The sequence below is a fragment of the Escherichia sp. E10V5 genome (assembly GCF_004212315.1).
In the GTDB taxonomy this organism is placed as follows: domain Bacteria; phylum Pseudomonadota; class Gammaproteobacteria; order Enterobacterales; family Enterobacteriaceae; genus Escherichia.
This window is the reverse complement of record NZ_RHJM01000015.1, coordinates 1-57,671: the sequence shown is the minus strand read 5'-3', so window position 1 is coordinate 57,671 and position 57,671 is coordinate 1. Positions and strand designations below refer to the sequence as shown.

Annotated in this window: 52 protein-coding genes, 7 tRNA genes and 1 pseudogene (1 of these 60 running past the window's edge); 14 read left to right on the top strand and 46 right to left on the bottom strand. The window is 51.4% G+C overall.

Translation table 11 applies throughout. The annotated features are described in order from the left end of the window. The 9 genes from mrdB to leuS form a co-directional block, all read right to left on the bottom strand. Window positions 1-852, bottom strand: the 5' portion of a protein-coding gene (gene mrdB, locus D9738_RS11805) for a peptidoglycan glycosyltransferase MrdB (protein WP_000131717.1). 261 nt of this gene lie to the left of the window's left edge; only the first 852 of its 1,113 coding nucleotides appear in the window; its start codon is at window positions 850-852; the stop codon falls past the left edge of the window. 2 nt (window positions 853-854) lie between these two features. Next, window positions 855-2,756, bottom strand: a complete 1,902-nt coding sequence (gene mrdA / locus D9738_RS11800; RefSeq protein WP_130219433.1) for a peptidoglycan DD-transpeptidase MrdA — start codon at window positions 2,754-2,756, stop codon at window positions 855-857. Window positions 2,757-2,786: 30 nt separating this feature from the next. After that, complete coding sequence (rlmH, locus tag D9738_RS11795; protein ID WP_000776104.1) at window positions 2,787-3,254, bottom strand: 23S rRNA (pseudouridine(1915)-N(3))-methyltransferase RlmH; 468 nt, start codon at window positions 3,252-3,254, stop codon at window positions 2,787-2,789. A 3-nt stretch (window positions 3,255-3,257) separates the two neighbouring features. After that, a complete protein-coding gene (gene rsfS, locus D9738_RS11790; RefSeq protein ID WP_001161662.1) occupies window positions 3,258-3,575 on the bottom strand; it encodes a ribosome silencing factor in 318 nt (105 codons plus the stop codon). Window positions 3,576-3,834: 259 nt separating this feature from the next. Further along, entirely contained in the window at window positions 3,835-4,446 is a 612-nt protein-coding gene (locus D9738_RS11785) for an adenosylcobalamin/alpha-ribazole phosphatase (protein WP_130260239.1), read from the bottom strand. A 23-nt stretch (window positions 4,447-4,469) separates the two neighbouring features. After that, entirely contained in the window at window positions 4,470-5,111 is a 642-nt protein-coding gene (nadD, locus tag D9738_RS11780) for a nicotinate-nucleotide adenylyltransferase (RefSeq protein WP_130260238.1), read from the bottom strand. Between the two features lies 1 nt (window position 5,112). Beyond that, window positions 5,113-6,144 (bottom strand): DNA polymerase III subunit delta, encoded by a 1,032-nt coding sequence (gene holA / locus D9738_RS11775; RefSeq protein WP_130260237.1) that lies wholly within the window; start codon window positions 6,142-6,144, stop codon window positions 5,113-5,115. Then, the gene (gene lptE / locus D9738_RS11770) at window positions 6,144-6,722 is read right to left on the bottom strand and encodes an LPS assembly lipoprotein LptE (protein ID WP_130206491.1); all 579 of its coding nucleotides are present in this window, start codon (window positions 6,720-6,722) and stop codon (window positions 6,144-6,146) included. Before lptE ends, holA begins: the two co-directional genes overlap by 1 nt. A gap of 14 nt (window positions 6,723-6,736) precedes the next feature. Beyond that, entirely contained in the window at window positions 6,737-9,319 is a 2,583-nt protein-coding gene (leuS, locus tag D9738_RS11765; RefSeq protein ID WP_130260236.1) for a leucine--tRNA ligase, read from the bottom strand. A 235-nt stretch (window positions 9,320-9,554) separates the two neighbouring features. On the opposite strand from leuS, the gene D9738_RS11760 reads away from it, so the two are divergent. After that, a complete protein-coding gene (locus D9738_RS11760; RefSeq protein ID WP_001044880.1) occupies window positions 9,555-10,037 on the top strand; it encodes a zinc ribbon-containing protein in 483 nt (160 codons plus the stop codon). Window positions 10,038-10,106: 69 nt separating this feature from the next. On the opposite strand, the gene D9738_RS11755 is transcribed toward D9738_RS11760, so the two are convergent. Further along, window positions 10,107-11,084 (bottom strand): tetratricopeptide repeat protein, encoded by a 978-nt coding sequence (locus D9738_RS11755; protein ID WP_130260235.1) that lies wholly within the window; start codon window positions 11,082-11,084, stop codon window positions 10,107-10,109. A gap of 163 nt (window positions 11,085-11,247) precedes the next feature. Here D9738_RS11755 and D9738_RS11750 point away from each other — a divergent pair, with 163 nt between their 5' ends. Beyond that, window positions 11,248-11,955, top strand: coding sequence for a DUF1266 domain-containing protein (locus D9738_RS11750; protein ID WP_130206497.1), 708 nt, complete (start codon window positions 11,248-11,250; stop codon window positions 11,953-11,955). Further along, the gene (locus D9738_RS11745) at window positions 11,952-13,379 is read left to right on the top strand and encodes a J domain-containing protein (protein WP_130260234.1); all 1,428 of its coding nucleotides are present in this window, start codon (window positions 11,952-11,954) and stop codon (window positions 13,377-13,379) included. The genes D9738_RS11750 and D9738_RS11745 overlap by 4 nt, the downstream gene beginning before the upstream one ends. A 9-nt stretch (window positions 13,380-13,388) precedes the next feature. Here D9738_RS11745 and D9738_RS11740 read toward each other — a convergent pair whose 3' ends face one another. Continuing rightward, window positions 13,389-13,943, bottom strand: coding sequence for a tetratricopeptide repeat protein (locus tag D9738_RS11740; RefSeq protein ID WP_130206501.1), 555 nt, complete (start codon window positions 13,941-13,943; stop codon window positions 13,389-13,391). Window positions 13,944-14,042: 99 nt separating this feature from the next. On the opposite strand from D9738_RS11740, the gene D9738_RS11735 reads away from it, so the two are divergent. Then, window positions 14,043-14,750, top strand: coding sequence for a DUF1266 domain-containing protein (locus D9738_RS11735; RefSeq protein ID WP_130260233.1), 708 nt, complete (start codon window positions 14,043-14,045; stop codon window positions 14,748-14,750). Next, window positions 14,747-16,198, top strand: coding sequence for a J domain-containing protein (locus D9738_RS11730; protein WP_130260232.1), 1,452 nt, complete (start codon window positions 14,747-14,749; stop codon window positions 16,196-16,198). Before D9738_RS11735 ends, D9738_RS11730 begins: the two co-directional genes overlap by 4 nt. Before the next feature lie 75 nt (window positions 16,199-16,273). Here the strand turns inward: D9738_RS11730 and hscC are convergent, their stop codons facing one another. The 11 genes from hscC to miaB all read right to left on the bottom strand — a co-directional run bounded on the left by hscC (window position 16,274) and on the right by miaB (window position 28,481). Continuing rightward, complete coding sequence (hscC, locus tag D9738_RS11725; protein ID WP_130260231.1) at window positions 16,274-17,944, bottom strand: molecular chaperone HscC; 1,671 nt, start codon at window positions 17,942-17,944, stop codon at window positions 16,274-16,276. An 83-nt stretch (window positions 17,945-18,027) separates the two neighbouring features. Continuing rightward, a complete protein-coding gene (gene rihA, locus D9738_RS11720; protein ID WP_130206509.1) occupies window positions 18,028-18,963 on the bottom strand; it encodes a pyrimidine-specific ribonucleoside hydrolase RihA in 936 nt (311 codons plus the stop codon). Window positions 18,964-19,080: 117 nt separating this feature from the next. Then, complete coding sequence (gene gltL, locus D9738_RS11715; protein WP_000631384.1) at window positions 19,081-19,806, bottom strand: glutamate/aspartate ABC transporter ATP-binding protein GltL; 726 nt, start codon at window positions 19,804-19,806, stop codon at window positions 19,081-19,083. Next, window positions 19,806-20,480 (bottom strand): glutamate/aspartate ABC transporter permease GltK, encoded by a 675-nt coding sequence (gltK, locus tag D9738_RS11710; RefSeq protein WP_000272828.1) that lies wholly within the window; start codon window positions 20,478-20,480, stop codon window positions 19,806-19,808. The genes gltL and gltK overlap by 1 nt, the downstream gene beginning before the upstream one ends. After that, window positions 20,480-21,220 carry a glutamate/aspartate ABC transporter permease GltJ gene (gene gltJ, locus D9738_RS11705; protein ID WP_000020950.1) on the bottom strand — a complete coding sequence of 247 codons (741 nt, stop codon included), beginning with the start codon at window positions 21,218-21,220 and terminating at the stop codon, window positions 20,480-20,482. The genes gltK and gltJ overlap by 1 nt, the downstream gene beginning before the upstream one ends. 169 nt (window positions 21,221-21,389) lie before the next feature. Then, window positions 21,390-22,298: a glutamate/aspartate ABC transporter substrate-binding protein GltI gene (gene gltI / locus D9738_RS11700; protein ID WP_001177085.1), complete on the bottom strand. Its 909-nt coding sequence runs from the start codon at window positions 22,296-22,298 to the stop codon at window positions 21,390-21,392. Window positions 22,299-22,693: 395 nt separating this feature from the next. Next, on the bottom strand, window positions 22,694-24,232 hold the full coding sequence (gene lnt / locus D9738_RS11695; protein ID WP_130260230.1) for an apolipoprotein N-acyltransferase: 1,539 nt from the start codon (window positions 24,230-24,232) through the stop codon (window positions 22,694-22,696). Window positions 24,233-24,256: 24 nt separating this feature from the next. Further along, window positions 24,257-25,135, bottom strand: a complete 879-nt coding sequence (gene corC / locus D9738_RS11690) for a CNNM family magnesium/cobalt transport protein CorC (protein ID WP_001278605.1) — start codon at window positions 25,133-25,135, stop codon at window positions 24,257-24,259. Window positions 25,136-25,224: 89 nt separating this feature from the next. After that, window positions 25,225-25,692 (bottom strand): rRNA maturation RNase YbeY, encoded by a 468-nt coding sequence (gene ybeY, locus D9738_RS11685; protein ID WP_130206518.1) that lies wholly within the window; start codon window positions 25,690-25,692, stop codon window positions 25,225-25,227. After that, entirely contained in the window at window positions 25,689-26,729 is a 1,041-nt protein-coding gene (locus D9738_RS11680) for a PhoH family protein (RefSeq protein ID WP_001018040.1), read from the bottom strand. Before D9738_RS11680 ends, ybeY begins: the two co-directional genes overlap by 4 nt. Window positions 26,730-27,056: 327 nt before the next feature. After that, on the bottom strand, window positions 27,057-28,481 hold the full coding sequence (miaB, locus tag D9738_RS11675; protein WP_000162740.1) for a tRNA (N6-isopentenyl adenosine(37)-C2)-methylthiotransferase MiaB: 1,425 nt from the start codon (window positions 28,479-28,481) through the stop codon (window positions 27,057-27,059). Between the two features lie 145 nt (window positions 28,482-28,626). Between miaB and ubiF the strand changes: the two genes are divergently transcribed. Continuing rightward, window positions 28,627-29,802 carry a 3-demethoxyubiquinol 3-hydroxylase gene (gene ubiF / locus D9738_RS11670; protein WP_130260229.1) on the top strand — a complete coding sequence of 392 codons (1,176 nt, stop codon included), beginning with the start codon at window positions 28,627-28,629 and terminating at the stop codon, window positions 29,800-29,802. 153 nt (window positions 29,803-29,955) lie between these two features. On the opposite strand, the gene D9738_RS11665 is transcribed toward ubiF, so the two are convergent. The 7 genes from D9738_RS11665 to D9738_RS11635 form a co-directional block, all read right to left on the bottom strand. After that, window positions 29,956-30,030: transfer RNA gene (locus tag D9738_RS11665), tRNA-Gln, on the bottom strand. A 37-nt stretch (window positions 30,031-30,067) separates the two neighbouring features. Continuing rightward, a tRNA-Gln gene (locus D9738_RS11660) sits at window positions 30,068-30,142 on the bottom strand. 48 nt (window positions 30,143-30,190) lie between these two features. After that, window positions 30,191-30,267: transfer RNA gene (locus D9738_RS11655), tRNA-Met, on the bottom strand. Window positions 30,268-30,282: 15 nt separating this feature from the next. Continuing rightward, window positions 30,283-30,357: transfer RNA gene (locus D9738_RS11650), tRNA-Gln, on the bottom strand. A gap of 34 nt (window positions 30,358-30,391) precedes the next feature. Next, a tRNA-Gln gene (locus D9738_RS11645) sits at window positions 30,392-30,466 on the bottom strand. Window positions 30,467-30,489: 23 nt separating this feature from the next. Continuing rightward, window positions 30,490-30,574 (bottom strand) — tRNA-Leu (locus tag D9738_RS11640). 8 nt (window positions 30,575-30,582) lie between these two features. Continuing rightward, window positions 30,583-30,659, bottom strand: a tRNA-Met gene (locus D9738_RS11635). A gap of 332 nt (window positions 30,660-30,991) precedes the next feature. Between D9738_RS11635 and D9738_RS11630 the strand changes: the two genes are divergently transcribed. After that, window positions 30,992-31,429, top strand: coding sequence for a hypothetical protein (locus tag D9738_RS11630; RefSeq protein ID WP_130260228.1), 438 nt, complete (start codon window positions 30,992-30,994; stop codon window positions 31,427-31,429). A 41-nt stretch (window positions 31,430-31,470) separates the two neighbouring features. Here D9738_RS11630 and asnB read toward each other — a convergent pair whose 3' ends face one another. The 5 genes from asnB to nagB all read right to left on the bottom strand — a co-directional run bounded on the left by asnB (window position 31,471) and on the right by nagB (window position 37,431). After that, a complete protein-coding gene (asnB, locus tag D9738_RS11625; RefSeq protein ID WP_000337081.1) occupies window positions 31,471-33,135 on the bottom strand; it encodes an asparagine synthase B in 1,665 nt (554 codons plus the stop codon). A gap of 256 nt (window positions 33,136-33,391) precedes the next feature. Next, on the bottom strand, window positions 33,392-34,144 hold the full coding sequence (gene nagD / locus D9738_RS11620; protein ID WP_000153129.1) for a ribonucleotide monophosphatase NagD: 753 nt from the start codon (window positions 34,142-34,144) through the stop codon (window positions 33,392-33,394). A gap of 47 nt (window positions 34,145-34,191) precedes the next feature. Continuing rightward, the gene (gene nagC / locus D9738_RS11615; RefSeq protein WP_130260227.1) at window positions 34,192-35,412 is read right to left on the bottom strand and encodes a DNA-binding transcriptional regulator NagC; all 1,221 of its coding nucleotides are present in this window, start codon (window positions 35,410-35,412) and stop codon (window positions 34,192-34,194) included. Between the two features lie 8 nt (window positions 35,413-35,420). After that, window positions 35,421-36,569 carry an N-acetylglucosamine-6-phosphate deacetylase gene (nagA, locus tag D9738_RS11610; RefSeq protein WP_130260226.1) on the bottom strand — a complete coding sequence of 383 codons (1,149 nt, stop codon included), beginning with the start codon at window positions 36,567-36,569 and terminating at the stop codon, window positions 35,421-35,423. A gap of 61 nt (window positions 36,570-36,630) precedes the next feature. Then, complete coding sequence (nagB, locus tag D9738_RS11605) at window positions 36,631-37,431, bottom strand: glucosamine-6-phosphate deaminase (RefSeq protein ID WP_130260225.1); 801 nt, start codon at window positions 37,429-37,431, stop codon at window positions 36,631-36,633. Window positions 37,432-37,764: 333 nt separating this feature from the next. Here nagB and nagE point away from each other — a divergent pair, with 333 nt between their 5' ends. From nagE to chiQ, 4 genes are all read left to right on the top strand, one after another. Next, a complete protein-coding gene (nagE, locus tag D9738_RS11600) occupies window positions 37,765-39,711 on the top strand; it encodes a PTS N-acetyl glucosamine transporter subunit IIABC (RefSeq protein WP_130260224.1) in 1,947 nt (648 codons plus the stop codon). Window positions 39,712-39,979: 268 nt separating this feature from the next. Further along, window positions 39,980-41,644, top strand: a complete 1,665-nt coding sequence (gene glnS, locus D9738_RS11595) for a glutamine--tRNA ligase (protein ID WP_130260223.1) — start codon at window positions 39,980-39,982, stop codon at window positions 41,642-41,644. Window positions 41,645-42,092: 448 nt separating this feature from the next. Then, window positions 42,093-43,499 carry a chitoporin gene (chiP, locus tag D9738_RS11590; RefSeq protein ID WP_130215036.1) on the top strand — a complete coding sequence of 469 codons (1,407 nt, stop codon included), beginning with the start codon at window positions 42,093-42,095 and terminating at the stop codon, window positions 43,497-43,499. A 49-nt stretch (window positions 43,500-43,548) separates the two neighbouring features. Beyond that, the gene (chiQ, locus tag D9738_RS11585) at window positions 43,549-43,875 is read left to right on the top strand and encodes a ChiQ/YbfN family lipoprotein (RefSeq protein ID WP_000733594.1); all 327 of its coding nucleotides are present in this window, start codon (window positions 43,549-43,551) and stop codon (window positions 43,873-43,875) included. 83 nt (window positions 43,876-43,958) lie between these two features. On the opposite strand, the gene fur is transcribed toward chiQ, so the two are convergent. From fur to ybfF, 5 genes are all read right to left on the bottom strand, one after another. Continuing rightward, entirely contained in the window at window positions 43,959-44,405 is a 447-nt protein-coding gene (gene fur, locus D9738_RS11580; protein WP_000131706.1) for a ferric iron uptake transcriptional regulator, read from the bottom strand. Beyond that, on the bottom strand, window positions 44,398-44,484 hold the full coding sequence (gene uof / locus D9738_RS11575) for a fur leader peptide (RefSeq protein WP_010380762.1): 87 nt from the start codon (window positions 44,482-44,484) through the stop codon (window positions 44,398-44,400). Before uof ends, fur begins: the two co-directional genes overlap by 8 nt. A gap of 209 nt (window positions 44,485-44,693) precedes the next feature. Beyond that, entirely contained in the window at window positions 44,694-45,224 is a 531-nt protein-coding gene (gene fldA / locus D9738_RS11570; RefSeq protein ID WP_010346538.1) for a flavodoxin FldA, read from the bottom strand. Window positions 45,225-45,363: 139 nt separating this feature from the next. Next, complete coding sequence (gene ybfE / locus D9738_RS11565) at window positions 45,364-45,657, bottom strand: LexA regulated protein (RefSeq protein ID WP_064528940.1); 294 nt, start codon at window positions 45,655-45,657, stop codon at window positions 45,364-45,366. Window positions 45,658-45,796: 139 nt separating this feature from the next. After that, window positions 45,797-46,561, bottom strand: a complete 765-nt coding sequence (gene ybfF / locus D9738_RS11560) for an esterase (RefSeq protein WP_130260222.1) — start codon at window positions 46,559-46,561, stop codon at window positions 45,797-45,799. A 184-nt stretch (window positions 46,562-46,745) separates the two neighbouring features. Between ybfF and seqA the strand changes: the two genes are divergently transcribed. Then, a complete protein-coding gene (seqA, locus tag D9738_RS11555; RefSeq protein ID WP_130260221.1) occupies window positions 46,746-47,291 on the top strand; it encodes a replication initiation negative regulator SeqA in 546 nt (181 codons plus the stop codon). Between the two features lie 28 nt (window positions 47,292-47,319). Next, complete coding sequence (pgm, locus tag D9738_RS11550) at window positions 47,320-48,960, top strand: phosphoglucomutase (alpha-D-glucose-1,6-bisphosphate-dependent) (RefSeq protein ID WP_130260220.1); 1,641 nt, start codon at window positions 47,320-47,322, stop codon at window positions 48,958-48,960. A 54-nt stretch (window positions 48,961-49,014) separates the two neighbouring features. On the opposite strand, the pseudogene D9738_RS25425 reads toward pgm, so the two are convergent. From D9738_RS25425 to kdpF, 7 genes and pseudogenes are all read right to left on the bottom strand, one after another. Continuing rightward, a pseudogene (locus tag D9738_RS25425) lies at window positions 49,015-49,122 on the bottom strand (hypothetical protein); the annotation flags it as partial. A gap of 2 nt (window positions 49,123-49,124) precedes the next feature. Beyond that, window positions 49,125-49,802 carry a two-component system response regulator KdpE gene (gene kdpE, locus D9738_RS11545; protein ID WP_130209834.1) on the bottom strand — a complete coding sequence of 226 codons (678 nt, stop codon included), beginning with the start codon at window positions 49,800-49,802 and terminating at the stop codon, window positions 49,125-49,127. Then, complete coding sequence (gene kdpD, locus D9738_RS11540; protein WP_130260219.1) at window positions 49,799-52,483, bottom strand: two-component system sensor histidine kinase KdpD; 2,685 nt, start codon at window positions 52,481-52,483, stop codon at window positions 49,799-49,801. The genes kdpE and kdpD overlap by 4 nt, the downstream gene beginning before the upstream one ends. After that, window positions 52,476-53,048: a K(+)-transporting ATPase subunit C gene (kdpC, locus tag D9738_RS11535; RefSeq protein ID WP_130260218.1), complete on the bottom strand. Its 573-nt coding sequence runs from the start codon at window positions 53,046-53,048 to the stop codon at window positions 52,476-52,478. The genes kdpD and kdpC overlap by 8 nt, the downstream gene beginning before the upstream one ends. Window positions 53,049-53,056: 8 nt before the next feature. Then, the gene (kdpB, locus tag D9738_RS11530) at window positions 53,057-55,105 is read right to left on the bottom strand and encodes a potassium-transporting ATPase subunit KdpB (RefSeq protein ID WP_130260217.1); all 2,049 of its coding nucleotides are present in this window, start codon (window positions 55,103-55,105) and stop codon (window positions 53,057-53,059) included. Window positions 55,106-55,127: 22 nt separating this feature from the next. Beyond that, window positions 55,128-56,801, bottom strand: a complete 1,674-nt coding sequence (gene kdpA, locus D9738_RS11525) for a potassium-transporting ATPase subunit KdpA (RefSeq protein WP_130260216.1) — start codon at window positions 56,799-56,801, stop codon at window positions 55,128-55,130. Continuing rightward, window positions 56,801-56,890 carry a K(+)-transporting ATPase subunit F gene (gene kdpF, locus D9738_RS11520; protein WP_001365534.1) on the bottom strand — a complete coding sequence of 30 codons (90 nt, stop codon included), beginning with the start codon at window positions 56,888-56,890 and terminating at the stop codon, window positions 56,801-56,803. The genes kdpA and kdpF overlap by 1 nt, the downstream gene beginning before the upstream one ends. A 312-nt stretch (window positions 56,891-57,202) precedes the next feature. Here kdpF and D9738_RS11515 point away from each other — a divergent pair, with 312 nt between their 5' ends. Then, window positions 57,203-57,409, top strand: a complete 207-nt coding sequence (locus D9738_RS11515) for a YbfA family protein (RefSeq protein WP_000424924.1) — start codon at window positions 57,203-57,205, stop codon at window positions 57,407-57,409. The last annotated feature ends 262 nt before the right edge of the window (window positions 57,410-57,671 follow it).

The window sequence follows — 57,671 nt, the reverse complement described above, 5'->3', positions numbered from 1 at the left end:
ATAGAGAGCAAGCAGAATCAAAATACCCACTAATCCCAATTCTTCCGCCAGTACCGCGAAGATAAAATCGGTATGGCGTTCGGGCAGAAATTCAAGCTGTGACTGGGTACCGTGCAGCCAGCCTTTACCGCGTAATCCGCCGGAGCCAATAGCAATTTTAGACTGAATAATGTGATAACCCGCGCCAAGTGGGTCTGATTCCGGGTCGAGTAGCATCATTACGCGCTGGCGCTGGTAATCATGCATCAGGAAGAACCACAAGATTGGGATAAATGCTGCCACCAGTACCACTGCAACGCCAATCAGGCGCCAGCTAAGTCCGGAGAGAAACAGTACAAACAGACCGGAAAGCGCAACGAGGATTGACGTTCCCAAGTCAGGCTGCGCTGCCACCAGCAACGTGGGCATAAAAATCAGCACCAGCGCGATGGCGGTATTTTTTAACGACGGCGGGCAAACGTCACGGTTGATAAAGCGAGCCACCATGAGCGGCACAGCTATTTTGGCGATTTCCGAGGGCTGGAAACGAACGATACCGAGATCCAGCCAACGTTGAGCGCCTTTGGAGATGGCCCCAAAGGCATCTACCGCTACCAGCAAAATAATACAGATGATATAGAGATAGGGCGCCCAGCCTTCATAAACGCGCGGCGGAATTTGAGCCATCACCACCATAATGACCAGCCCCATCGCGATCTGGCCGATTTTACGCTCCATCATGCCGATGTCCTGGCCGCTGGCGCTCCAGATTACCAGGGCGCTGTAGACCAGTAATGCCAGTAAGATCAGTAGCATTGTGGGATCAAGATGGACTTTATCCCAGAATGTTTTTTTATTCGGATTATCCGTCATGATTAATGGTCCTCCGCAGCAGTAACCGCCGGGTTTTCTGCAGGCAGATCGGTGTTGTTGTCACCAAGCATAATATGGTCGAGGATCTGGCGCATCAGCGTACCGACCGCCGGGCCAGCCCCGCCGTTTTCCAGAATCATAGCGACAGCGACTTGCGGATTGTTATACGGCGCAAACGCGGTCATCAGTTTGTGGTCGCGCAGACGCTCGGCAATTTTGTGCGCATTATAGGTTTCGTTCGCCTTCAGGCCAAAGACCTGCGCGGTACCGGATTTCGCCGCAATTTTGTAGGGCGCGCTGGCAAAGTATTTATGTGCCGTACCGTTAGGACGGTTAGCAACACCAAACATGCCGTCTTTCGCCAGTTCCCAGTAACCAGAATGAATATCGCCTACCGGCGGTTCATGCGGCTGTACCCATGGCACTTGTTTGCCATTTTCGGCGGTGCTCATCAGCAAATGCGGAACCTTCACAATACCGTCGTTAATCAGGATCATCAGTGCTTTGTTCATCTGGATAGGGGTCGCTGTCCAGTACCCCTGACCGATACCGACCGGAATGGTGTCACCCTGATACCACGGTTTTTTAAAGCGTTTCTGTTTCCATTCGCGGGTCGGCATATTACCGGAACGTTCTTCCGACAGATCGATACCGGTGTAATGACCGTAGCCAAATTTACCCATCCATTCAGAAAGGCGGTCGATGCCCATATCGTAGGCAACCTGATAGAAGAAGGTATCTGCTGACTCTTCCAGCGATTTAGTGACATTCAGGCGACCGTGGCCCCATTTTTTCCAGTCACGATAACGCTTTTCAGACCCCGGCAATTGCCACCATCCAGGATCAAACAGGCTGGTATTACGGGTGATTACCCCTGCACTTAATGCCGAAACCGCCACATAAGGTTTAACCGTCGACGCTGGCGGATAAACCCCCTGCGTGGCACGGTTCACCAGTGGTGTGTTCGGGTCGTTCAGCAACGCGGAATAATCTTTGCTGGAGATACCGTCAACAAACAGGTTAGGGTCGTAACTTGGCGTGGAAACCAGCGCCAGCACGCCACCTGTACGCGGATCGGTGACCACAACAGCGGCACGACTGCCCGCCAGCAGTGTTTCAATGTACTGCTGGAGCTTGAGATCAATCGTCAGGTAAATATCATGCCCGGCCTGCGGCGATACTTCTTTTAACTGGCGGATGACGCGACCGCGGTTGTTAACTTCAACTTCTTCATAACCCGTCTGGCCGTGCAGAACATCTTCGTAGTAACGTTCAATCCCCAGCTTGCCGATATCATGTGTTGCGGCATAGTTGGCCAGTTTGCCGTCATTATTCAGTCGCTCGACGTCTTTATCGTTAATTTTCGAGACATAACCGATAACGTGGGTCAGCGCTGAGCCATAGGGATAGTAACGACGTTTATAGCCTTTAACTTCCACACCAGGAAAACGGTACTGGTTAACGGCGAAACGCGCCACCTGAACTTCAGTCAGGTTGGTTTTCACCGGAATAGAGGTAAAACGGTGCGAACGTGCACGCTCCTTTCGAAACGCGGCGATATCGTCATCGGTCAGGTCAACCACGCTGCGCAGGGCGTCCAGAGTCTGCTGCACGTTATCGACTTTCTCCGGCATCATCTCTATCTGATAGATAGTTCGGTTGAGCGCCAGAGGGATACCGTTACGGTCGTAGATAATGCCGCGGCTGGGGGCGATAGGCACCAGCTTAATGCGGTTTTCATTAGAACGGGTCTGGTAATCGGTAAAGCGAACAATTTGTAGATTATACAAGTTGGCGATGAGCACGCCGGTTAGCAGCAAAATCCCCAAAAAGGCGACCAGCGCCCGGCGCACAAACAGCGCGGACTCTGCCGAATAGTCGCGAAAAGAGTTCTGTAATTTCATCCGCTGCGTTTTCTACTTAAGGCTACCATATCACTCACGGTGATAAGGATGGTTGGTGGTAATGCTCCACGCCCGGTACAGACTCTCTGCGACCAGTACGCGAACCAGCGGATGGGGGAGGGTAAGCGCCGAAAGTGACCAGCTTTGTTCTGCCGCCGCTTTACAGGCAGGCGATAACCCTTCCGGCCCGCCAATCAGCAAGCTGACATCGCGGCCATCCAGCTTCCAGCGTTCCAGTTCAGCGGCTAACTGCGGCGTGTCCCAGGGCTTGCCTGGGATATCAAGGGTGACAATGCGGTTTTTACCTGCGGCAGCCAGCATTTGTTCACCCTCTTTGTCGAGTATGCGCTTGATATCCGCGTTCTTGCCGCGTTTTCCCGCCGGAATTTCAATCAGTTCAAAAGGCATATCTTTCGGAAAACGACGCAGGTACTCGGTAAAACCGGTTTGTACCCAGTCCGGCATTTTCGTTCCCACGGCGACAAGTTGCAGCTTCACGCATTAACTCCAGAGTTTTTCCAGCTCATACAGGCGACGGCTCTCTTCCTGCATAACATGGACAATCACATCACCTAGATCGACCACAATCCAGTCGGCGCCGTTTTCACCTTCAACGCCGAGGGGCAATAAACCCGCAGCGCGAGATTCCTGAACCACGTGGTCAGCAATGGACATAACATGGCGGCTGGATGTACCCGTACAGATGATCATACAGTCGGTGATACTGGATTTGCCCTGAACGTCTAAGGCGATGATGTCCTGACCTTTGAGGTCATCAATTTTGTCGATAACAAAATCCTGGAGTGCTTTACCCTGCAAGTTTTCCCCCTGGGTGAAATAAAAAAGATAAAAATGGTCTGTCAGTATACCTGAAGCAGAGGCGATTTCGGGACAAATGTCAGCAAATCGGCTCTTGAAAGTGGGCTATCATCCCACCCCGCGTCACAGATTGCATCGCCATTTTTGTAAAACAATTTCTACAAAGTCGTGTATGGCGGAAAAGTCAGGTTGCGGAGAATATCAGCCTGCCCGGGCCTGTCAATGTCCGTTGCCGCTTACCTGTAAAAAAACAGAAAAGTCATGCTTCTTCGCACCAGATGGCGCGGCTATTGAGGACGCGTAGTGTTGCGAACTCGTCATTGATATCAATGGCGCTCCAGCAGCCCTGGTCTACACGAAAATGCCACATTGCCTCGGGAGGCATGCCGATTAAGCGGGCAATCAACAGGCTCAACACACCCTGGTGGCTAACGATTAATATGTTTTTGTGCTGCTGATACTCACCAAGTCCGGCAATAAACCTTTCTATCCGCTGTGAAAATGCCTGAAAGCCTTCACCGCGAGTAGGGACGGTATGCTGCCAGTCATTGCACCAGGCACTATAGTTTTCGGCATCTTCTTGCATCAGCTCGCGATGATGCCGCATTTCCCAGTCACCAAAAAACATTTCGTTGAGTTCAGGGATGATTTGCACGGGGAGTTGACGGGCATCAAGAACCAGGCGCGCGGTGTGCTGCGCCCGTTCCAGTTCACTGCATAAAACCTTATCGAAGGGAACATCACGTAGCAGTGTATGCAAGCTTTTCGCCTGCGCGATACCGCGCTCCGTAAGTGGTGTAGGCGCATGACCGCTGTATAACCCGTCGACATTCGCTTGCGTTTCACCGTGACGAATTAACCACAGTCGCATCATTCCCTCCGTGACGGCAGATATCAGCGATACAAGCCTTGTTGGTTAATGTAAGTCAGTACCGATTCTGGTAACAATTCCTCACAAGATTCGCCGTTTTGCAAACGTTCGCGGATGATTGTCGCCGAGATGTTGAACCACGGCGTTTCGGCGAGATAAATTTTACCTGCAGGCTGAAGATGCAGATCTTCCGGATTATGCGTCAAATGATCTTCCAGCCACTGCTGGTACTGCGGTTGTGCCATTTCCAGCGGATAACCTGGACGTCGACAGACTATCAAATGTGCATTGTCGAGAATCGTTTCGTATTCATACCAGGTCGGAAAGTTCAGCAGCGAGTCCTGACCGATAATAAACGCCAGCGGCACATCTGGGCCTTGCTCCTGTCGCCACTCTTTTAACGTCTGCGATGTGTAAGAGGGGGCATTACGCTTTAACTCGCGTTCATCAAGGGTAAACAGCGACTTGTCGGCAATCGCCAGTTCAAGCATGTGTTTTCGCTGCACGTTGTTCGCTTCAGGCTGGGGGCGATGCGGAGGAACGTTGTTAGGGATAATCGTTACCCGCGTCAGGCCAATCAGATTCGCCAGCGTTTCCACGGGTTTTAGATGGCCATAATGCACCGGGTCGAAGGTGCCGCCAAACAGAGCTTGTAAAGATTTCATATCAACCGTCGATAAATACGTCTGCCAGTGGTTTATGACACAAAAGAAGAGATAATCCCTCCAGTTCTGCCCACACGGACTGACCGTAATCTTGTTTGAGAGTAAGTTCCGTTCGTGTCAGGAGTTGTACAGCCTGACGTAACTGTGGCTGACTCAGGCGATTTAGCGCTTCGCTAATCATGTTACGACGGTTCTGCCATACCCGATGCTTGTCAAACAGCGTACGCAGCGGAGTATGAGCAGACTGACGCTTCAGATTAACCAGTAGCAATAGCTCACGTTGCAAAGTACGCAACAAAATCACCGGTTCACTGCCTTCCAGGCGCAGCTGCTGCAGAATATGCAATGCGCGCTTGCTTTTGCCGCTCAACAAAGCGTCAACCCAATGAAAAGGGGTGAAATGTGCGGCATCATTCACCGCTTGCTCAACGCGCGGCAGTGTCAGTTTGCCATCCGGCCAGAGTAGCGATAAACGCTCCAGTGCCTGTGCCAGCGCCAGCAGGTTTCCTTCATAACAGTAGCAGAGCACCTGATTCGCCGCGTCATCCAGTTCTAAATTGAGCTGTTTTGCTCGCGCGGCAACCCAGCGAGGAAGCTGGGCCTGTTCTGGGGTCTGGCAAGTAACCTGCACGCTACGGTTTGCAAGCGCGGTAAACCAGGCGGCATTTTCCTGCGCTTTGCTCAATTTATTACCGCGGACGATCAACAGCAGATCGTCATGCAGCAATCCGGTGAGCGTGAGGAGTTGTTCATTGATCGCCGCATTCGGTCCGTTTTCTGGTAACAACAGCAATAGCGTTTGTCGACTGGCAAACAGGCTCATTGCCTGGCATAGCGAAAACATTGCGTTCCAGTCCGTGTTGGGATCAATGGAAAAAGTGTGGTGTTCTTCGAATCCTTGTGCCGCAGCTACCTGACGAATGGCGTCCTGGCTTTCTTGCAACAACAGGGGATCGTTACCAAGTAAAAGATAGGCCGCGCGCAGCCCTTCAGTGAGCTGCGCGCGGAGTTGTTCCGGGTACAACCGAATCATCAGTTACCCAGCGTGGTGGAGACGCGTGCAGGCGTTGCTGTGGTATCCGTTGTTGCCGACGTTTCTTCGTCGGAACGGACGTCCGCAGCGCGAATGCTTGGCAGCTTACGAATAAGCTGTTCGGCGGCACGGTCGTACATCTCTTTAATGATCATGTCCTGCTCGTTATCTTTCGCTAACGCCATTTGCGGGTTATCGAAGAACGAACGGAAGACTTTGGCGCTAATCGGGTAGATATCTCGCCCAGGAATCAATACCGACGCGCTAACAGTCATCACCATCTGATATTCCGCAGTTTGACCATTACGGAAAACCGACGCGGTATCCTGTGAGATTGATACAGCGCCCAGACGCAGGGATGGAACATCCTTACGCGTGGTTTCTTTATCGAGCAACTCGACACCGTTCAGACGTAACTGGTTACGCACTGCACGGCTTAACGGCCCGTTCGGGTCACCGGAATCCAGGATCATAACCTTCATAGTGGAAGGGACCTGCGTGGTATCACGCAGATGCCAGCCACACCCGGCGGTGATTAACACCGCCAGAGATAACAACAATGTTGCCAGATATCGCACGCTTCCTCCCGCGCTTAGCCAACGACCAGATTGAGGAGTTTACCCGGTACGTAAATCACTTTACGCACGGTAACGCCATCAAGATATTTTGCTACCAGATGTTCCTGGCCAGCACGTTCGCGAACCTGTTCTTCCGTTGCATCCACCGGAACGGTGATTTTGGCACGGACTTTACCGTTAACCTGAACAACGACCAGCGTGGAGTCTTCCACCATCGCTTTTTCATCAGCAACCGGCCACGGCGCGTTGTCGATATCGCCTTCGCCTTTCAGTTCCTGCCACAGCGTGAAACAGATGTGTGGGGTGAACGGGTTAAGCATACGAACTACCGCCAGCAGCGCTTCCTGCATCAGGGCGCGATCCTGCTCGCCATCGGTCGGTGCTTTCGCAAGTTTGTTCATCAGCTCCATAATCGCCGCAATTGCGGTGTTGAAGGTCTGACGACGGCCGATATCATCGGTCACTTTAGCGATTGTTTTATGCACATCGCGACGCAGCGCTTTCTGATCTTCAGTCAGTGCATCGACGTTCAGTGCCGCAACATCGCCTTTCGTAGTATGCTCGTACACCAGTTTCCAGACACGTTTCAGGAAGCGGTTAGCCCCTTCCACGCCGGACTCCTGCCATTCAAGAGTCATATCCGCCGGAGAAGCGAACATCATAAACAGACGAACGGTGTCCGCGCCGTAACGTTCAACCATCACCTGCGGGTCGATACCGTTGTTCTTCGACTTGGACATTTTGCTCATGCCGGTATAAACCAGCTCATGGCCTGCCGCGTCTTTCGCTTTTACGATACGGCCTTTCTCGTCACGTTCAACGATAGCATCAACCGGGGAAACCCAGTTACGTTCGCCGTTTTCGCCAACATAGTAGAAGGCATCTGCCAGCACCATACCCTGACACAGCAACTGTTTCGCTGGTTCGTCAGAGTTCACCATGCCTGCATCACGCATCAGTTTGTGGAAGAAGCGGAAGTAGAGCAGGTGCATGATGGCGTGTTCGATACCACCAATGTAGATATCCACCGGCAGCCAGTAGTTAGCCGCTTCGGAATCCAGCATACCTTCTTTGTACTCCGGGCAAGTGTAGCGCGCATAGTACCAGGAGGACTCCATAAAGGTGTCGAAAGTGTCGGTTTCACGCAGCGCTGGCATACCGTTAACGGTGGTTTTCGCCCACTCCGGATCTGCTTTAATCGGGCTGGTAATGCCGTCCATCACCACATCTTCCGGCAGGATCACCGGCAGCTGGTCGTCCGGGGTCGGCATCACAGTGCCGTCTTCCAGCGTCACCATCGGAATCGGTGCGCCCCAGTAACGCTGACGGGAAACACCCCAGTCGCGCAGGCGATAGTTCACTTTACGCTCGCCAACGCCCATTTCAGTCAGTTTGTCGGCAATAGCGTTAAAGGCTGCTTCATGGTCAAGACCATTAAACTCGCCAGAGTTGAACAGCACGCCTTTTTCAGTCAGAGCCTGCTGAGAAAGGTCTGGTTCAGAACCGTCAGCCGCCAGGATAACCGGCTTGATGTTCAGGCCGTATTTAGAGGCAAACTCGTAGTCGCGCTGGTCGTGACCCGGAACCGCCATGACTGCGCCCGTGCCGTATTCCATCAATACGAAGTTTGCTGCCCAAACAGGAATTTCTTCGCCCGTTAATGGGTGAACAGCTTTAAAGCCAGTATCGACGCCTTTTTTCTCCATTGTTGCCATTTCAGCTTCGGCAACTTTGGTGTTACGGCATTCGTCAATAAAGGCTGCCAGTTCTGGATTATTTTCCGCCGCTTTCTGCGCCAGCGGATGACCTGCCGCTACCGCCAGATAGGTACAACCCATAAAGGTGTCCGGGCGAGTAGTATAAACAGTCAGCGTGTTGTCATAGTCGTTAACGTTGAAGGTGATTTCTACGCCTTCGGAACGACCGATCCAGTTACGCTGCATGGTTTTAACGGTGTCTGGCCAGTGATCCAGTTTATCCAGATCGTTGAGCAGCTCGTCAGCGTAAGCGGTGATTTTGATAAACCACTGCGGGATCTCTTTACGCTCAACTTTGGTATCGCAGCGCCAGCAGCAGCCGTCGATAACCTGTTCGTTCGCCAGTACGGTCTGGTCGTTCGGGCACCAGTTGACCGCAGAGGTCTTCTTATACACCAGGCCTTTTTTATATAGCTCGGTGAAGAATTTCTGTTCCCAACGGTAGTATTCCGGCGTGCAGGTTGCCAGCTCGCGGCTCCAGTCATAACCAAAGCCCAGCATTTTGAGCTGGTTTTTCATGTACGCGATGTTGTCGTACGTCCACGGTGCTGGCGCGGTGTTGTTTTTTACCGCCGCGCCTTCCGCAGGCAGACCAAACGCGTCCCAGCCGATCGGCTGCAGAACGTTTTTGCCCAGCATGCGCTGGTAACGGGCGATCACGTCACCGATGGTGTAGTTACGTACGTGGCCCATGTGTAGTCGACCAGAAGGATAGGGAAGCATAGACAGGCAGTAATACTTCTCTTTGCTCTCGTCTTCGGTTACTTCAAATGTGCGCTTCTCATCCCAATGAAGCTGTACTTTGGATTCTATCTCTTCCGGGCGGTATTGCTCTTGCATGGCAGCCAGTGGTCCTGTTTTCATTACGGCTACAAAAGTAGCGTTAGAGGTGGTTTTTCAGATCCGCATAGCATAGCCCAAACGTCCGCGTCAAAACAGCCTTTCGCGCACTCGACGTTGAAATCGCACAGCGGTAATCCTTGCACGAATTTACACACTCTGTGGGCAGTCTTGCAAAGTTGAGCGTAAATAACGTCTATTATTATAGCCAGTTAACGACACGGGAGATGAAATGATGAACAAGGTTGCTCAATATTACCGTGAACTGGTGGCGTCATTAAGCGAGCGACTGCGTAATGGCGAACGCGATATCGATGCACTGGTAGAACAGGCGCGTGAGCGTGTAATAAAAACAGGGGAGTTAACGCGGACCGAGGTCGATGAACTGACTCGGGCCGTCAGACGTGACCTGGAAGAGTTCGCCATGAGTTATGAAGAGAGCCTGAAGGAAGAATCCGACAGCGTTTTTATGCGGGTGATTAAAGAAAGCCTCTGGCAGGAACTGGCGGACATCACCGATAAAACACAGCTTGAATGGCGTGAAGTTTTCCAGGATCTCAATCATCACGGTGTTTATCACAGCGGAGAAGTGGTAGGGCTTGGGAATCTGGTCTGCGAGAAATGTCACTTCCATCTCCCGATCTACACGCCGGAAGTGCTGACGCTATGCCCGAAATGTGGTCATGACCAGTTCCAGAGACGCCCGTTCGAGCCGTAATAGTTTGATTTCGCACACCAATAAAGAGAATTTGGGCCGAATGAAATTCCCCGGCCCTTGTTTTTATCTCTACAGTAAATCTTCAATCTCACGGATTTCTTGACTGACATCTCTGGTACCGGATGACTGAACTTTACGATACAGGTCGAGAGCCTGTAGGAGATCGACAGGTCCTCCTTCTCCGTAGTGATACATAATGGCCAGGTTATACCAGGCAGTGGCGTCATTGCATTCAGCGGCTTTCGTAAACCATTCAAAGGCGGCCTGATAATCTTTCTCAACGCCTTGCCCATGTTTATACATATAGCCGATGTTAACGTAAGCGCCGATGCTTCCCTGAGCGGCAGCCTTCAGATACCAGTACATCGCTTGTTTATAGTCCTGGTCCACTCCTTCGCCCAAATCATAATCCCACGCTATTTGAAATTGGGCGTGCTGATTACCTTGCAGGGCGCTTTTCAAATACCAGAATGCGGCGAGAGTCTTGTTTTGGGGAACACCTGTACCTTTTTCATAAAGGTCAGCAAGGTTATCCTGTGCGGGATTATGCCCCTGGAGCGCGGCTTGTTTGTACCAATAGAAAGCCTGTTCATAGTCTTGCGTCACCCCAGTGCCATTTTGGTACATTAACCCCAGATTATTTTGTGCATATTTCAACCCCTGCTCTGCTGCCTTCCGATACCACTCAACCGCATCTTCATAGTTAGGCGGTGCCGCTTCGTCGAGTATGCAACCCAGCAAATTGGCTGCTAATGCCTGTTCTTGCAAGGCGGCTTTCTTCAACCAGAAGATAGCTTGCGCATTATCTTTATAGCGGCTTTTATTCTCGTTATATTTTCGACCTAAAGAATATTGTGCTTCACAATGCCCTTGTTCAGCGGCAAGTTTGAGCCAGTAAAAGGCCTTTTCGTCGTCCGGAGAGTCAATTGCACTATCGCGATTGTAATAAAACCCAACAATATATTGTGCCTCACTATCGCCTTGTTCAGCACGTTCGATAATCTCATCTATTGATAAATTATCGCAGCAACTTGACGTAAAAATCATTATCATTTCCTTATGGTTGCAGATAAAACATATTATATTTTTATGTGTTCCGTTTTTGCGTAAGTCTTATTTTATGCGTATCATGCTGCGTCAGAAAAGTATAAATAAATGAGCCTCGCAATGTGGTTGATATTCATTAAATGAATATTTAAGGACAAATTATATGGACATGGAGTCGCAAAAAATATTGTTTGCACTTTCCACTCCGATGGAAATACGCAATGAATGCTGTTTACCTTCGCATTCATCTCCCAAAATGTATTTAGGTACACGCTTTTTTGACCTTTCTTCTTCCTGGGGAATTGATGGCCGTGATGACCTGCTGCGCACAATTCACCGAATGATCGATAACGGTCATGCTGCACGGTTGGCTGGGTTTTATCACCGCTGGTTTCGTTATTCGCCATGTGAATGGCGTGGCTATCTTGCTGAATTAAATGAGCAAGGTCAGGCTTATGCGCAATTTGTCGCCAGCACCGCCGAATGCTGTGGCGAAGGGGGAATCAAAGCCTGGGATTATGTCCGGATGGGTTTTTTAAGCCGGATGGGCGTACTTAATAACTGGCTGAGTGAAGAAGAAAGTCTATGGATCCAGTCGCGCATTCATTTACGGGCGCTACGTTATTATAGTAACTGGCGGCAATACTTTGCCGGTTATACCTTTGGTCGACATTATTGGCAGTCTCCCGAGGATGATAATCTGCCTTTATTACGTGAATTCTTAGCGCGTAAAGAATACGACGATTCCGGCAATGATATGTTTTATCAATTAGTTGCCAGTGACGATGCATATTACGCGACCTTACCCTGGCAACATCTGGCTGACTACCCTTCATGCCCGGAAACGCTTAAGGATATGAGCGACCTATGAAAAATTGCTGGAAGATCCTTGAAATAGAGGAAACGACTGACGTCGATATTATCCGTCGCGCTTATCTGGCGCTGTTACCGTCCTTTCATCCAGAAACCGATCCACAGGGCTTTAAACAACTGCGTCAGGCGTATGAAGACGCGCTACGGATTGCGCAGTCGCCTGCTAAATCTGTTTGGCAAGCAGAAGAACATGAAGTTGCAGAACATGAAATTCTGCTCGCCTTTCGTGCGTTACTTGCCTCTGATAGCGAACGTTTTCTGCCCTCAGCCTGGCAGCGATTCATTCAGCAATTAAATTATTGCTCGATGGAAGAGATTGATGAATTACGCTGGTTGTTGTGCGCGATAGCTATGAACACTGCCCATTTATCCTTCGAGTGCGTGGCGTTATTAGCTGAAAGATTGCGGTGGTTGCAGGAGGAAAACACTGGGGAAATAGACGAAGAAGAACTGGAATCCTTTTTATATGCCATTGCGAAGGGGGATATTTTTAACTTCCAGACCATTCTGCATCTGTCCGTTGCCGTGCAAAATGAAACCATTGATTTTTACCAAATGTTCGCTCGGATTTGGTCATCGCATCCAGAATGGCTGACACTGTATTTAGCGCAACATCGCGCAGTGATTATCCCCGATGATGCAAAACTGCACAGAAATTTACTGTGCTGGTATACCTCAAGCCACGTGGGAATACCCGAACTCCTGGATTATGTTCGGTCGTGGCGGGAAGCTGAACCTGATAATGAAGATGCGCGTTATTATGAATACGCGCAACGCGTCTATTGTGGAGAAGGCGAAAACCTGCTGGCAGAACTTTGTGACTACTGGCGCGAGTATCCCTCTACCCAGGCGGATGCTTTAATGTTGCAATGGTGCCGTCAGCATCGGGTCGATTATTACCCGTTAGTGGTTATGATGATTGAAGCACGTGAACTGGTTAACGATCAGGGAAAACCGCTACTTTATGTTCCTGGCGACAGCGCCAGTACGCGCTTTCAATTATACGAAATACTCAGCCATGAAAAACTCTCCGCGCTGGGGCGTTCTCTGGTCGAGATTGTTTTGCACAAAGGGCGTAAGCCGCGAATCTCACTCACGCGTGATACAGAGCATCCCTTATGGCCATTATATTTAGTTGCTAAACAATTAGTGCTGGCGAACCAGCCTACAGAAGAATCATTAATGCCGATCGTCGCTCGTCTTGATGCAGAAGATCGTTGCCCACTGGAAGCATTAATTATTCGTCGATTATTAATTCAGTCGGCGAATTTTACCGAGAAGCAAACCGTCGAACCGGAGCCGCAACCGCAGCCAATGCCTGTTGATGATGGTGGGCCGGGCTGTCTGGGCATCATTAAAATTATTTTCTATATTTTTATTTTTGCTGGTTTGATAGGGAAAATACTCCATCTCTTCGGGTGACAGTCGACGTTAATGTGCGGGAAGCCCGGCAAGCAATCTTTCCGCATTTTTGTAATGTTGTTTGGCGGCCAGTTTTAACCATTTTTGAGATTCATAATGGTTAACATTAACACCTGAGCCATTTCTGTAGATCAAACCCAAAGTATATTGAGCATGAGCATACCCTTGTTCAGCTGCTTCCTTATACCAGAGAATTGCTTTACGGGTATCTGGTTTGACTCCCAGACCTTTCAGGTAGATCCACCCCAGTTTGCTTTGTGCGCGCGGATTTTCCTGTTCTGCTGATTGCTCATACCAGTATCTCGCCTGTGTATAATCCAGTGGTTTACCGTCGCTACCATGAAGATAAAATTCGCCAAGGCGATATTGCGACGTTGAGTGACCATGAATCGCGGAAAGCTCCGTTGCTGCCGTGGTAAACGGAAGACTGCCTGGTGATCTTAAATAATCAAAGACATAATTCGCCATAGCTTTATCGCGCAAGGTCGTTTTCTTAGGTTGGCTAATACAAGTGATAGCCGCAACTATAAATATTGCGAATATAAAATATATTTTTTTGTTCATTTATCAATACTTCGATTTTTTTTATTTTGAAAGCGTCAAGTTTATACTCATCATTAATAAAAAAGTAGTCAGTTAATGTACTTAAAGGATTGTTAATATATGGATAAGGAAGAACAACGCCTTCTATTTGCGCTTTCTACGCCAATGGAGATTCTTAATAAGGGATGCAAGCCTGCACATGACTCGCTAAACATGTATACCGGAATAAAAGAATTTGATCTGTCATCATCCTGGGGAATAAATAATCGTGATGATTTAATTCAGACTATTTACCAAATGACCGATGATGGTCACGCAAATGATTTAGCCGGGTTATATCTGGCATGGCATCGCTCTTCACCTGAAGAGTGGAAAGCATTAATAGCTGGTGGCTCTGACAGAGGGCTGATTTATACCCAATTTGTTGCACAAACCGCTATGTGCTGCGGGGAAGGGGGAATCAAAGCCTGGGATTATGTTCGAATGGGGTTTCTGTCACGGGTCGGTGTGCTCAACAAGTGGCTGACGGAAGACGAGAGTTTATGGCTGCAATCGCGTGTCTATGAACGAGCACACCATTACTATCACAGTTGGATGCACTATTTTTCCGCCTATTCGTTAGGACGTCTCTACTGGCAATCCGCTCAGTGCGAAGACAACGCTTCGCTACGCGAGGCGCTGACCTTGTACAAATACGACAGCGCCGGGAGTCGGATGTTCGAGGAGTTGGCTGCGGGAACCGATCGTTTCTATGCCACGCTTCCCTGGCAGCCATTAACTGCCCAGCCTGAATGCCCGGCAACGCTTAAGGATGTGAGCGACCTATGAAAACATGTTGGCAAATCCTCGAAATCGAAAGCACAACACAAGTTGATATTATCCGTCAGGCTTATCTTGCTCGTTTACCGTTGTACCATCCAGAAACCGATCCGCAGGGATTTAAAGCATTACGCCAGGCCTATGAAGAGGCGCTGCGACTTGCGGTCAATCCAGACGAAAAAAATGCTGATAACGAGAAAGATCTTGCAGAAGAGCACGAAGCACTGAAAGCGTTCAGAACCTTACTGGCTTCGGAAAGTGATCGTTTTCAGCCCTCCGCCTGGCAGAAATTTATTCAGCAATTAAATACCTGGAACATGGAGGATGTCGAACAATTACGCTGGCCGCTGTGTGCAATCGCTATGAAGGCGCGATATCTTTCATTGAATTGTGCATCTTTGTTGGCAGAGCGTTTGAACTGGCATTCGTTTAGTGACAGCGAAGGAATGGATGAAGAAGAGCGGGAGGCTTTTCTTGAGGCCATTCAGGCTGGGGATTGTTTCGATTTCCTTAGCCTTCTGGAATATCCCGTCGCGTTACAGAACCAGACTGTTGATTATTACTTCGCGCTGGAACGTTGCGGTCGTTACCATCCTGACTATGTCACTGCATTTTTGGCGATGGCAGGTCCGTGGTTAATTCCTGATGATGAGAAGTTGCATCGCAAATTGTTGCGCTGGTATAGCTCGGTACAAACAGGTATGGCGGAACTCATTCCTGTTGCCCAACAGTGGCAAACGGAAGAACCTGAAAGCGAAGATGCCCGATATTACTCGTGTGCACAACGGTTGTACTGCGGTGAGGGGGAAAGTCTGCTTGCCGATCTCTGCGCATACTGGGAGAGTTACCCATCTACACTAGCGGATTATTTGTTGTTGCAGTGGAGCAAGCGTCATTGCCCGGATTATTTCGCGTTATTAGTGATGGTTATCGAAGCGCGAAGCATGATTGATGCACAAGGTAAGCCGCTGAAATATGTCCCCGGCGAGAGCGCCCGGACGCGGCTGTTATGGGCGGAAATTTTACATAGCGGAAAATTATCGCCGTTAGGTCAATCGTTTATCGAGTCGTTATTCTTCAAACGTAAAGCATGGGCGTGGTGGAAATCGAGAGTCGGTAGCGAGACAGGGCAAGATTCACCGTTACTGGATCTGTATCGGGTAGCGGAACAGGTAGTACTGGAAGCGTTTCCGAAACAAGAGACGCTGGCCCGTCTTAATACAAGGCTGGAAGGCGGAGACGCTCATCCATTAGAGGCCATTATCACCCGGATGCTGTTGACAAAAGTGAAACTCGAGCCGGAGGATGAAGATGTCGATGAGCCAACACCTGAAAACCATGAAGAAAAAAATGATGAGGATGAAAAACCACAGAGCATTACCAGCATTATTAAAATCAGCTTAACGGTGCTGGTGATAGGTTATGCTCTCGGCAAAATCGCGATGTTGCTCAGTTAGATGCGATGCTGACGCATCTTATCCGACCTACGAGTAGGCCGGATAAGGCGTTTACGCCGCATCCGGCAGCCGTGTTTATGGGATCTCAATGGCCAAATAATCGCTCGCCCGCCGCCTAACCTCATCGACGCGGGCCATATCGTTTGACTGCAACGCCTCATCAAAATCGGTGATCACCCGGCCAATCTCTTCTCGCTCGTCACCCAGCGCACGCGCCCACAACTCTTCCAGTTTGGCTTTAAAGGTACGGTTGATGAGCATATCGCGCGGATAAATTTTCAATGCGGATAACCGCGCCCGACTCTCTTCAATCTGCTGAGCGCTCAATGTTACCGGACTGTGATTAATGACTCTGGACTTAACGCTGCCGTCTTCCAGAAGCACGTCAACTTCAAGCAACCCGTTGATATCATAACTAAAGCGAATATCAATCGACTGATAAGCCCCGGTTTTCTTCAACGGCACATCGAATGATTCCACCAGAATGTTATTTTTAACTTTGTGGTTTTCTCCCTGATAGACGTTAACCGTAATTGAATCCTGTTCCGGGTGCATGGTTGAGTAAGTTTCTACACGCGATACAGGCACAGTGGTGTTTCGTTCAATAATTGGCGAGAAAATGCCGGAAACGCCCTGGCGGTTAACTTCAACGCCCAACGAGTAAGGGCAAATATCGGTGAGGATCACTTCTTCAATATCTTCGCTGCGTAAGCGGCAAGCGGCCTGGATCGCTGCGCCCAGCGCGACAATGGTGCTCGGGTCGTAACTTTGATACGGTAGTTTGCCAAACAGACGCACGGCGATTCGCTGCACCAGTGGCATTTGCGACGCACCGCCGACCAGTACCAGGCTGTCGATTTGACTCGGCTTCAGACGTGCATCGCGCAACGCCTGTTCAATCGGCACACGCAAGCGGTTGAGTAGCGGTAACCACAAATCTTCCAGTTCGTTCTCGTAAAATTCGCACTCCCGCGTTTCATCCTGGTACTGCCAGCGAATGTGCATTGGCGATTGATTGCTACATTTTGCCGCTTCCACGCAGGCGTATAAGGCTGCCAGTTCGCTCTCGTTAAGCGTGGTTTTGGCAACTTCCGCGCGTCTTAAAACTTCATCGACCAGCATATGAGTAAAATCTTCGCCACCAAGAAAGTTATCACCCGCGGAGGCGTGCACTTCAATCACCGGCGTAGCGTATTCAAGCACCGTGACGTCAAACGTGCCGCCACCGAGATCAAAAACCAGCGAGCGGGTATTTTGCTGCGTATGCAGGCCATACGCCATCGCGGCTGCCGTTGGCTCATTAATCAGGCGCACTGCATTTAGCCCGGCTAACTCTGCTGCTAAACGGGTATGCTTGCGTTGTTCATCACTGAAATAAGCAGGAACAGAGATCACCACATCTTTAATCGGTTGTTGCAGGAATTCTTCGGCATCTTCTTTTAATGAACGTAATACCAAAGAGGACAATTCCGGTGCATTAAATGTGTCACCGCCTAAACGCCAGTTGGTATTACTGCCCATCGCACGTTTAAATAACGCTGCGGTTTTATCAGGATGCGATGTGCGCCTGGACACTGCCGGTTTACCGACCAGAATATGGTTATTTTCATCCATGCTAATTATGGATGGTGTTAAATATTCACCGAATTTATTTGGAATTAATTGTGCGGCACCGTCTTTCCAGACAGCAATTAAACTATTGGTAGTACCGAGATCGATACCAATGGCGAGTTCTGCATTATCCATTGCATTTATATCTTGAAAGAAAAAGAGATAACCAGATTAAGACCACCCTGGTAAAACGTGGTGATCTTAATCAATAAGGAGTATTAAGCGTAAAATTTCAGACGTTCAGCCAGTAAATCAACAAAGCCCTGACGATCAACATCGACCATTACAGTGGCATTCGGTTTATTACCGGTAAGATAGTAATAATCAACAACTGTCATCCCCTGGGTATATTTCCCCTGTGTTTCAACGCCGACCCAGCGCTCCACGGTGGTAAACAACTCGGGTTTCAATAGCCAGGCAATGGTGCACGGATCGTGCAGCGGCGCGCCGACAAAGCCCCATTTTTCGTCTTTATGATATTCGAGGAAGAAATCCAGCAGTTCGGCAACAATGGTTGAAATCGGGTTACCAATCGCGCGGAAACGCTCGGTGTCTTCAACGTGGATTTGTGCTTTGTGAGTGACATCCAGACCGGCCATCACCACCGGAATCCCTGACTGGAAGACAATCTCCGCTGCTTCCGGGTCAACGTAAATATTAAACTCGGCGGCTGGCGTCCAGTTACCAAGCCCCATTGCACCGCCCATAATCACGATACGGGCGATTTTGCTGTGCAGTTCCGGATGGCTATTGAGCAGCAAGGCGACGTTAGTTTGCGGTCCGGTAGAAACAATGGTGACAGGTTCCGCACTTTCACGCAGCGTTTTCGCCATCAGCTCTACCGCCGTACAGTTTTGCGGTGCAAACGTCGGTTCCGGTAATGCCGGACCATCCAGACCGCTTTCGCCGTGTACGTTGTCCGCGATAATCAACTCACGCATTAACGGTTTCACCGCACCGCTTGCTACCGGAATATCGGTGCGATTAAGCAAGGTAAGCATACGCAGAACATTGCGTAATGTTTTATCGGGTGTCTGGTTTCCGGCGGAAGATGTGATGGCTTTGACATCAAGCTCTGGTGAGGCGAGGGCGAGAACTATTGCGATAGCGTCGTCATGACCTGGGTCGCAATCTAACAGAATTGGCAGTGCCATTGTTGCTCCTTGTTGTGTGTTTCTTTGCGACAAGGGTAACGCCGGAATGTAACAGATACGAGGACCGAAACGATAAAGCGTGAGATGGCGCGCACCTGGGTATGCGCGCCAGAAGGATTAGTGCAGGATTTTCGCGAGGAAGTCTTTTGCGCGGTCCGATTTCGGATCATCGAAGAAAGCGTCTTTCGGCGAGTCTTCGACAATTTTTCCCTCGTCCATAAAGATCACTCTATTCGCCACTTTACGGGCAAAGCCCATTTCGTGGGTCACCACCATCATGGTCATCCCCTCGTTCGCCAGTTCCACCATCACGTCCAGCACTTCGTTGATCATCTCCGGATCCAGCGCCGATGTCGGTTCGTCGAACAGCATCGCAATAGGATCCATGCACAATGCGCGAGCGATCGCCACACGCTGCTGCTGACCGCCGGAAAGCTGCGCCGGAAACTTATTGGCATGTGCGGAAAGTCCCACGCGCTCCAGCAATTTCAATGCTTTTTCACGAGCCGGCGCTTTATCGCGTTTAAGCACTTTCACCTGCGCCAGGGTCAGGTTTTCGATAATCGACAGATGAGGGAACAGCTCGAAATGCTGGAACACCATCCCGACGCGGGAACGCAGCTTTGCCAGATCGGTTTTCTTGTCGTTAACCACGATGCCATCAACAGTGATTTCACCTTGCTGCACCGGTTCGAGGCCGTTGACGGTTTTAATCAGCGTTGATTTGCCAGAACCAGACGGGCCGCAAACCACCACCACTTCGCCTTTTTTCACTTCGGTTGAGCAGTCGGTCAGCACCTGAAAGTGACCATACCATTTTGAAACATTTTTCAGGGTAATCATTATGCTGTCCTTCTTTTCAAGTAGCTGACCAACAACGACGCGCTAAGGCTAATAACGAAATAAACAAATCCGGCAAACAGGATCATCTCGACCTGCGTACCATCACGCTCACCAATGGTTGAGGCGGTACGGAAGAAATCGGCCAGAGATAACACATACACCAGTGAGGTATCCTGGAACAGTACGATACCCTGAGTGAGCAGCAGCGGCACCATCGCGCGGAACGCCTGCGGCAGAATAATCAGTTTCATCGACTGCCAGTGAGTCATCCCCAACGCCAGCGCGGCGCTTGACTGACCACGAGAAATACTTTGAATACCGGCGCGGATAATCTCTGAATAGTAGGCCGCTTCAAACATCGAAAACGCCACCATCGCAGAAATTAAACGAATATCGGTTTTCGGCGATAATCCCAGCACGTTTTGCAGAAAACCCGGCACAATCAGGTAAAACCACAACAGTACCATTACCAGTGGGATCGAACGGAACACGTTAACGTAGGCTTTGGCAAACCAGGCAACGGGCGCAAAGCTCGATAAGCGCATCACCGCCAGCATGGTGCCCCACAAAATACCAATCACGACTGCCGTGACGGTGATTTTCAGGGTGATCACCAGCCCATCCAGCAGATACGGCAGGGAAGGGACAATAGAACTCCAGTCAAACTCGTACATTATTTGCCCCCCATATTGCCGGGCAGGCGAACTTTACGTTCAACCAGCGTCATCACCAGCATGATAACCGCGTTAATCAACACATACGCCAGCGTGATGGCGGTAAACGACTCCCAGGCGTGGGCCGAGTAGTCGAGCAATTTACCCGCCTGCGCCGCCATATCTACCAGACCGATAGTCGAGGCGATGGCGGAGTTTTTCACCAGGTTCATCATCTCGGAAGTCATCGGCGGGACGATAACGCGATAAGCGTTAGGCAGCAGCACATAGCGGTAAGCCTGCGGCAGCGTCAGCCCCATTGCCAGCGCGGCATTCTTCTGCCCGCGCGGTAGTGACTGGATTGCGGCGCGTACTTGTTCGCAAACGCGAGCCGCAGTAAACAGCCCCAGGCAGAGCATAGAGGAGAGGAAAAACTGAATATTTGGGTCCAGTTCCGCCTTAAACCACATGCCGATTTTCTCCGGCAGCAGCTCTGGGATCACCAGATACCAGGTAAAGAATTGCACAATCAATGGCACGTTGCGGAACAGTTCGACATACAACGTACCCAGACCGGAGAGAAAACGGTTAGGAACGGTGCGCAAAATGCCGAATAACGAGCCGACGAGGAAAGCGATAATCCAGGCGCAGATCGACAAAGCGATCGTCACCTGAAAACCACTCCAGATCCAACCAAGATAGGTGGTGTTGCCGAACGGGGCTTGTTGTAAAAAAATACCCCAGTTCCAGTCTATAGACATAAATCTACTCCAGAAAAAAGAGGGTAGCAGCGTTAACTGCTACCCTCGAAGATTGTTACCCAGCGTATTGCGGTTTTCAGGCCCGATGGGGAACGACCATCAGGCGTATAGTCTGTCCGTGCTACGTAACAATCGAGAGGGCTGGAATTTCCGCCCCTGGTTCTTGTAATTAGTTCAGTGCTTTGTCATTCGGTTCTTTGAACAGTGCTTTCATTTCGTCCGACAGTTCGAAATTCATGTTCAGGTTTTTCGGCGGAATTGGATTTTTGAACCATTTATCAAACCATTTTTCCGCTTCACCGGAGGTCTGGACCTGAGCGATGGTGTCATCCATCAGCTTTTTGAACTGCGGATCGTCTTTACGCAACATGCAACCGTAAGCTTCCTGAGACTGCGGCTTGCCGACGATTTCCCAGTTGTCTGGTTTCTTCGCTTTCGCACGTTCACCAGCCAGCAGAGCATCATCCATCATAAAGGCAACGGCACGACCGCTTTCCAGGGTGCGGAAAGAGTCACCGTGATCTTTGGCGCTGATAATTCGCATATTCATTTTTTGCTCTTCATTCAGTTTGTTGAGCAAAACTTCAGAGGTAGTGCCGGAAGTAACGACTACGGCTTTGCCTTTCAGATCGGCAAAATCTTTGATATCACCACCCTTTTTGGTCAACAGGCGCGTACCGACCACGAAAATAGTGTCAGAGAAAGCCGCCTGTTTTTGGCGTTCGACGTTGTTGGTGGTAGAACCACATTCAAAATCAAAAGTGCCGTTTTGCAGCAGTGGAATACGGTTTTGTGAGGTGATCGGAATCAGTTTCACCTGCAAGTCCGGTTTGTTGAGTTTCTTTTTCACTGCTTCAACAATGGCGTTGGAGTAATCCTGCGAGTAACCCACCACTTTTTGCTGATTGTCGTAATAAGAAAAAGGTACTGAAGATTCACGGTGACCGACGACAATCACACCGTTTTTGGCGATTTTGTCTAGTGTACTGCCCGCTGCCGGGGCGGCGTCATCTGCCTGTGCCAGTCCTGCGGAAAGCGCCAGGGCCAGGATTGCTGTGGCAGGTTTACGTAATTGCATATCCAACTCCTTTATCTTCTGCGTTAAAAACGCATGGATACCCGTTGTGAGTGTTTGTGTTGTTATCATCTGCAACTTTATTGTGCAGTGTTGTGCTTGTTAGGTAACATTTAGTTTGGCTAAATGTAAAGATATTGCTGTTTTATTGTTTGTTTTTGCGAGATGCACCGCACCATTCCGAAGCAAAATTCTTAAAATGCACCTTTTTGGTGCTACCGGTGGATTGTTGTGGTGCAACCGGGTTGCGCTAATGCCGGTTCAAGGTTTGCCTTGTATAACAAAGCAATAGATGTGCCAGAAATGGACAGAAGAATGGTGAAGGTGGAAAAGGTGTGCATGCCGCATCCGGCGAGCGTGCCGAAATACGGGATGTATTCCGGCACGATAAGAAGGGATTATTTACGTCGCTGACGCAGACTCATCAACACAGCGGCAAAACCAAACAGCGCCGTCAGCGCCCAAAGCGGCCAGTTGCCGGTACGTGCGTATGGCGTGAGTCCGGTAGTCGGCGTCACGTTAGTGGTCAACACCTCGCGGGTGAATTGCGGGATCATCGCCTGAATCTCACCTTGAGGACCAATCACCGCCGTAATGCCGTTATTGGTGCTGCGCAGTAGCGGGCGCGCCAGCTCCAGCGCACGCATTCGCGCCATCTGGAAGTGCTGCCATGGACCAATAGACTTACCAAACCACGCATCGTTGGAGATAGTCAGCAGATAGTCGGTATCCGGGCGGAAGTTATCGCGCACTTGTTCTCCAAGAATGATCTCGTAGCAAATAGCCGCAGTAAGCTCAATACCATTTACCGACAGCGGCGGCTGGATATATGGCCCACGGCTGAACGACGACATCGGCAGATCAAAGAACGGTGCTAACGGACGCAGAATCGACTCCAGCGGGACAAACTCGCCAAACGGCACCAGATGGTTTTTGTTATAGCGATCGGCTGATTCGTAGCTGTACGGTGCACCTTTACCCAGCGTGATGATGGTGTTGTAGGTATCGTAGCGGTTCTGCTTATTGAGACGCGCGTCGACAATCCCGGTGATCAACGAGCTACCTTTCTCACGCAGAACGCCATCCAGCTCTTTGAGGAACGGTTGCTGATTAATTTCCAGATCGGTTATCGCTGACTCCGGCCAGATGATCAGCGACGATTTACCCATCAGTGGTGCCGTTGCGTTGTAGTAAACCTTCAGCGTATTAAGAAGCTGGCCTTCGTCCCACTTCAGCGATTGCGGAATATCGCCCTGAACCATCGAAACCTGAATGGTTTTCTCCGGTTGCGGGGTGAACCACTGGATGTAACGCAGCGGGAAGGGAAGGGCGAACAGCACGACGGCCACCACCAGCGGACGCCAGTTGCGTTTGACTAACGCCAGTGCCAGCAGGCCGCTAACCATCATCAGCAGAAAGTTAATGGCTTCCACGCCCATTATCGGTGCCAGCCCTTTTAACGGGCCGTCAATCTGGCTATAGCCGAACTGCAACCACGGGAAGCCAGTCAGCACCCAACCGCGCAGAAACTCGGTTACTTGCCAGAGAGCAGGGGCGGCAATCGCCACGCGTAGCCAGGTGGTTTTCGGCCACAGACGCGACAACACGCCAGCAAACAGTCCGGTATACAGCGACAGATACGCCGCCAGCAGTACCACCAGGAAGATGTTAACCGGGCCAGGCATTCCGCCAAAGGTCGCGATGCTGACATAGACCCAGTTAATACCGCTGCCAAAGAGGCCAAATCCCCAGCAAAAGCCAATAGCGGCAGACTGGAGTGGACGGCGGTTAAAGGTCAACGCCTGAAGCCCCATCAGCGAAATAATCGCCTCAGGCCAGACGTCGTAAGGAGAGAAGGCCAGCGTTCCGCAGGCACCGAATAATAACGCCAGCAGCAGGCGAATGCGCTGGCGTTCAATTAATGAGGCAAAAGCCATGTAGTTATCTATCCAGTTTCGGTTTTATTCATCCAGCTTTGGCTGGGGTGAGTCATCCGGGATTTTGACATGAACCTGAATAATACGCCGACTATCGGCCATCGCCACTTTGAACTGGTAACCGTCGATGTCGATGGTTTCGCCACGCGCCGGAAGATGCCCAAACGCCTGCATCACCAGACCACCGATGGTGTCAACCTCTTCATCGCTAAAGTGGGTGCCGAACGCTTCGTTGAAATCTTCAATGGAAGCCAGTGCGCGCACAGTCCAGGTATGACGACTCAGCTGACGGAAGTCGATATCATCTTCTTCGTCATACTCGTCTTCAATCTCACCAACAATCAGTTCCAGGATGTCTTCAATGGTCACCAGACCGGAAACCCCACCGAATTCGTCAATGACGATCGCCATGTGGTAACGCTGAGAGCGAAACTCTTTCAGCATCCGGTCTACGCGCTTACTTTCAGGAACGACAACCGCCTGACGTAACACTTTGTCCATGCTGAAGGCTTCAGCATCGCTGCGCATAAACGGCAGCAAGTCTTTCGCCATCAGAATCCCTTCAATGTGATCTTTGTCTTCGCTAATCACCGGGAAACGTGAGTGGGCGGACTCGATGATGACATCAAGGCATTCGTCCAGCGTCTGGTTGCGTTTCAGGGTAATCATCTGGGAGCGGGGGATCATGATGTCGCGAACGCGTTGGTCTGCGATGTCCATTACCCCTTCGAGCATATCGCGCGTATCTTCGTCGATAAGGTCGTTCTGCCCGGAATCACGGATCAGCGCCAGCAGTTCGTCACGGTTTTTCGGTTCACCGTGGAAAAGTTGGCTGAGTAACAGGGAGAAAAATCCCTTCTTGTTGCTTATCGTGTCACTACTGTGTGAATTGTCGTCGCTCATGGCGTCGTATGGGTTCTCATGTTAGTTAATCAAAACGCCGTCGTTAATCACCAACGGCGGGGACATCTGCCAGTCAAATGCCTGGCAAATTATTCTTTCTCGGCAATGTACGGATCCTCATAGCCCAGAGCAAGCATAATCTCTGTTTCGAGGGCTTCCATTTCTTCTGCTTCGTCATCTTCGATGTGATCGTAACCTAACAAATGCAGACTGCCATGCACCACCATATGCGCCCAGTGCGCCTCCAGTGGTTTGCCTTGCTCCTGAGCTTCCTTCTCAACCACCTGACGGCAGATAACCAGATCGCCCAGTAGCGACATCTCCATGCCAGGCGGCACTTCAAACGGGAAGGAGAGCACGTTGGTCGGCTTATCCTTACCGCGATAGGTCATATTCAGACTGTGGCTTTCGGCGGTGTCGACCACGCGAATAGTCACTTCCGACTCTTCCTGAAACTGCGGGATCACCGCATTCAGCCATGTCTGAAACTGGCTCTCTTCCGGTAGCCCGGAATTATCTTCACATGCCAGTTGTAAATCGAGGATCACCTGACTCATTTTTGTTCCTGTTCTTCGCGCTTGCGTTCTGCCGCCAGCGCCGCTTTACGTTTTTGTTCGGCTTCTTCCCAGGCTTCATAGGCGTTAACGATACGCGCCACCACCGGGTGACGAACCACGTCTTCGCTGTGGAAGAAGTTAAAGCTGATCTCTTCGACATCGGCCAGCACTTCGATGGCGTGACGCAAACCAGACTTGGTATTACGCGGCAGGTCGATCTGCGTGACGTCGCCGGTGATAACCGCTTTTGAGTTAAAACCGATACGGGTCAGGAACATCTTCATCTGTTCGATGGTGGTGTTCTGGCTCTCATCAAGAATGATAAACGCGTCGTTCAGCGTACGACCACGCATATAGGCCAGCGGCGCGACTTCAATAACGTTGCGCTCAATCAGCTTCTCGACTTTCTCAAAGCCCAGCATTTCAAACAGCGCGTCGTACAGCGGGCGCAGATACGGGTCTACTTTCTGGCTTAAATCGCCAGGCAGGAAGCCCAGTTTCTCACCGGCTTCTACCGCCGGACGAGTCAGCAGAATACGGCGGATTTCCTGGCGCTCCAGGGCATCAACTGCCGCAGCTACCGCCAGGTAGGTTTTACCCGTACCCGCCGGGCCAACGCCGAAGGTAATGTCATGGTCGAGAATATTGGCGATGTACTGCGCCTGGTTTGGCGTGCGCGGTTTAATTACGCCGCGTTTGGTCTTGATATTGACCGCTTTGCCGTACTCCGGCACGCTCTCTGCGCTTTGCTCCAGCACGCGCGCTTCTTTAATCGCAAGGTGGATCTGTTCTGGTTCGATATCCTGAATCTGACCGCGCATTGGGGCGGTATCGACATACAGGCTGCGCAGAATGTCTGCCGCGGCGGTGACGCAAATCGGGCGGCCGGTCAGTTTAAAGTGGTTATCGCGGCGATTGATTTCGATGCCGAGACGGCGTTCGAGTTGTTTGATGTTGTCATCAAACGGGCCGCACAGGCTCAACAGACGCGCGTTGTCTGCTGGCTCCAGGGTGATTTCGCGAGTGTCTATGTTCAAACTGTTCCTCTTATCTGTATGCCGCCGGAAGCTGAACATTCACCGGCCTATAACGAAATTATTCACGCCACAGGAAAAAGGCGCAAGCATTGCGATAAAGATGGGGATAAAGAGAGAAAAAACAAGGCCCACCGGAACGGCGGGCCAGTGATTATTGACGAAGAGCGTGTTGTTCATGCCGGATGTGGCGTAAACGCCTTATCCGGCCTACAAATTCATGCAAATTCAATATATTGCTGGAATCATGTAGGCATGATAAGCGTAGCGCATCAGGCAATTTGCGTTTGTCGTCAGTCTCAAAACTTACCAGACCGGCGGGCCTGAGAATTACGGCTGATAATAACCCACGCCCAGGTCGTTTTCTTTGCGGGTACGGGCAATCACCGATTCCGGTGTTTCTGCCACGCGCAGACCCATTTCATCTTCGGTACGCACCACTTTACCGCGCAGAGAGTTCGGGTAGACGTCGGTAATTTCTACATCGACGAATTTACCGATCATATCCGGTGTGCCCTCGAAGTTGACCACACGATTATTTTCGGTACGCCCGGAAAGCTCCATGATGCTCTTACGTGAAGTGCCTTCTACCAGAATACGCTGGGTGGTGCCGAGCATCCGGCGGCTCCATGCCATCGCTTGCTGATTGATACGTTCTTGCAGAATATACAGACGCTGCTTCTTCTCTTCTTCCGGAACATCATCAACCATATCGGCGGCTGGTGTACCCGGACGTGCAGAGAAGATAAAGCTGTAGCTCATGTCGAAATTGACGTCGGCAATCAGCTTCATCGTTTTCTCGAAGTCTTCGGTGGTTTCGCCAGGGAAGCCAACGATGAAGTCAGAACTGATCTGAATATCCGGACGCGCCGCACGCAGTTTACGGATGATCGCTTTGTACTCCAGTGCCGTATGAGTACGGCCCATCAGGTTCAGAATGCGATCGGAACCGCTCTGTACCGGCAGATGCAGGAAGCTCACTAGCTCCGGCGTGTCGCGATACACTTCGATGATATCGTCGGTGAATTCGATCGGATGGCTGGTGGTAAAGCGAATACGATCGATCCCGTCGATCGCAGCAACCAGACGCAGCAGATCGGCAAACGATCCGGTGGTGCCGTCGTAGTTTTCACCACGCCAGGCGTTCACGTTCTGACCGAGCAGGTTGACTTCACGCACGCCCTGAGCCGCAAGCTGGGCAATTTCAAACAGAATATCGTCGGACGGACGGCTTACCTCTTCACCACGGGTGTAAGGCACCACGCAGTAGGTGCAATATTTATTGCAGCCTTCCATGATGGAGACAAACGCAGTCGGCCCTTCGGCGCGCGGTTCCGGCAGACGGTCGAACTTCTCGATTTCCGGGAAGCTGATATCTACAACGGGGCTGCGGTCGCCGCGCACGGAGTTGATCATCTCCGGCAGACGGTGCAGTGTTTGCGGCCCAAAAATAATATCGACATAGTGGGCGCGCTGGCGAATATGCTCGCCTTCTTGCGATGCCACGCAGCCGCCGACGCCGATAATCAGGTCTGGATTCTTCTCTTTTAACAGTTTCCAGCGACCCAACTGATGGAAGACTTTTTCCTGAGCCTTCTCGCGGATTGAGCAGGTGTTCAGCAGCAGCACATCTGCTTCTTCCGCCACGTCGGTCAGTTGATAGCCGTGGGTGGCATCCAGCAGATCGGCCATCTTCGATGAATCGTACTCGTTCATCTGACAGCCCCAGGTTTTAATATGGAGTTTTTTGGTCATCGACTTGCTCTTGCGAAATAGTAGCCAGGAATGCAGGGCGCATAGTGTAATGCTTTGCTGCCGTTGTGACCAGTATGAGCGTTATCAGCCCTTGGGGGTAAAAATCCTGTAAACTTAAAGCATATTGCTAACAGGATGATTGACCATGACAAATCAACCAACGGAAATTGCCATTGTCGGCGGAGGAATGGTCGGCGGTGCACTGGCGCTGGGACTGGCACAGCACGGATTTTCGGTAACGGTAATCGAGCACGCAGAACCTGCGCCGTTTGTCGCTGACAGCCAGCCGGATGTGCGGATCTCGGCGATTAGTGCGGCTTCGGTATCATTGCTTAAAGGTTTAGGCGTCTGGGATGCAGTACAGGCTATGCGTTGCCATCCTTACCGCAGACTGGAAACCTGGGAGTGGGAAACGGCGCATGTGGCGTTTGACGCCGCTGAACTTAAGTTACCGTTGCTGGGCTATATGGTAGAAAACACTGTCCTGCAACAGGCGCTGTGGCAGGCGCTGGAAGCGCATCCGAACGTGACGTTACGTGTGCCAACCTCGCTGATTGCGCTGCATCGCCATAATGATCTTCAGGAGCTGGAACTGAAGGGCGGCGAAGTGATCCGCGCGAAACTGGTGATTGGTGCCGACGGCGCAAATTCGCAGGTGCGGCAGATGGCGGGAATTGGCGTTCATGCCTGGCAGTATGCGCAGTCGTGTATGTTGATTAGCGTACAGTGCGAGAACGATCCCGGCGACAGCACCTGGCAGCAATTTACCCCGGACGGACCGCGTGCGTTTCTGCCGCTGTTTGATAACTGGGCATCGCTGGTGTGGTATGACTCTCCGGCGCGCATTCGCCAGTTGCAGAATATGAATATGGTGCAGTTACAGGCGGAAATCGAGAAACATTTCCCGTCGCGTCTGGGTTACGTGACACCGCTTGCCGCTGGTGCGTTTCCGCTGACACGTCGCCATGCGTTGCAGTATGTGCAACCAGGGCTTGCACTGGTGGGCGATGCCGCGCATACCATCCATCCGCTGGCGGGGCAGGGAGTGAATCTTGGTTATCGTGATGTTGATGCCCTGATTGATGTTCTGGTCAACGCCCGCAGCTATGGCGAAGCGTGGGCCAGTTATCCTGTGCTCAAGCGTTACCAGATGCGGCGCATGGCGGATAACTTCATTATGCAAAGCGGTATGGATCTGTTTTATGCCGGATTCAGCAATAATCTGCCGCCGCTGCGTTTTGTGCGTAATCTCGGATTAATGGCTGCGGAGCGTGCTGGCGTGTTGAAACGTCAGGCGCTGAAATATGCGTTAGGGTTGTAGCCTTACAACATTGCCGGATGCATGCCAACCGTAGGTCGGATAAGACGCGCCAGCGTCGCATCCGACATTGAAGGATAAGACGTGTCAGCATCACATTCGGCATTGAATATACGCAGAAAAGCAAAAAGCTCGCCGAAGCGAGCTTTTTTAATGTGGCTGGGGTACGAGGATTCGAACCTCGGAATGCCGGAATCAGAATCCGGTGCCTTACCGCTTGGCGATACCCCAACTGGGTGCACTTACAAAGTAAGCGTCTTGAATAAATTGGCTGGGGTACGAGGATTCGAACCTCGGAATGCCGGAATCAGAATCCGGTGCCTTACCGCTTGGCGATACCCCAACAAATTTGTTTTTGAATTTGCCGAATCTATTCGACAGATTCAGAATTTGGTGGCTACGACGGGATTCGAACCTGTGACCCCATCATTATGAGTGATGTGCTCTAACCAACTGAGCTACGTAGCCAGATTATTTCTTCGATGGCTGGGGTACCTGGATTCGAACCAGGGAATGCCGGTATCAAAAACCGGTGCCTTACCGCTTGGCGATACCCCAATAACCGGGCGGTGAACCGCTTACTCGAAGAAGATGGCTGGGGTACCTGGATTCGAACCAGGGAATGCCGGTATCAAAAACCGGTGCCTTACCGCTTGGCGATACCCCATCCGTACAACGCTTTCTGGTGAATGGTGCGGGAGGCGAGACTTGAACTCGCACACCTTGCGGCGCCAGAACCTAAATCTGGTGCGTCTACCAATTTCGCCACTCCCGCAAAAAAGATGGTGGCTACGACGGGATTCGAACCTGTGACCCCATCATTATGAGTGATGTGCTCTAACCAACTGAGCTACGTAGCCATCTTTTTTTTCGCGATACCTTATCGGCGTTGCGGGGCGCATTATGCGTATAGAGCCTTGCAGCGTCAACATCTTTTTCAAGGAAAATTGCTCGAAAGTGACTGTTTGGTTAGGTTGCGAACAGCGTGGCGCTATATTCGTCAATTATTGTTTACTTTGTGTTTTTTCCCCACCCTACAGCCATTCTTTTGTCGTACAGGATGAAATTCGGAATTCAACAATAGTGGTGGGAAATTAATCCATGAAATACTGGCCCGTTGCAACAGGACAGGGCAGGGATCGCTACGCCTGCATCTCTGCTATCACTTCAGGCGATTTATTGAGGGAATACTATGCTGCGTTTTATGATGATGTTGATGGGTGTCTTAATACTTATGCAATCCGCGTTTGCCGATACGGTCAAACCGGAAATCGGTAAATATGTTTTTGGCTATCGTGGGCAGGAAGGCGCTGTGGTGTGGATGATGCGAATCGGGCCGAAAGCATCTAATGAGGCACTCGTTCAGGTATCTCATGTTGATAATGACATCGATGGTCAGATTTTTCGCTGCAAAGTAAAAGTATTACAGGAAGGTGAGAAATCTTATACCACTGTAATCAAGGGTGAATCTTTTGAGTTATTACGCCTGAAAGAGGGAAATGGAAGCCTGCATATCCCGGAGGAATCGGCAACCTGGTCAGTCGCTTACAGTAATGAATTATCTGACAGCGATGTAGCAAATCCGGAACATTTCCTCACTTCATATCAGAATCAACAAGCTCCCCAGTAACTGAAATTGCCCCGGATTTCTCCGGGGCAATATTACACGTCTTATTTATACGCTGACTGGTGAACGCCAACCGCACGACCAGACGGATCGTCCATTTTCTTGAACGCCTCATCCCACTCAATCGCTTTAGCGGAAGAACACGCGACGGAAGGACCGCCCGGCACGCACTCAGCGGCGCTCGGAAGCGGGAACAGTTCTTCAAAAATCTCCCGGTACAGGTACGCTTCTTTTGAGGTCGGCGTGTTGTATGGGAAGCGGAAGCGGGCTGTTTCCAGTTGCTGATCAGAAACCTGCTGTGCCGCCACTTCTTTCAGTGTGTCAATCCAACTGTAACCGACGCCATCGGAGAACTGCTCTTTCTGCCGCCAGGCAACACTTGCAGGCAGGTACGACTCAAAACATTCACGCAGGATGTGTTTTTCCATCTTACCGTTACCGCACATTTTATCCTGCGGGTTAATACGCATCGCCACGTCGAGGAATTTCTTGTCGAGGAACGGAACGCGTGCTTCCACGCCCCAGGCTGACATCGCTTTGTTGGCACGCGCGCAGTCATACATATGCAGGGCCAGCAGTTTACGCACCGTCTCTTCATGCAGTTCTTTAGCGTTCGGCGCTTTGTGGAAGTAAAGATAACCGCCAAACACTTCGTCAGAACCTTCACCGGACAACACCATTTTAATGCCCATCGCCTTGATCTTACGCGACATTAAATACATCGGTGTTGAAGCGCGAATAGTGGTCACATCATAAGTTTCGATGTGGTAAATCACGTCGCGGATGGCATCCAGACCTTCCTGTACAGTGAAGTGAATTTCGTGATGTACAGTGCCCAGATGGTTTGCCACTTCCTGGGCTGCTTTCAGATCCGGTGAACCCGGCAGACCTACAGCAAAGGAGTGCAACTGCGGCCACCAGGCTTCAGAGCGTTCCTGATCTTCCACGCGACGGGCGGCGTATTTCTTGGTGATCGCGGAAATAATTGAGGAATCCAGTCCCCCCGAGAGCAGCACACCGTAAGGCACATCAGACATCAGATGGCTTTTAACGGAATCTTCCAGCGCCTGACGCAGCTCGTTTTTGTCGGTCACGTTATCTTTCACCGCATCGTAGTCGAACCAGTCGCGATGATAATAAGAACGGATTTCGCCGTCCTGACTCCATAAATAGCTCCCCGCCGGGAACTCTTTAATCGTGCGGCATACTGGCACCAGGGCTTTCATTTCTGAGGCCACATACAGCTGACCGTGTTCGTCATACCCCATATACAGTGGGATGATCCCCAGATGGTCGCGACCAATCAGATATGCATCTTTTTCGCTGTCGTACAGGGCAAAGGCAAACATGCCCTGCAAGTCGTCGAGAAATTCCGGCCCTTTTTCCTGATACAGCGCGAGGATCACTTCGCAGTCAGACCCGGTTTGGAATTGGTAACGATCGCCATATTCGGCGCGCAATGCCTGGTGGTTGTAGATTTCACCGTTTACCGCCAGTACGTGGGTTTTTTGTTGGTTGTAGAGAGGTTGCGCCCCCGCGTTAACGTCAACAATTGACAGACGTTCGTGGGCGAGAATGGCGTTATCGCTGGCATAAATACCGGACCAGTCCGGGCCGCGATGACGCATCAGGCGTGACAGCTCGAGTGCTTTCTTCCGCAGCTCAACTGCGTCTGTTTTGATATCGAATACGCCAAAAATTGAACACATAACCTTCTCCGTTAACCTGGTATTTGTTGCTTGTTGTGTTTGCTTGTTTAAAAAAATGCCGCAAAGCAGCACTGTGCGCAAGCGATTTGACGGTGAAAAAATAAAAAACGTAATAGTGATTGTCGATTAGTGAAAAAAGGTATGGTGTAAGGATGTGTTTGTTGATGATTCGATAATTTTTAGTGGGTTTTATTGAATGGGTGAATTTTAATGATGGGTAAAAATAAGAAACCACGTCCGCAGACGTGGTTTCTATTCAGATAACGTCGATTTCAGCGACTGACGGGTAAATCCAGCTTGGGCGGAACGGCATACTGTCGATATCGTCGAGCGACGAAACGCCGGAGAGCACAAGAATCGTCTCCAGACCGGCCTGGAAGCCCGCCAGAATGTCGGTGCGCAAGTTATCGCCGACAATCACCGTTTCTTCCGAATGCGCCTGCATTTTGTTTAATGCCGCGCGGATGATCCACGGACTCGGCTTACCAACATAGAACGGTTTACGTCCGGAGATTTTCTCAATGCCCGCGCACAGCGCGCCACAGGCGGGATAAAAACCGCGTCCGTGAGTATCTGGGTTGGTGGCGATAAAGCGTGCACCATTAGCGACAAAATAGGCCGCTTTATGCATCATGTCCCAGTTGTAGGAGCGTGTTTCGCCAACAATCACAAAATCAGGGTTCACATCGGTAATCGTAAAACCAGCTTTGTACAGCTCATGAATCAGCGCGCCTTCGCCCACCACATACGCTTTCTTGCCTTCCTGGCGACGCAGGAAATCGGCGGTTGCCATCGCGGAGGTATAAAACACGCTGTCCGGCACATCGACACCGGCAGTGGCAAAGCGGTTCGCCAGATCTTGCCCGGTCTGCGAAGGATAGTTGGTCAGCAACACCAGCGGCAGGCCTTTATCCATAATCCCGTGCAAAAATTCCGCTGCACCCGGTACGGCGACGTTATCGTGCATCAGCACGCCGTCGATATCGCAAATTACATTTTTAATGGTCATGGACTACCCAGAATATTGACAACAATAAGCGCCACTATAAAAGCACATTAATTTTCCAGCAAATGCTGGAGCAAAATACCGTTGAGCATGGCGCGTTTTACCAGCGCAAAAGCGCCGATTGCCGAGCGGTGATCCAGCTCAGAACGTACCACCGGTAGATTAGTGCGAAACGCCTTCAGTGCCTGAGTATTAATGCAGCTTTCGATAGCAGGGAGCAGCACTTTATCGGCTTCGGTGATCTCACCAGCGATAACAATTTTTTGCGGATTAAATAAGTTGATAGCAATGGCGATGGTTTTGCCCAGATGACGACCGACATACTCGATCACTTCCGAGGCCAGGCTATCGCCTTTGTTCGCGGCTTTGCAGATAGTTTTGATGGTGCAGTCGTCCAGTGGCACACGGCTCTGGTAGCCCTGCTTTAATAAATTCAACACCCGTTGTTCAATGGCAGCGTTGGCAGCGATAGTTTCCAGGCAGCCAAAGTTACCGCAGTGGCAGCGTTCACCCAGCGGTTCGACCTGAATATGGCCAATTTCACCGACGTTGCCGTTGCGGCCAATAAAAATGCGCCCATTAGAGATGATTCCGGCCCCCGTTCCGCGATGGACACGCACCAGAATGAAGTCTTCGCAATCCTGACTTGCACCGAAGTAGTGCTCTGCCAGCGCCAGACTGCGGATATCGTGGCCGACATAACAGGTCACTTTAAAACGTTCTTCCAGTGCTTCAACCAGCCCCCAGTTTTCCACCTGAATATGCGGCATGTAGTGAATTTTGCCGCTGTCCGGATCGACCAGTCCTGGCAGGATCACTGAAATGGCGATCAGCTCCCGCAGCTTGCGCTGGTGGTTATCAATAAACTGAGTAATGGCATTCAGCAGGGCATGTTCCAGCGTCTGCTGGGTACGTTCCGGTAGCGGGTAATGTTCTTCTGCCAGAACTTTGCTGCTGAGATCAAACAGGGTGATGGTGGCGTCGTGGCGACCGAGACGTACGCCAATTGCGTGGAAATTGCGGGTTTCGGTGACGATAGAGATAGCGCGGCGGCCTCCGGTGGAGGCCTGCTGATCAACTTCTTTGATCAGCCCGCGTTCGATAAGCTGACGCGTAATTTTGGTTACGCTGGCGGGGGCAAGCTGGCTTTGCTCAGCAATCTGAATTCGCGAGATTGGCCCATGCTGGTCAATCAGGCGATAAACCGCCGCGCTGTTAAGCTGTTTTACGAGATCAACATTACCTATCTGAGCTTGTCCGCCTGGTGTCATACTTTCTCTTATTGGGTTACGACCTCGTTACCGTTAACGATGGTCCTGGTGATTTTAAAATCAGGTGTGAATGCGGTCAGGTTGGCCACTTTACCTGCGGCGAGCGTGCCGAGACGTTTTTCAACGCCAATCGCACGAGCCGGATAGAGCGTTGCCATACGCAGCACTTCATCCAGTGCGATACCGCAATGTTCAACCAGATTACGCACGCCTTCAATCATGGTTAAGGATGAACCACTTAACGTACCATTCTCATCCACACAAAGTCCGTTGCGGTAGTATATTGTTTTACCCGCAAAAATGAACTGTTCAATGTTGGCCCCGGCTGGCGCGGTGGCGTCGGTAACCAGACACAGTTTGTCGCCTTTCAGACGCTTGGCGTTGCGAATGTTAGCGTAATCAACATGCAGGCCATCAGCGATAATACCGCAATAAATGTCAGCTTCGTCGAGGATCGCGCCCGCCAGGCCCGGTTCACGGCCCGTAATATACGGCATCGCGTTGTACAGATGGGTGGCAAAGGTAATCCCCGCGCGGAAACCGGCTTTCGCTTCTTTCAACGTTGCATTGGAGTGACCGGCAGACACCACAATCCCGGCATTTGCCAGTTTGCTGATCACTTCTGCTGGAACCATTTCCGGTGCCAGCGTCACTTTGGTAATGACATCGGCATTTTCACACAGGAAATCGACCAGCGCGGCATCAGGTTTGCGCACAAAATTCGGATTATGGGTGCCTTTTTTTACCAGATTCAGCCACGGGCCTTCCAGGTGTAAACCTAATGCCTGATTCGGATGTTTTGCCAGGTACTCACGCATCACGCGAACGCCCTGTTTCATCAGGTCATCGCTGGTGGTGATAAGCGTCGGCAAATAGTTAGTGCAGCCTGATTTCTCATTGGCTTTCTGCATGATTTCCAGCGTTTCCACGCTGACCGCTTCAGCGGTATCGTTGAACTGCACGCCGCCGCAGCCGTTTAACTGCACATCGATAAAACCGGGGGAGAGAATGGCCCCGTTCAGTGAACGTTGTTCAATCTCTGGCGGCAGTTCCGCTATTGGGCAGACGCTTTTAATCAGGCCATCAGCGATAACAACTGCATGGTCATCAAGAAATTCATGACCGGTAAAGATCCGGCCCTGGGTTAATGCATACATTCCGACCCCCGATTTCAAAAATAATAATGCCCTGAGCAAGGCGTCAGGGCAGGGATAACAATTACAGACCTTTGATATTTTCTGCTTCTAATTCGTTGAAATATCTTAAAGTCTTAACTTTCAGCTCCATGGTGGAAGGTTCATCGCACACCATGATGGCTTTCGGATGCAGTTGCAGACAGCTGATGGTCCACATGTGGTTAACGCAACCTTCAACGGCAGCCTGCAGTGCCAGTGCTTTCTGGCTGCCCAGCACCAGAATCATCACTTCTTCGGCATCCAGCAGTGTACCCACACCTACGGTCAGCGCATATTTTGGCACCTGATTAACATCGTTATCAAAGAAACGAGAGTTTGCGACGCGAGTGTCATGTGTCAGGGTTTTGATACGGGTGCGAGAGGCAAGAGAAGAGGCCGGTTCGTTAAATGCGATATGACCGTCGTTACCTACACCGCCCATAAACAGGTGGATTTTACCGTAAGATCGGATTTTTTCTTCATATTGGCGGCATTCGGCGTCGATATCCGGGGCATTACCGTTGAGAAGGTTGATATTTTCTACTGGAATATCAACGTGATCGAAGAAGTTACGGTGCATAAAACTGTAGTAGCTTTCCGGATGCTCTTTCGGCAGACCGACATATTCGTCCATGTTGAAGGTGACAACGTGCTTAAAGCTGACCTGGCCTGCTTTATGCATTTCGACTAACGCCTTGTAAGTGGTCATCGGCGTGCCGCCAGTCGGCAGGCCAAGCACAAACGGACGATCGGCTGTCGGTTTGAACGCATTAATACGATTAACGATATGGCGAGCAGCCCATTTGCCGACCTGTTCAGCGGTAGTCAGGGGGATCAGTCTCATTATTCACCTCAAGTAAGTAAAAAGTAAGCCGTTGGCGGATTAGGCATCTTTAAGCGTAACCTGGATTTGCGCAGACAGGCGTCAATCCGACCTGATTTTTTGAATGATAAAATAAGTTTTCTGATTTAGCCAGTAAATGGGAGTGGTGATAACGATATTTGGTGACAAAACTCACAAAAGGCACGCTTTTAATTTGCGATACGAATTAAATTTTCACAAACTCTGAGGTAGATTATCTAATAATCTGAACTCAGACCATCGGCAGTAAAAACGGTAGCAAAATAAAAAAACGGCTTTAAACAAGCCAAATAGGGGTTTCATAGGGGGAATAAGATGAATATTTTAGGTTTTTTCCAGCGACTCGGTAGGGCGTTACAGCTCCCTATCGCGGTGCTGCCGGTGGCGGCACTGTTGCTGCGATTCGGCCAGCCAGATTTACTTAATGTTGCGTTTATTGCCCAGGCAGGTGGCGCGATTTTTGATAACCTGGCGTTGATCTTTGCGATCGGCGTGGCCTCCAGCTGGTCCAAAGACAGTGCAGGTGCAGCTGCGTTGGCGGGTGCGGTTGGTTACTTTGTGTTAACTAAAGCGATGGTGACCATCAACCCAGAAATTAACATGGGGGTTCTGGCAGGTATCATTACCGGTCTGGTCGGTGGTGCAGTCTATAACCGTTGGTCTGATATTAAACTGCCGGACTTCCTGAGCTTCTTCGGCGGCAAACGTTTTGTGCCGATCGCCACCGGCTTCTTCTGCCTGGTGCTGGCAGCCATTTTTGGTTACGTCTGGCCGCCGGTACAGCACGCTATCCATGCAGGCGGCGAGTGGATCGTTTCTGCGGGCGCGCTGGGTTCCGGTATCTTTGGTTTCATCAACCGTCTGCTGATCCCAACCGGTCTGCATCAGGTACTGAACACCATCGCCTGGTTCCAGATTGGTGAATTCACCAACGCTGCGGGTACGGTTTTCCACGGCGACATCAACCGCTTCTATGCCGGTGACGGCACTGCGGGGATGTTCATGTCCGGCTTCTTCCCGATCATGATGTTCGGTCTGCCGGGTGCGGCGCTGGCGATGTACTTCGCAGCACCGAAAGAGCGTCGCCCGATGGTTGGCGGGATGCTGCTTTCTGTTGCTATCACCGCGTTCCTGACCGGTGTGACTGAGCCGCTGGAATTCCTGTTTATGTTCCTTGCTCCTCTGCTGTACCTCCTGCACGCACTGCTGACGGGTATCAGTCTGTTTGTGGCAACGTTGCTGGGGATCCACGCGGGCTTCTCCTTCTCTGCGGGCGCTATCGACTACGCGTTGATGTACAACCTGCCAGCAGCCAGCCAGAACGTCTGGATGCTGTTGGTGATGGGCGTTGTTTTCTTCGCTATCTACTTTGTGGTGTTCAGTGCGGTTATCCGTATGTTCAACCTGAAAACGCCAGGTCGTGAAGATAAAGATGACGAGATCGTTACTGAAGAAGCGAACAGCAATACCGAAGAAGGCTTAACTCAACTGGCAACCAACTATATTGCTGCGGTTGGCGGTAGTGACAACCTGAAAGCGATTGACGCCTGTATTACTCGTCTGCGCTTGACTGTGGCTGACTCTGCTCGTGTCAACGATGCGATGTGTAAACGTCTGGGTGCTTCTGGGGTGGTGAAACTGAACAAACAGACCATCCAGGTGATTGTCGGCGCGAAAGCAGAATCCATCGGCGATGCGATGAAGAAAGTCGTTGCTCGTGGCCCGGTAGCCGCTGCTTCTGCTGAAGCTGCACCGGCAACTGCCGCTCCGGTAGCGAAACCGCAGGCTGTACCAAACGCAGTGTCTATCGCTGAGCTGGTATCGCCAATTACCGGTGATGTTGTCGCACTGGATCAGGTGCCAGACGAAGCGTTCGCCAGCAAAGCTGTGGGCGACGGTGTGGCGGTGAAACCGACGGATAAAATCGTTGTATCACCAGCGGCGGGAACCATCGTGAAAATCTTCAACACCAACCACGCGTTCTGCCTTGAAACTGAAAAGGGCGCAGAGATCGTCGTCCACATGGGTATCGACACCGTAGCGCTGGAAGGTAAAGGCTTTAAACGTCTGGTGGAAGAGGGCGCGCAGGTAAGCGCAGGGCAACCGATTCTGGAAATGGATCTGGATTACCTGAACGCTAACGCCCGCTCGATGATTAGCCCGGTGGTTTGCAGCAATATCGACGATTTCAGCGGCTTGATCATTAAAGCTCAGGGCCATGTTGTGGCGGGTCAAACACCGCTGTATGAAATCAAAAAGTAATCTGCTTTATGCCTGATGCGACGTTTGACGCGTCTTATCAGGCCTACAAAAGCGCTGTGTAGGTTGGATAAGACGCATAAGCGTCGCATCCAACAATGACTTCTGACTGGTAAAAGCGGCGGATACCATCTTCGCCGCTTTTTTTTTCATCAACTATCCCCATAATCTCTGTTAGATTTTTCGATTTTCTCTAACTAACAGTTGTCAGCCTGTCCCGCTTATAAGATCATACGCCGTTATACGTTGTTTACGCTTTGAGGAATCCACGATGAGTGAGGCAGAAGCCCGCCCGACTAACTTTATTCGTCAGATCATCGATGAAGATCTGGCCAGTGGTAAGCACACCACAGTACACACCCGTTTCCCGCCGGAGCCGAATGGCTATCTGCATATTGGCCATGCGAAATCTATCTGCCTGAACTTCGGGATCGCCCAGGACTATAAAGGCCAGTGCAACCTGCGTTTCGACGACACTAACCCGGTAAAAGAAGATATTGAGTACGTCGAGTCGATCAAAAACGACGTTGAGTGGTTAGGTTTTCACTGGTCTGGTAACGTCCGTTACTCCTCCGATTATTTTGATCAGCTCCACGCCTATGCGATCGAACTGATCAATAAAGGCCTGGCGTACGTTGATGAACTGACGCCGGAACAGATCCGCGAATACCGTGGCACCCTGACACAGCCGGGTAAAAACAGCCCGTACCGCGACCGCAGCGTTGAAGAGAACCTGGCGCTGTTCGAGAAAATGCGTACCGGCGGTTTTGAAGAAGGTAAAGCCTGCCTGCGTGCGAAAATCGACATGGCGTCGCCGTTTATCGTGATGCGCGATCCGGTGCTGTACCGCATTAAGTTTGCTGAACACCACCAGACCGGCAACAAGTGGTGCATCTACCCGATGTACGACTTCACCCACTGCATCAGCGATGCGCTGGAAGGCATTACGCACTCTCTGTGTACGCTGGAGTTCCAGGATAACCGTCGTCTGTACGACTGGGTACTGGACAACATCACCATTCCTGTTCATCCGCGCCAGTACGAATTCTCGCGCCTGAATCTGGAATACACCGTGATGTCCAAGCGTAAGCTGAACCAACTGGTCACCGACAAGCACGTAGAAGGTTGGGATGATCCACGTATGCCGACCATTTCCGGTCTGCGTCGTCGTGGTTACACTGCGGCTTCTATTCGTGAGTTCTGTAAACGCATTGGCGTGACCAAGCAGGACAACACCATTGAGATGGCGTCGCTGGAATCCTGCATTCGTGAAGACCTCAACGAGAACGCGCCGCGTGCAATGGCAGTTATCGATCCGGTGAAACTGGTTATCGAAAACTATCAGGGCGAAGGCGAAATGGTCACCATGCCGAACCATCCGAATAAACCGGAAATGGGCAGCCGTCAGGTACCGTTTAGCGGTGAGATTTGGATCGATCGCGCCGATTTCCGCGAAGAAGCTAACAAGCAGTACAAACGTCTGGTGCTGGGTAAAGAAGTGCGTCTGCGTAATGCTTACGTGATTAAAGCGGAACGCGTGGAGAAAGATGCCGAAGGCAATATCACCACCATCTTCTGTACTTATGACGCCGACACCTTAAGCAAAGATCCGGCTGATGGTCGTAAAGTCAAAGGCGTTATTCACTGGGTAAGCGCGGCACATGCGCTGCCGGTTGAAATCCGCCTGTACGATCGTCTGTTCAGTGTACCGAATCCCGGCGCTGCGGATGATTTCCTGTCGGTGATTAACCAGGATTCTCTGGTCATCAAACAGGGCTTTGCTGAACCGTCTCTGAAAGATGCGGTGGCAGGTAAAGCATTCCAGTTTGAGCGTGAAGGCTACTTCTGCCTCGACAGCCGCCATTCCACAGCGGAAAAACCGGTATTTAACCGCACCGTTGGGCTGCGTGATACCTGGGCGAAAGTAGGCGAGTAATTTTAAGTTCTACCAGGCCGGGTGAGGCGTTCACACCGCATCCGGCAAGAAACATGCAAACAATCCAAAACGCCGCGTTCAGCGGCGTTTTTTTCTGCTTTTCTTCGCGAATTAATTTCGCTTCGCAATCTATTCATGCAACAAATTTAAAATCACAAATTATAATTAATTTAAATATAACCGCTTTCATCTTACTGGAAAGCCACATATTTTTTCTTCTACCCGCTCGCCTGGTACACATTTAAACCTTGTAACAAAAATCATCAAAATATGTGCGGTTGCTCATGTTCTTACATTCTCGTTACAGAAAGAGATTGATAATTCGCGTCGCGAAAAATAGTCTATTCCTGTAGTCAGCGAGATTTTTCTCAACGCTACTTTTTTAATTTTTATTTTTTTCGCTGTTCACCTGTGGTGCAGCAATTTATACGTCAAAGAGGATTAACCCATGCGTACGTTTAGTGGCAAACGTAGTACGCTGGCGCTGGCTATCGCCGGTGTTACAGCAATGTCGGGCCTGGTGGCAATGCCGGAGGCTCGCGCCGAAGGATTCATCGACGATTCAACCTTAACCGGCGGTATCTATTACTGGCAGCGTGAACGCGACCGTAAAGATGTTACCGACGGCGACAAATACAAAACCAACCTTTCTCACTCCACCTGGAATGCCAACCTCGATTTTCAGTCCGGTTATGCTGCTGATATGTTCGGCCTTGATATTGCCGCGTTTACGGCGATTGAAATGGCGGAAAACGGCGACAGCTCACACCCGAACGAAATCGCGTTTTCGAAAAGTAATAAAGCCTATGACGAAGACTGGTCCGGCGATAAAAGCGGTATAAGCCTGTATAAAGCAGCGGCCAAATTTAAATACGGTCCTGTGTGGGCGAGGGCAGGTTACATTCAGCCAACTGGTCAAACGCTGTTAGCGCCGCACTGGAGCTTTATGCCGGGTACCTATCAGGGCGCGGAAGCCGGGGCCAATTTTGATTACGGCGATGCTGGTGCGTTGAGTTTCTCCTACATGTGGACCAACGAATACAAAGCGCCGTGGCATCTGGAAATGGATGAGTTTTATCAGAACGATAAGACCACTAAAGTTGATTATCTGCACTCCATCGGTGCGAAATACGACTTCAAAAATAACTTCGTGCTGGAAGCGGCGTTTGGTCAGGCGGAAGGGTATATCGATCAGTATTTTGCCAAAGCCAGCTATAAATTTGATATCGCCGGTAGCCCGCTAACCGCCAGCTACCAGTTCTACGGTACGCGCGATAAAGTTGACGATCGTAGCGTCAACGATCTTTATGATGGCACCGCCTGGCTGCAAGCGTTGACCTTTGGTTACCGGGCGGCTGACGTGGTGGATTTGCGTCTGGAAGGCACCTGGGTTAAAGCTGACGGTCAGCAGGGATACTTCCTGCAACGTATGACGCCAACCTACGCTTCCTCGAACGGTCGCCTGGATATCTGGTGGGATAACCGTTCTGACTTTAACGCCAACGGCGAAAAAGCGGTCTTCTTCGGCGCGATGTATGACCTGAAAAACTGGAATCTTCCAGGCTTCGCCATCGGCGCTTCCTACGTTTATGCATGGGATGCTAAACCTGCGACCTGGCAGAGCAACCCGGATGCGTACTACGACAAGAACCGGACTATTGAAGAGTCTGCATACAGCCTGGATGCGGTCTACACCATTCAGGACGGTCGTGCCAAGGGCACGATGTTCAAACTGCACTTCACCGAATACGACAACCACTCCGACATCCCAAGCTGGGGCGGCGGTTACGGTAACATCTTCCAGGATGAGCGCGACGTGAAATTCATGGTAATCGCACCATTCACCATCTTCTGATGCCCGACGCGGCAGGTTTTGTGCCTGCCGCACATTTGAGGAATTCGCTATGAAAAAACTGATTCTCATCGCCATGATGGCATCGGGGCTGGTGGCTTGTGCGCAATCAACCGCGCCACAGGAAGACAGTCGTCTGAAAGAGGCGTACAGCGCCTGTATCAATACCGCGCAAGGTTCGCCGGAAAAAATTGAAGCCTGTCAGAGCGTGTTAAACGTGCTGAAGAAAGAGAAACAACATCAGCAATTTGCCGAGCAGGAAAGTGTCCGCGTGCTGGATTATCAGCAGTGCATCCAGGCAACGCAAACCGGTAATGACCAGGCAGTGAAAGCCGATTGTGATAAGGTCTGGCAGGAAATTCGCAGTAATAACAAATAAGTGAGGGCTGTAACTCTCGCTTTTCTTATTTCCCTTGTATAAAAAAGCCAACCCGCAGGTTGGCTTTTTTCGTTCAGGCTGGCTTATTTGCCTTCGTGCGCGTGCTCATCTTCGCGGCAATCGCCTTCGGCACAGTGACCGTAAAGATAGAGACTATGGTTAGTCAGGCGAATGCCATGCTTCGCGGCAATTTCACGCTGACGCGCTTCGATAGATTCATCACTAAATTCGATAACCTTTCCGCAGTCGAGGCAGATCAGATGATCGTGGTGATGTTGTTGAGTCAGTTCAAATACGGATTTACCGCCTTCAAAATTGTGGCGGGTGACGATACCGGCGTCGTCAAACTGGTTCAGTACACGATATACCGTAGCCAGACCAATTTCTTCACCCATATCGATCAGACGTTTGTATAAATCTTCCGCACTGACGTGATGGTTGTCCGGCTCCTGAAGAACTTCCAGGATTTTTAAGCGAGGAAGCGTTACTTTCAGGCCAGCTTTCTTTAGGGCGGTATTGTTATCAGTCATGCGGAATCTGTCCTGTTACTAAGCGGTTCACTTCATTAAAAGAAGTGACAGAATTTGCTCTTGAGATAATGCGTATCATTATAGATTTGCCATGCCTAAATGAAAACTACAAGTCCCTGGCAAATATTGTTAATAAAAACGTGGCTTAGCTTACATTTACATCGGTAAGGCCACTTCAATACTGGAACATTGTACAGGTACTACGGCAAAAGTTACAAATTTGTAGCAATTATTTTGATTGGCATTATCTATTAATACGGCGTAGACATGAGTCTACGCCGCAGTACATCAGGCATTGATAATTTCGTCGAGATGCAGTTCTTCAGAAATTTGTTTTACCCATTTTTCTACACGTTCGGCGGTCAGTTCTGGCTGACGGTCTTCGTCGATAGCCAGGCCGACAAAGTGGTCATCATCCGCCAGACCTTTTGATGCTTCGAAATGATAGCCCGCAGTTGGCCAGTGACCGACGATGGTCGCGCCGCGCGGTTCAATAATGTCACGAATGGTGCCTAAGGCGTCGCAGAAATATTCTGCGTAATCTTCCTGGTCGCCACAGCCAAACAGCGCAACCAGTTTACCATTGAAATCAATCTCTTCGAGAGTCGGGAAGAAGTCGTCCCAGTCACACTGTGCTTCGCCATAGTACCAGGTTGGGATGCCCAGCAGAAGAATGTCATAAGCTTCCAGATCTTCTTTGCTGCTTTTTGCAATGTCATGGACATCGGCAACGTCTTTACCAAGCTGTTTTTGAATCATTTTTGCGATATTTTCGGTATTACCGGTGTCGCTGCCGAAAAAGATGCCAGTGATAGCCATGAGTGAAATAACCTCTTGAAACTTATTGAAATGGGGGTGGCAAATTGCCCACGGATAAAGGCAATCATAGCAGAACAGGCAGTCTTGCGGAATCAGCAAACGAGCAGGACTGCACACTGTGCTACACGAAAGTGGATATTTAAACGATGCCCTGATTACGCAGCGCCGCCAGTTGCTGCATCAATATCTCTTCGATCAGTTCGCTACGGCTCATATTGCGCGACTCCGCCAGCTCGTTCAGCGCCTCGACAGCTTCCGCGTTCAGCTTCAGTTCGACACGCTTAAGGCCACGTACTTTGTCGCGTTTTAGCTGGTTGCGTTTATTAATACGCAGCTGTTCATCGCGCGAAAGCGGATTGGTTTTCGGTCGTCCCGGTCGACGCTCGTGCGCGAACAGATCTAATGTCGTACGGTCCGTTTGTTCTTTGGCCATGATCTTGGTGACTTCGGGGGAAACAATCAGCCAGGCGCCTGCCCGGATGGATAGCCCGCCATAATACAACAGCGTGAGGAATCTCGCCAACGCCCACGCGCGGAATGCCGCGCGGACGCTGGGTTTTTAATCAGTTGCGTTAATCATTAAGATAGCGACGGATAGCCCGCAGCACAGCATCCGGTTTTTCTGCGTGTACCCAATGCCCCGCGCCTGCAATGACATGCGCCCGTGCTTGTGGGAATTGTGCCAGCAAATCATCACGATACTGTTCAGTAACATACGGGGAATTGCCGCCAGGAATAAACAGAGCAGGGTGGTTCCATGCCGGAATCTTCTCCCAGCCAACAATATGTGGATACTGATCCCATAATACTGGCACGTTAAAACGCCACTCACCGTCAACAAAAGATTTCAGCAGGAATTGAATCACGCCCTCTTCATTAATATATTGGCGCATCACTACAGCGGCCTGTTGGCGCGTTTGCGCGTCGGATCCACTGACCGCGTTGATAGCTGCGAAAATTTCATCATGACGGCGTACGTGATAGTCCACCGGCGCGATATCGATCGCTACCAGTTTCTCGATGCGATCGGGCGCCAACGCGGTCAGTGCCATCACAGCTTTACCACCCATTGAGTGACCAATAAATGTCGCCTTATCGATCTGCAGCGCATTCAGAGTATCAACAAGATCCTGGGCCATCGCCGGGTAATTCATGTGTGGATCTCGTGGCGAAAGTCCGTGGTTACGCATATCAACCAGGATGATATTGTGATCGTTTACCAGGTCGCGCGCCAGCACGCCGAGGTTGTCAAGGCTACCAAACAACCCGTGGACGAGGACGATGGGAGAATTATTATGCTGATTTTGTGCAGATTGCGCGCGGATATTCAATTTCATGGCAAAGTTCTTTTTTTCGTGTAGTTGGGTTAGGGTATTATGTTGACCATTGTGCCACAGGGCTGCAACAAATAAGGTTTAATCCGATTTTTTCTGCAAGCCAGGCTTGACGCTATCCGCTGCCGGGATTTATTCATATACTCCTGGCGACTTGTATTCAGCTAAGACACCGCACTGGATTAAGATGAAAACGATTGAAGTTGATGATGAACTCTACAGCTATATTGCCAGCCACACTAAGCATATCGGCGAGAGCGCATCCGACATTTTACGGCGTATGTTGAAGTTTTCCGCCGCATCACAGCCTGTTGCTCCGGTGACGAAAGAGGTTCGCATTGCGTCACCTGCTATCGTCGAAGCGAAGCCGATCAAAACGGTGAAAGACAAAGTGCGCGCGATGCGTGAACTTTTGCTTTCCGATGAATACGCAGAGCAAAAGCGAGCGGTCAATCGCTTTATGCTGCTGTTGTCTACACTATATTCTCTTGACGCCCAGGCGTTTGCCGAGGCAACGGAATCGTTGCACGGCCGCACGCGCGTTTACTTTGCAGCAGATGAACAGACGCTGCTGAAAAATGGTAATCAGACCAAGCCGAAGCATGTGCCAGGCACGCCGTATTGGGTGATCACCAACACTAACACTGGCCGTAAATGCAGCATGATTGAACACATCATGCAGTCGATGCAATTCCCGGTGGAATTGATTGAAAAGGTTTGCGGGACAATTTAAAACAACGTTGCAGATAAAGGACAAAGCAATGGCAATCCACAATCGTGCAGGCCAACCTGCACAGCAGAGTGATTTGATAAACGTCGCCCAACTGACGGCGCAATATTATGTACTGAAACCAGAAGCAGGGAATGCGGAGCACGCGGTGAAATTCGGTACTTCCGGTCACCGTGGCAGTGCAGCGCGCCATAGCTTTAACGAGCCGCATATTCTGGCTATTGCTCAGGCGATTGCCGAAGAACGGGCGAAAAACGGCATCACTGGCCCTTGCTATGTGGGTAAAGATACTCACGCCCTGTCCGAACCTGCGTTTATTTCTGTACTGGAAGTGCTGGCAGCGAACGGGGTAGACGTTATTGTGCAGGAAAACAATGGCTTCACTCCAACACCGGCCGTCTCTAATGCCATTCTGGTTCACAATAAAAAAGGTGGACCGCTGGCAGATGGTATCGTGATTACGCCGTCCCATAACCCGCCGGAAGACGGTGGTATCAAGTACAACCCGCCAAATGGTGGTCCGGCAGATACCAACGTCACTAAAGTGGTGGAAGACAGGGCCAACGCGCTGATGGCCGATGGCCTGAAAGGCGTGAAGCGTATCTCCCTCGACGAAGCGATGGCATCTGGTCATGTGAAAGAGCAAGATCTTGTGCAACCGTTCGTAGAAGGTCTGGCCGATATCGTTGATATGGCAGCGATTCAGAAAGCTGGCCTGACGCTGGGTGTTGATCCGTTGGGCGGTTCCGGTATCGAATACTGGAAGCGCATTGGCGAGTATTACAACCTCAACCTGACCATTGTTAACGATCAGGTCGATCAAACCTTCCGCTTTATGCACCTCGATAAAGACGGCGCAATCCGTATGGACTGTTCCTCCGAGTGTGCGATGGCGGGCCTGCTGGCGCTGCGTGATAAGTTTGATCTGGCGTTTGCCAATGACCCGGATTATGACCGTCACGGTATCGTCACTCCGGCTGGTTTGATGAACCCGAACCACTACCTGGCGGTGGCGATCAACTACCTGTTCCAACATCGTCCGCAGTGGGCCAAAGATGTTGCCGTCGGTAAAACGCTGGTTTCATCTGCGATGATCGACCGTGTGGTCAATGACTTGGGCCGTAAGCTGGTAGAAGTGCCGGTAGGTTTCAAATGGTTTGTTGATGGTCTGTTTGATGGCAGCTTCGGCTTTGGCGGCGAAGAGAGTGCAGGCGCTTCCTTCCTGCGTTTCGACGGCACGCCGTGGTCCACCGATAAAGACGGCATCATTATGTGTCTGCTGGCGGCGGAAATCACTGCTGTCACCGGTAAGAACCCGCAGGAACACTACAACGAATTGGCAAAACGCTTTGGTGCGCCGAGCTACAACCGTTTGCAGGCAGCTGCGACTTCCGCACAAAAAGCGGCATTGTCTAAGCTGTCTCCGGAAATGGTGAGCGCCAGCACCCTGGCAGGCGACCCGATCACAGCGCGCCTGACCGCAGCGCCTGGCAACGGTGCTTCTATCGGCGGCCTGAAAGTGATGACTGACAACGGCTGGTTCGCCGCGCGTCCGTCAGGTACGGAAGACGCATACAAGATCTACTGCGAAAGCTTCCTCGGTGAAGAACATCGCAAGCAGATCGAGAAAGAAGCGGTTGAGATTGTTAGCGAAGTTCTGAAAAACGCGTAATCACATTAAATAAGAAAAAGGGCGGTCGGAAGATCGCCCTTTTTTACTTATGACTGCCTGATGCGCTACGCTTATCAGGCCTACGCGGATGGTACAATGTATTGAATTTGCGCGATTTTGTAGGCCATATAAAGCGTTTACGCCGCATCCGGCAATTCAGACCCCTAAAGCATAAACCGATACCCAATCCCGGTTTCAGTAATGAAATGGCGGGGGCGAGCGGGATCCTGTTCCAGTTTTTGTCGCAGATGTCCCATATAAATACGCAAATAGTGGCTGTGTTCGACCGCGTTTGGTCCCCATACCTGGTTGAGTAACTGGCGCTGGGTGAGCACTTTTCCGGCATTGTTGAGCAGCACGGCCAGCAGACGGAACTCAATAGGCGTGAGATGTACTTCTTCCTCACCACGGTGAATCACGCGGGCGGCTAAATCGACGGTAACATCGGAAAATTTCACCACTGGCTCGGGCGCGGTGGTAGCTGAGTGGCGGCGTAACGCGACGCGCAGACGGGCCTGCAATTCGCCAATGCCAAACGGCTTACTCAGATAATCATCCGCTCCGGCATCCAGCGCGGCGATTTTGTCGCTCTCTTCGCTACGTGCGGAAAGCACAATCACCGGCACCGCGCTCCACTGGCGCAGGTCGCGGATAAACTCAATTCCATCGCCATCGGGCAGGCCGAGATCGAGAATAATCAAATCTGGCTTACGAGTCGCCGCTTCCAGCAGCCCCCGTTGCAGCGTTTCGGCTTCAAAGACGCGCATACCGTCGCCCTCCAGCGCCGTGCGCAGAAAGCGACGAATAGCCTGTTCATCTTCAACAATCAGAACGTTTGTCACATATCCTCATGAAATTCTTCAAGTTCAGGGGCAGTTTGCTGGGGAAGTGTAACACGAAAACAAGCACCACCTTCCGGTCGGTTGAACGCGGTAATGGTGCCGCCGTGTACATCCACAATCGCCCGACAAATTGCCAGTCCAAGCCCTACACCTGGTACCGCCGACTCTTTATTCCCGCGAGCAAACTTATCGAAAATCGTCTGCTCCTGGCCTGGTGGAAGACCGGGGCCGTTATCCCAGACATCCAGTTGTAGATTTTCGCCCTCAACGTGGGCATCGATACCAATTTCGGCCTGCGCACCCGCGTATTTCACCGCGTTCTCCAGCAGATTAATCAGCACCCGTTCAAAGAGTGGCCCGTCAACGTGGATTAAGGTCAGCGGTTCTGGCAGAGAAAGATTGATGGGCGACGATAAACCTGGTTCCAGCATTTGCAGCGCACTGCCGACCACTTCTTCCAGCGTTAACCACTCTTTCTTCAAATTAAAGCCGCCGGACTGAATTCGCGCCATATCCAGTAGATTATTCACCAGTCGGGTAGTGTTCAGCACATGCTGACGAATTTCGCTGGCCTGGCGGGCGTGAGGCGATCCTTCGCTTGCCAGATCGAGCGTTAAGATTTCTGCCTGACCGAACAGCACCGTAAGCGGAGTGCGTAAATCATGCGAAAGCGCCGCCAGCAGGGCGTTGCGGATCTGTTCACGTTCGCTTGCCATCCGCGCCTGTTCTTCGCTGGCGGTCAGCGTCAGCCGCTCAAGGGCATTGGCGACTAACAACGTAAATGTCTCCAGCAGGCGCTGTTGTTCCGGGATCATCAACTGGCGCAGATTCCCCGGTTCCACCACCACCAGTCCGTAGGTTTTCTCGCCGCTTTTTAGCGGCAAAATCTGGTACGGTACGCCGGGTAAAGTGTCAGTACCTGCGCCCGCGGGCAGGCCCTTATCAAAGCTCCATTGCGCGATGGCATCGTCCCACGGCGTCATTCCTTGCGGATGTGTTAACGTCTGCAATTTACCGTTGTCATCGGGCAACAACACCTGACTGCGGGCATGAAACGTGGAGGCAATAAATTGTTCGCTGGTGGCGGCGATGTCCTGCGGACTGCGGCCCACAGCCAGAGCTTTGGACATTTCATATAAGTGCCGTGTGCGTTGCTCGCGGTAACGGGCTACCCGCGCCTGATAACGCACGCCAGCAGTAAGGTTCCCGATCACCAGCCCAACGGTTAACATCACCGCGAAGGTCAGCAGATATTGCACATCAGAGACGGCGAGCGTGCCGCGTGGGGCGATAAAAAAGAGATCAAAACTCACCACATTAATGACGGTGGCAACCACCGAAGGCCAGCGTCCATAAAATAGCGCCACCACCACCACGCCAAGCAGATACAGCATCACCAGGTTGGCGGCATCAAACGTCATCAGCCACTGCATGGCAATTAAGGTGATAACGGCGCATAACGCGGCGGCAACCACGCATCCCTGAATCTGTACCCGCCACTTGTCTTTAAAAGAGCGGCTATCCGGCGCGTTGTTAATCGTTCGGGCACGTGGTTCATCAAGCGCGACCAGCACCTGATCGAGATCGGGGGCGATGCGCGCCAGTCGGTCAGCAAACGTTTCCCGACGCCACCAGCGGCGCGAGGCCGGGCGACCGAGAATAATCTTGCCGAGATTATGTTCACGGGCATAACGCACTACCGCTTTTTCTTCCGCTGGATCAGAGAGTGTTGCCGTCTCTGCGCCCAGCTCCTGCGCCAGACGTAAGGCGCTGAGAATTGCCCGACGTTTTTTCTCCGGTAAGCGGTGCAGGGCAGGGGGTTCAACATACACCGCGTGCCAGACGCTGCCCAGGCGCGACGCCAGCCGCGCCGCCGCGCGGACCAGTTTCTCACTGCCGGTGTTATGTCCGATGCATAAAAGGATCGCGTCGCGCGTGTGCCAGACTTTCTCTTCGCCAGGATGCCCCCTCCAGGCGCGCATTTGTTCATCTACGCGATCGGCAGTACGGCGCAGTGCCAGCTCGCGCAGGGCGATTAGATTGCCTTTGCGGAAAAAATGTTCAATGGCGCGCTCCGCCTGCCCGGCAATATAGACTTTGCCTTCTTTCAGCCGCTGGCGCAGATCGTCCGGGGGCAAGTCCACCAGAACCACGTCGTCGGCGGCATCGAAAAAAGGATCGGGCACGGTTTCCCGTACCTGAATTCCGGTGACGCCGCTGACCACATCGTTCAGGCTTTCCAGATGCTGAACGTTGACGGTAGTGAAAACATCAATGCCCGCTTCCAGCAGCTCTTCAATATCCTGCCAGCGTTTAGGATGACGGGAACCTGGCGCATTACTGTGCGCCAGTTCGTCCATTAAGATCAGCGCCGGACGGCGGGCGAGGGCGGCATCGAGATCAAACTCGCTGATATGCCGCCCACGGTACGCCTGGCGTTTTAACGGCAGAACAGCCAGCCCTTCCAGCATTGCGGCGGTATCTTTCCGCCCGTGGGTTTCTACCACGCCAACCACAATATCCAGCCCTTGCGCCCGCAGTCGCTGGGCTTCTGCCAGCATCGCCCAGGTCTTCCCAACGCCAGCACAGGCACCGAAGAAAACTTTCAGCTTCCCCCGATGCGGCGCGGCAGTTTGTTCCAGCAGACGATCGGGGTCGGGACGTAAGGGTTCGTTATTCATCAAGTTTATCCAGCGCCAGATTGAGTTCGACAATGTTGACGACCGGCTGGCCGATATATTTCACCAGCGGTTGTTGGCTGTATTTTGCGATCAGCTGAGTGAGCTGTTCAACGCTGAGATTACGCGCTTTCGCGATACGTGGGATCTGCCAGGCCGCCGCTTGCGGGGTGATGTTATTGTCCAGCCCGCTTGCCGACGCCGTCACCAGTTCAACCGGAACGTTCGTGCTGGCATCCGGGTTAGCGGCCCGTAATGCAGCAACGCGTGTGGCTATCTGTTTATCCAGCTCCGGGTTACTGACTGCCAGATTGCTCCCGCCAGAAGCCTGTGGATTATAGGGCATTTCTGCCGTTGCCGACGGGCGACCCTGAAAATAGCCGTTGCCGGTAAAATTCTGCCCGATTAATGCCGAGCCACGCACCATATCACCTTCACGGATCAACGAACCGTTGGCCTGCCAGGGAAACCACCATTGCCCCAGCGCGGTGGTCAGCAGCGGGTAAACGCCGCCAGTAATCAATAACAGAAAGATAAATGTCGATAATCCCGGACGTAATCCACGCATGGTAAACCTCACACCAGACCGCAAACGGTCAGCAGTAAATCAATGACTTTGATACCAATAAACGGCACCAGCAGCCCACCCAGACCGTAAATCCATAAGTTACGGCGCAACATGGCAGAAGCGGTAAGCGGTTTATAACTCACGCCTTTTAACGCCAGGGGAATCAAAAAGACGATAATCAAGGCGTTGAAAATGACCGCACTGAGAATGGCGGAGTCGGGCGAATGCAGGCGCATGATATTCAGCGCATTTAACTGCGGATACGTTGCCGCGAACGCCGCCGGAATAATGGCGAAGTATTTCGCCACATCGTTGGCAATGCTGAAGGTGGTCAGCGAGCCACGGGTCATCAGCATCTGTTTGCCAATATGCACCACCTCGATCAACTTGGTCGGGTTAGAGTCGAGATCCACCATATTGCCCGCTTCTTTCGCCGCCTGGGTGCCGGAGTTCATCGCCACCGCGACATCTGCCTGCGCCAGCGCCGGAGCATCGTTGGTGCCGTCGCCGGTCATCGCCACCAAACGGCCTTCCGCCTGATACTGACGGATCAATGCCAGCTTGGCCTCCGGTGTCGCTTCGGCGAGGAAATCATCGACGCCCGCTTCCGCAGCAATGGCGGCGGCAGTCAGACGGTTATCTCCGGTAATCATCACTGTTTTAATGCCCATTTGGCGCAGCTGGGCGAAACGCTCTTTAATGCCGCCTTTGACGATATCTTTCAGCGCAATAACGCCCAGCACACGAGCACCTTCCACCACCACCAGCGGCGTGGCTCCCTGACGCGCAACCTGATCGACTTTTTGATCAACATCGGCAGGGAAGTGACCGCCGTTAGCCTCAACATGGCGGCGAATGGCATCGACAGAACCTTTACGGATCATGCGGTTGTCGATGTTGATCCCGCTCATCCGGCTTTGCGCAGTAAACGGTACAAAGGTGGCATGGAGCGACTGCACATCGCGCTCGCGCAGGTTAAAACGCTGCTTGGCGAGGATCACAATACTGCGGCCTTCCGGCGTTTCATCAGCCAGCGAAGCCAGTTGTGCGGCATCGGCCAGCGTTTTTTCCTCTACGCCCTGCGCGGGGATAAACTCCGATGCCTGACGGTTACCCAGTGTGATGGTGCCGGTTTTATCCAGCAGCAGGACGTCAACGTCACCTGCCGCTTCAACTGCACGTCCGCTGGTGGCAATCACATTCGCGCCCAGCATCCGGCTCATCCCGGCGACGCCGATCGCCGACAGCAGGCCGCCAATAGTCGTTGGGATCAGACAAACCAGCAGCGCCACCAGTACCGTAACACTGACTGCATTACCGCCCCACGCGGAAAACGGCCACAGCGTGGCGGTTGCCAGTAAAAAGACGATAGTCAGGGCAATCAGCAGAATGGTCAGGGCAATCTCGTTCGGCGTTTTACGTCGCTGTGCGCCTTCCACCATCGCGATCATCCGATCCAGAAACGTCTCGCCGGGGTTAACGCTGCACTCAATCACCAGCCAGTCAGAAAGAATACGCGTGCCGCCGGTGACGGAGGCAAAATCACCGCCAGATTCACGGATCACCGGTGCCGATTCCCCGGTGATGGCGCTTTCATCGACCGATGCGCCCCCTTCAATGACTTCACCATCGCAGGGGATAATATCGCCTGCTTCTACTAGCACGATATCGCCTTTACGCAGTTGATCGGCGGGAACTTTGTCCGCCGCAGCGCCATATTTCGGCTCACGCAGCTTGCGGGCAAAGGCAGTTTTTTTCACCCCTTTCAGACTGTTGGCCTGCGCTTTACTGCGGCCTTCAGCCAGCGCCTCGGCGAAATTAGCGAACAGTACGGTGACCCACAGCCAGCCGCTAATTGCCGCGCTAAACAGCGCATTGCCAGGCATCGCGCCGCTTGCCATCGCGATGCTAATACAGGTGGTCAGCAAACTGCCGATCCAGACGATAAACATCACCGGATTGCGCCATTGCGCCTGCGGGTTTAATTTTTTCACCGCTTCTTTCAGCGCCTGAACGACAAGTGTTGGTTCGAATAGCGCCAGTTGTTTACGACTCATATTCAGTGCTCACTCAATATCATCAGGAGAGATATTCCGCCACCGGACCAAGCGCCAGGGCAGGGATAAAGGTCAGTGCGCCAACCAGCAACACGGTGCCGATTAATAGTCCAACAAACAGCGGGCCGTGCGTTGGCAGCGTGCCGGAGCTGGCGGGTTGGCTCTTTTTACTCACCAGCGAACCGGCAATTGCCATCACCGGGATAATCACCCCGAAGCGACCGACAAACATGCACAACGCCAGCAAACAGTTCCAGAACGGAGAGTTGGCGCTTAATCCGGCAAAGGCGCTGCCGTTGTTGTTAGCGGCGGATGACACGGCGTACAGCACTTCGCTAAAACCATGCGGGCCAGGGTTGAGCATGGCGCTACGTCCGGCGTCGGTCATCATTGCCAGCGCCGCGCCCATCAGCACCAGCGTCGGGGTGACCAGAATCGCCAGCGCGGTCAATTTCATCTCGCGTACATCGATTTTTTTACCCAGATATTCCGGTGTACGACCAATCATCAGCCCGGCAATAAACACCGCCAGCAGGACAAACAGCATCATGCCGTAAAGGCCAGAACCGACACCGCCGAATACCACTTCACCAATTTGCATCAACCACATCGGCACCATGCCACCGAGAGCGGTAAACGAATCATGCATCGCAATCACCGCGCCACAGGAAGCCGCCGTAGTCACGACCGCAAACAGGCTACTGACCAGCACGCCGAAACGGCTCTCTTTACCTTCCATATTGATGCTGCTGTCCGCGCCCAGTGCCAGCAGATGCGGATTACCCTGAACTTCTGCCCACATCACCACGCCTACGCAGATAACAAAAATCACCGACATCGCCCACAGCAACATGCGCCCCTGACGGCGATCGCCCGCCACTTCACCAAAGGCAAAGCACAGCGCTGTTGGGATCAAAAAGATCGCCAGCATCTGCACGAAGTTGGTCAGTGCGGTTGGGTTTTCAAACGGATGCGACGAGTTGGCATTAAAGAAGCCACCGCCGTTAGTACCGAGCATCTTGATCGCTTCCTGAGAAGCTACTGGCCCCATGGGTAACAGCTGTTGCGCTCCTTCAATGGTCGTCACGGCCTGATAAGGCTGAAAGTTTTGCAACGCACCTTGTTGAATAAAAAACAGTGCGATCAACAACGCCACAGGGGCTAACACCCATAACGTGATGCGTAGCAGATCGACCCAGGCATTCCCGAGTGTGCTCATGCTCTGGCGGGTAAACGCGCGGATAAGGGCAAAAATCACCGCAATCCCGCTGGCGGCAGAAAGAAAGTTTTGCACCGTTAAGCCCGCCATCTGGCTGAAATAGCTCAACGTGGTTTCACCGCTATAAGATTGCCAGTTGGTGTTAGTGACAAAGCTGACGGCGGTATTCAGCGCCAGATCCCACGACAGCCCCGGCAACTGTTGTGGATTAAGTGGCAGATAGTGCTGGCCGAGCAATATAAAAAACAGCACCGCCAGCCCCAGCATGTTCAGGCCGAGAATGGCAGAGAGATATTGCTTCCAGTTCATCTCACGGTCAGAGACGCCAAGTACACGAAAGAGTACGCGTTCAACGCCCGCTGTACCGGGAAGAGGAATATCATTAATCAGCCGCGCCAGCCCGCTGCCTAAAGGGCGCGCCAGCACCATTAACACCAGTAAAAATGTGGCGATCAGTAAGAACCCTTGCGCAGCCATCAGAACGCCTCCGCATTGATCAGGGCATAAACCAGATAACCCAGTAATAAAAACACCAGCAACACGCCGGCTATCACGCCTGCACTCACAGTGCACCTCCAGTGGCCTAAAAGTGATACCGGAAGGGTAGAATTCTGGCTGCAAAGATTTCGCAAAAATCTGCGGACGGGGTGTAAAAAAAGTATAAAAATGGCAAAAGCCATGACTTAACTAATGATTAGTATTAATTTAACTTTTATGTAACTTAATTACATGTTGAATGTAAATAAACCATCAATAAGCAAAAATAAGTGGTCGGATGAGTAGCAAAATTACACAAAAGGCGGTACTATTTTCATCAGATAAACAAATTCATTTTTCCGGTGCCATTCACCGGGTAGGTACAAAAGGGGGAGAAAAGTATGGAACTCTACAGAGAATATCCTGCATGGCTTATCTTTTTACGCCGTACTTATGCGGTTGCAGCGGGCGTTCTGGCGCTGCCTTTCATGCTTTTCTGGAAAGACCGCGCCCGCTTTTACAGCTACCTGCACCGCGTCTGGTCGAAAACCAGCGATAAACCGGTGTGGATGGATCAGGCCGAAAAGGCAACTGGTGATTTTTATTGATTGTTGAGTTCTGAATACATTGAAAACCGCCAGCGGAAACGCTGGCGGTTTTTTTGTATCAGGAAGATGTTCAGAGGAATATTTAGACACCGTTATACCAATCGAAATATATATTCATGAAATGTATATAAATATTTTCCTAATAGTCGCTATCTGACGGATATCTCACTTAAGTCTTTCTTATAAATCTGTAGGGTTTTGCCTGTCAGCAGACAAATAACCCGATAAAACAAGGATGAGAAATGAGCGGAAAACCGGCGGC

Coding starts and splice junctions, on each gene's coding strand:
- nagD (WP_000153129.1), bottom strand. CDS start 34,144: ATGACCATTAAAAATGTAATTTGCGATATCGACGGCGTGCTGATGCAC.
- D9738_RS11760 (WP_001044880.1), top strand. CDS start 9,555: ATGAACAAGGTTGCTCAATATTACCGTGAACTGGTGGCGTCATTAAGC.
- kdpB (WP_130260217.1), bottom strand. CDS start 55,105: ATGAGTCGTAAACAACTGGCGCTATTCGAACCAACACTTGTCGTTCAG.
- D9738_RS11735 (WP_130260233.1), top strand. CDS start 14,043: ATGGATAAGGAAGAACAACGCCTTCTATTTGCGCTTTCTACGCCAATG.
- nadD (WP_130260238.1), bottom strand. CDS start 5,111: ATGAAATCTTTACAAGCTCTGTTTGGCGGCACCTTCGACCCGGTGCAT.
- D9738_RS11750 (WP_130206497.1), top strand. CDS start 11,248: ATGGACATGGAGTCGCAAAAAATATTGTTTGCACTTTCCACTCCGATG.
- ybfF (WP_130260222.1), bottom strand. CDS start 46,561: ATGAAATTGAATATCCGCGCGCAATCTGCACAAAATCAGCATAATAAT.
- D9738_RS11730 (WP_130260232.1), top strand. CDS start 14,747: ATGAAAACATGTTGGCAAATCCTCGAAATCGAAAGCACAACACAAGTT.
- uof (WP_010380762.1), bottom strand. CDS start 44,484: ATGATACGCATTATCTCAAGAGCAAATTCTGTCACTTCTTTTAATGAA.
- gltJ (WP_000020950.1), bottom strand. CDS start 21,220: ATGTCTATAGACTGGAACTGGGGTATTTTTTTACAACAAGCCCCGTTC.
- glnS (WP_130260223.1), top strand. CDS start 39,980: ATGAGTGAGGCAGAAGCCCGCCCGACTAACTTTATTCGTCAGATCATC.
- kdpA (WP_130260216.1), bottom strand. CDS start 56,801: ATGGCTGCGCAAGGGTTCTTACTGATCGCCACATTTTTACTGGTGTTA.
- ybfE (WP_064528940.1), bottom strand. CDS start 45,657: ATGGCCAAAGAACAAACGGACCGTACGACATTAGATCTGTTCGCGCAC.
- corC (WP_001278605.1), bottom strand. CDS start 25,135: ATGAGCGACGACAATTCACACAGTAGTGACACGATAAGCAACAAGAAG.
- fur (WP_000131706.1), bottom strand. CDS start 44,405: ATGACTGATAACAATACCGCCCTAAAGAAAGCTGGCCTGAAAGTAACG.
- kdpC (WP_130260218.1), bottom strand. CDS start 53,048: ATGCGTGGATTACGTCCGGGATTATCGACATTTATCTTTCTGTTATTG.
- chiP (WP_130215036.1), top strand. CDS start 42,093: ATGCGTACGTTTAGTGGCAAACGTAGTACGCTGGCGCTGGCTATCGCC.
- D9738_RS11740 (WP_130206501.1), bottom strand. CDS start 13,943: ATGAACAAAAAAATATATTTTATATTCGCAATATTTATAGTTGCGGCT.
- gltK (WP_000272828.1), bottom strand. CDS start 20,480: ATGTACGAGTTTGACTGGAGTTCTATTGTCCCTTCCCTGCCGTATCTG.
- leuS (WP_130260236.1), bottom strand. CDS start 9,319: ATGCAAGAGCAATACCGCCCGGAAGAGATAGAATCCAAAGTACAGCTT.
- fldA (WP_010346538.1), bottom strand. CDS start 45,224: ATGGCTATCACTGGCATCTTTTTCGGCAGCGACACCGGTAATACCGAA.
- D9738_RS11745 (WP_130260234.1), top strand. CDS start 11,952: ATGAAAAATTGCTGGAAGATCCTTGAAATAGAGGAAACGACTGACGTC.
- nagB (WP_130260225.1), bottom strand. CDS start 37,431: ATGAGACTGATCCCCCTGACTACCGCTGAACAGGTCGGCAAATGGGCT.
- D9738_RS11630 (WP_130260228.1), top strand. CDS start 30,992: ATGCTGCGTTTTATGATGATGTTGATGGGTGTCTTAATACTTATGCAA.
- kdpD (WP_130260219.1), bottom strand. CDS start 52,483: ATGAATAACGAACCCTTACGTCCCGACCCCGATCGTCTGCTGGAACAA.
- nagA (WP_130260226.1), bottom strand. CDS start 36,569: ATGTATGCATTAACCCAGGGCCGGATCTTTACCGGTCATGAATTTCTT.
- chiQ (WP_000733594.1), top strand. CDS start 43,549: ATGAAAAAACTGATTCTCATCGCCATGATGGCATCGGGGCTGGTGGCT.
- miaB (WP_000162740.1), bottom strand. CDS start 28,481: ATGACCAAAAAACTCCATATTAAAACCTGGGGCTGTCAGATGAACGAG.
- nagC (WP_130260227.1), bottom strand. CDS start 35,412: ATGACACCAGGCGGACAAGCTCAGATAGGTAATGTTGATCTCGTAAAA.
- hscC (WP_130260231.1), bottom strand. CDS start 17,944: ATGGATAATGCAGAACTCGCCATTGGTATCGATCTCGGTACTACCAAT.
- asnB (WP_000337081.1), bottom strand. CDS start 33,135: ATGTGTTCAATTTTTGGCGTATTCGATATCAAAACAGACGCAGTTGAG.
- lnt (WP_130260230.1), bottom strand. CDS start 24,232: ATGGCTTTTGCCTCATTAATTGAACGCCAGCGCATTCGCCTGCTGCTG.
- rihA (WP_130206509.1), bottom strand. CDS start 18,963: ATGGCACTGCCAATTCTGTTAGATTGCGACCCAGGTCATGACGACGCT.
- nagE (WP_130260224.1), top strand. CDS start 37,765: ATGAATATTTTAGGTTTTTTCCAGCGACTCGGTAGGGCGTTACAGCTC.
- D9738_RS11515 (WP_000424924.1), top strand. CDS start 57,203: ATGGAACTCTACAGAGAATATCCTGCATGGCTTATCTTTTTACGCCGT.
- gltI (WP_001177085.1), bottom strand. CDS start 22,298: ATGCAATTACGTAAACCTGCCACAGCAATCCTGGCCCTGGCGCTTTCC.
- ubiF (WP_130260229.1), top strand. CDS start 28,627: ATGACAAATCAACCAACGGAAATTGCCATTGTCGGCGGAGGAATGGTC.
- seqA (WP_130260221.1), top strand. CDS start 46,746: ATGAAAACGATTGAAGTTGATGATGAACTCTACAGCTATATTGCCAGC.
- gltL (WP_000631384.1), bottom strand. CDS start 19,806: ATGATTACCCTGAAAAATGTTTCAAAATGGTATGGTCACTTTCAGGTG.
- holA (WP_130260237.1), bottom strand. CDS start 6,144: ATGATTCGGTTGTACCCGGAACAACTCCGCGCGCAGCTCACTGAAGGG.
- ybeY (WP_130206518.1), bottom strand. CDS start 25,692: ATGAGTCAGGTGATCCTCGATTTACAACTGGCATGTGAAGATAATTCC.
- D9738_RS11785 (WP_130260239.1), bottom strand. CDS start 4,446: ATGCGACTGTGGTTAATTCGTCACGGTGAAACGCAAGCGAATGTCGAC.
- D9738_RS11755 (WP_130260235.1), bottom strand. CDS start 11,084: ATGATTTTTACGTCAAGTTGCTGCGATAATTTATCAATAGATGAGATT.
- mrdA (WP_130219433.1), bottom strand. CDS start 2,756: ATGAAATTACAGAACTCTTTTCGCGACTATTCGGCAGAGTCCGCGCTG.
- pgm (WP_130260220.1), top strand. CDS start 47,320: ATGGCAATCCACAATCGTGCAGGCCAACCTGCACAGCAGAGTGATTTG.